Origin of the sequence: Rubellimicrobium mesophilum DSM 19309, assembly GCF_000600335.2 — a bacterium.
GTDB lineage: Bacteria > Pseudomonadota > Alphaproteobacteria > Rhodobacterales > Rhodobacteraceae > Rubellimicrobium > Rubellimicrobium mesophilum.
In genome coordinates this window covers 71,890-119,205 of the sequence record NZ_KK088637.1, presented here as the reverse complement: position 1 = coordinate 119,205, position 47,316 = coordinate 71,890, and the positions used below count along the sequence as shown (strand labels likewise).

Here is a 47,316-nt window from a genome sequence, read left to right as displayed (position 1 = left end):
GGCCAGTTCGTCGTGCGATAGCGGGCGGGAGACGGCTTGCTCATGAGTGCCCAGATAGGCGCCACGGGTCCCTACGCGAGCACCCGCCACAGGGTTGTGCAACAACGCCCAGGCGATCCAATCAGGCCGCCTGTTATATGGATAGAAGACCCTGAGGTATGCGCTAAATTCTACTCAGCGGGTATTGTGCTGGGTGTGGCGTATGATTTCGACGCAATGCGTGAAATGGTGGCGCTAAAGGGATACAATGTTCAGCTTACAGAGTCTGAAAGCGCAATGGGGGCGCTTGAGCTTAACGGTGGTATGCACAATGTAAAGGTGTTTATTGGCGAACATATGTACAACAGGTTTATTATGGAGTTCTTTCAATTTCGTTGGTTCTGCGAGCACCTCACAGATGAGAATTTGCTCTCACATTTCTTCCAGCCTCCGCTCGGGCCATAAATTTCTCTATCTCCCCCGACCCTTCCTCTTCACATTCCCCCCACGCTGCCCCGGCCGTCCGGCCGTGCTCCGCCCGCTGGCCTTCTCCACGTCCTCCACCGCCTTGTCCACGGCCTGCTGCCGTGCCAGCGGGTCGTCGTGGAGCACCAAGTCCACGGTCTCCAGCCGCTTGACCTCGTCCCGAAGCCGCGCGGCTTCCTCGAACTCCAGGTTCTCGGCGGCCTTGCGCATGTCGGCGCGGAGGCCCTCCAGCACCGCCTGGAGGTTACTCCCAGCCACCACGCGGTCGATCTTGGCGGTGACGCGGCTCTGGTCGGTGTCGCCCTTGAAGACGCCGGCCAGCACGTCCTCGACATTCTTGCGGATCGTCGTCGGCGTGATGCCGTGCTCGAGGTTGTAGGCCATCTGCTTCTCGCGCCGACGCTCGGTCTCGCGCATGGCGCGCTCCATGGAGCCGGTGATGCGGTCGGCGTACATGATGACCTTTCCTTCCGCGTTCCGCGCGGCGCGGCCGATGGTCTGGATCAGCGAGGTCTCGGAGCGCAGGAAGCCCTCCTTGTCGGCGTCGAGGATCGCCACCAGCCCGCATTCGGGGATGTCGAGGCCCTCGCGCAGGAGGTTGATGCCCACCAGCACGTCGAAGGCGCCGAGGCGGAGGTCGCGCAGGATCTCGATCCGCTCGATGGTGTCGATGTCCGAGTGCATGTAGCGGACCTTGATGCCCTGCTCGTGCAGGTATTCGGTCAGGTCCTCGGCCATGCGCTTGGTGAGGGTCGTCACCAGCGTGCGGTAGCCGTCGCGCGAGACGCGGCGGATCTCGTCGAGGAGGTCGTCGACCTGGGTCGTGACCGGGCGCACCTCGATCCGGGGGTCGAGGAGGCCGGTGGGGCGGATGACCTGCTCGGTGAAGACGCCGCCGGCCTGCTCCAGCTCCCATGCGGCGGGGGTGGCGGAGACGAAGACGGACTGAGGCCGCATGGCGTCCCATTCCTCGAACTTGAGCGGGCGGTTGTCCATGCAGGAGGGGAGGCGGAAGCCGTGCTCCGCGAGCGTGAACTTGCGCCGGTAGTCGCCCCGGTACATCCCGCCGATCTGGGGGACGGAGACGTGACTCTCGTCCGCGAAGACGATGGCGTTGTCGGGGATGAACTCGAAGAGGGTGGGCGGCGGCTCGCCGGGGGCGCGGCCGGTGAGGTAGCGCGAGTAGTTCTCGATGCCGTTGCAGACGCCGGTGGCTTCGAGCATCTCGAGGTCGAAGCTGGTGCGCTGCTCAAGGCGCTGGGCCTCCAGCAGCTTGCCTTCGGAGACGAGCTGGGCGAGGCGGACGCGGAGCTCCTCCTTGATGCCCTTGATCGCCTGGGCCATCGTCGGGCGGGGCGTCACGTAGTGGCTGTTGGCGTAGACGCGGATGCGGTCGAACGAGCCTTCCTTGTGGCCGGTCAGCGGGTCGAACTCGGTGATCGACTCCAGCTCGTCGCCGAAGAAGCTCATGCGCCAGGCACGATCCTCGAGGTGCGCGGGCCAGATCTCCAGCGCGTCGCCGCGCACCCGGAAGGAGCCGCGCGCGAAGGCGGCGTCATTGCGCCGGTACTGCTGCGCGATGAGGTCGGCGAGGACCTGCCGTTGCTCGTAGTTCTGGCCGACGAAGAAATCCTGCGTCATGGCCGAGTAGGTCTCCACGGACCCGATGCCGTAGATGCAGGAGACCGAGGCCACGATGATGACGTCGTCGCGCTCCAGCAGCGCCCGGGTGGCCGAGTGGCGCATCCGGTCGATCTGCTCGTTGATCTGCGATTCCTTCTCGATGTAGGTGTCCGAGCGCGGAACGTAGGCCTCGGGCTGGTAGTAGTCGTAGTAGCTGACGAAGTACTCGACGGCGTTGTCGGGGAAGAAGCCCTTGAACTCCCCGTAGAGCTGCGCGGCGAGCGTCTTGTTGGGCGCGAGGATGATCGCGGGGCGCTGCGTCGCCTCGATCACCTTGGCCATGGTGAAGGTCTTGCCGGTGCCGGTCGCGCCGAGGAGGACCTGGTTGTGCTCCCCGCCCTCGACGCCCTGCGACAGCTCCACGATGGCGGTGGGCTGGTCGCCGGCAGGCTCGAAGTCGGTCTTCATCACGAACCGCTTGCCGCCCTCCAGCTTCTCGCGCCTGTCGGCGAGCGGCTTCTTGGGGCCGAAGAGCATGGGCATCTGCTCGGGCGAGTTGTTGTGCATGGGGGCTGTCCGGGATGGGGGAGACGTTACTATCTGGTCCCTTTTCGTTCTTGAAACAAGCCTCGCGCTTGCGCGCGGGGAGGGGTTCCGGCACAAGGCGCGGGACCCGGATCAGGAGGCCCTTACATGCGCGGACGCATCTCCAAGATGCCCCGGAACAACACCCAGATCGGCAGCGCCACGACGAGCGACTGGGTGCTCGACTTCGAGCCCGGCTCGGAAAGGCACATCGACCCGCTGATGGGCTGGACCGGAAGCTTGGACACCCAGACGCAGGTGCGGATGACCTTCGACACCAAGGAGGCCGCGATGGCCTATGCGCTCAAGCAGGGGATCGAGGTGGTCGTGGTGCCGGACCACGAGCGCAAGATGAACATCCGCCCCGGCGGCTACGGCGAGAACTTCGCCTCCGGGCGCCGGGAGCCCTGGACCCACTGAGCGGATCGGCGGCGGGGGTCCGCCGCCGGTCCGGGCGACGTCAGCCGCCGTTCGAGTCGGTCTCGCCCTCGGCAGGTTGCGTCGTTTCGCCGTTCGCGGGGGCGTCGGCCGGGGCCTGCTGCTGGGCCTCGTCGCTGTCCACCGTCGCGTCGTCCTCGGTGCCCGGCGCAGCCTGGATGGCCGCGCAGGCGATGCGGTCGCCGGAGTTGCCGCCGGGCTGCGTCGTGTAGTCGTCGGCGTCGGCGTGGATGATGACGGCGCTGCCGTCCTCGTCGAAGACCATGTCCATGGTGAGCGCGGGGGCGAAGGCGTCGATCGCCACCACGCCGTCCTTTGCCACCGTGATGTTGGGAAGGTCGCCCGGATGCGGGCCGGTGTCGGTCATCACGCCGTGCTCGTCGTTGCCGGAGATGTGCTCGCCCGCCGATTCGAAGCCCGCGCCCGAGCAGTCGCCCACCTGGTGGACGTGGACGCCGTGGACGCCTTCGGGGATCCCTTCGGCGTTGATCGTCACGAGCGCGTAGCCCGAGGCGGTCGCCGCGATCGAGACGTTGCCGAGTTGGGTGCCGTCCGCCGCGATCAGGGCGCCGGTGCCGCCCTGGCTCCATTCGCCCTCGCCCATGGCGTTCTCGGGCTGAGACTGGGTCTCGGCGGCCTGCTCGACCTCCTGGCGGTTCTGTTCCTGCAGTCCCTCGCTGGTGAACTGGGTGGTCTGGTTGGTGGGGCGCGTCTCCTGGCTCTCGGTGGCGGGCTGGTTCTCCTGGGCCATGGCGGGTGCGGCCAGCGCGGCGAGCGCGAGGGCGAGGATCGGGGTTCGGGTCATGGGCTCCTCCTGGGGCTTGCCGCACCGAAACCCATGGGAGCGCCCCGGCGTTCCCGCGCGCTTTTCCTCCCTGAGGTTCCGGGGTAGGAGGATGGGCAGCGGTCCCGTAGCTCAACTGGACAGAGCAGCCGCCTTCTAAGCGGCTGGTTGGGGGTTCGAGTCCTCCCGGGATCGCCAGACACTCTAGCTAACTCCTTATGGGCATTAGGGTTTGTCGCGGTTTGTGGCGAACCTTTCGGCGAGGTTCGCCACGTTATTGCCGCCCATCGGACGTGCCAGGAGGGCCATTGCGTCCCCCGCCATCTTCGGGCGCGAGGCTTCCGCGATGTAGCGTTGGACCTCGGAAAGCGTCTTGTGGCCGGTCACGGCCATGATCTGCGGAGCCGTCGCGCCCTGCTCCGCGAGCCGTCGCGCCATGGCCTTCCTGAGGCCGTGGGACGTGCAGACGGGCAGGCCCGCCGCGTCACACCACTCGCGCATATCGTTGCCCAGGCCGGCCGCGCTACGGGGCTTGCCGAAGGCGGTCTCAAGGAAGGTGCCGCACTCCTTGGGCCAGACCGCCAGCACCGCAGCCAGGTCGTCGTGGATCGGGATGGACACCAAGGGCGCGTCGCCCCGGCGGGTCTTCTGGCGCCGGTATTCAATGCGCCGGCCTTCGAAGGTCTCCTTGATGCTGAACCATCCCAGCTTGACCGCATCGACCTTGGCCGCCGCCGTGTAGAGCATCAGCGTCACAGCCATGTGGGGCAGGGTGCCCGGCTTATGCACCTCGAAGAAGCGGGCAATCTCGGCCTCGCTCCATGTGTGCAGACCGGTGCCCGGCATCGGCAGAGACTTCGTTTCCCGGACAGGGTTCGCGGGAAGCCATTTCAGGGACACCGCGAGGTCGAGGAGCTGAGACAGCCGCTTGCGGAAGTTGTTGGCCGCTGCCGGCGTCTCGGTCTTCTTGGCGATCAGCCGCTCAACCGCGTGGGCGTCGAGACCTGCCACGCGACGCCAGCCATGCTCTTCGCGGAACCGTTCATAGATCCCGCAATAGTTGGCCTTGGTCGAGGAGGCGAGGTCCTTGCGCGCGGTGAGATTGTCGAGGAGGCGGGCGACCAAGTCTGCGATGGTCCCGGGGGTCGTGCGATCCGCGCCGATCCGGCCGGCAGGCTTGGCGCCCTTCACGGCCTCCCCATAGCGGCGGACGAACTCCTCCGAGCCGTAGGACGTGCCCAGTTCGAAGCTCTTGCCGTGCTTGCGGTAGCGCCAGCGGCGGGTGCCATGCCGGTCGGTGTAGGGCGTGGCACCGGGAAACTGCCGCTTGCGCTTCATAGATCATCCCAGTCGCTCTTGCGGGCCGCCGGTGCTGCGCCCGACTGGCCCGCGATGATGGCCATCTTGCCCGAAGGCTCCATCTCCAGCCGCCACTCCGCCACGCCCGCCGACTGCATCGCCTTTGCGATCCGCGTTAGATCGGCTTGCTTGATGAGGGCAGGGCGGTTGGCCATTCGTTAGGTCCCTATTGATGGACGATGCCGTGCTGCCGGTGGAGGTTGAAGCAGTAGGTGAGGTTCACCACGGTGACACCCAGATGAGGCCGGTCTTTCACGCATTCGACGACAGCACGCTGGAGCCGGGACTCTCCGACTGCACCGAAGGTCCAAGGCCAGAAGTCGTCTTCGTCTTCGTCTTCGTTTGAGCCCGGGTTCGACAACAACTCGGGCGTAATGCCGAAGTAGGCTTCGTTACCGTTCCGTGCGGCGCGAAATGCGTCGGCGACATTGGCCGGCACGCTTTCGTCCTCTTCGAGGCACAGGCGCAGAATGCGAGCGATTTCCTTGACGGCTTGGATCGCTGGTCTCAGTTGAGTGAGCCCAGCTAACAGTCGCACTAGGATCAGCCCCTCATCATCGTAGACGAGAGGGTCACGATTGACGGGCTCAATGACTCCTTGGTCATGCCAGTATTGGACAGTCCGCCTCGGGAGGCTCGCCTTGTCCGCCAGACTTGTGATGCTGTGCATCGTGTTCTCCTATCCTGGTACGGGATATTTACACTATTTGTAATCATCCCGCAATAGGGCAGGCGACTGTCTTCAGCCCTCCTTGAGTAACGCCCGGCACTCGCTGGCGAAGGGGTGCGGGCCACGCTCGTCCAGGAGCATCTCGCCGTCGCCGGTGAGGCAGAGCACCTTGGCCGCGAGGTCTGTCATGTTTTGTACGGGCAGGCCCTCCATCTCCCGCTCCATGGGGTCCAGCGCATCCACGAGGCGGTTGAACTCGTCTTCGGACACCTCGCGGGTCTCCGGGCCGTTGAGCCAGTCCCGGTAGGCCCGCCAGCGGCGGTAAAGCTGCATCACGGGCGTGTCGGCCTCGTCGCCCGCGTCGAAGAAGGGAATGGCCGAGGCGGAGACGGCGACAGGAATAGCGGTCAGCATGGCGGCACCTTTCAGCATGTTGCGGCGGGAGGTGTGGGTCGCGGTCATTGGGCCGCTCCCTTCACGAGGGCTTCGCACTCCGCCAGGACGCCGGGGTCGTAGATGCTGCCCACCTCGTCACGGAGGGTCGTCAAGGCCAACACCTTTGCGGCGAGGTCCGCGAGGCAGGTGACGGGTTCCTCCGCCATCCTGTCCTCCAAATTGCGGAGGATGGGATAGAGGCGGTCGGCTTCCTCGCTGCTAGTCGCGTGGTCGTTGATCCGCCCTTCCATATCCTCGAACTCTCGGAAGAGCTGCATGATCGGCGTATCGGTGGAGGCCAGAGCGGGAGCGCCCACCAGGGCGGCGGGGGCAGCGAGCGCACCTTTCATCAGGGCGCGACGGGTCGTGGGCTGGAAACCAGCCCCTTGAGATGTTACGTTCATGGGGAAGCCTTCTTAGCGGATGGGTTTCAACGAAGGCCGTTGGGGGGCCAGCCCCGGCGGCCTTCACTCGTTTTAGGCCGCAGCGTCGTGTTGCGGTGCCTCACGGAAGATGCGCTCAAGGTGAAAGACGATCTCCGCGTTCATCGTGCGCCGGTTGCACGCGGCTGCTTCTTTGATCGCTTGTCGTAGGCCGTCAGGGAGGCGGATCACGAACTTGTCCACCGCTGCGCTGCTCATAGGACGCTCCCGGAAGTTTATGGCTCTGAGCCACATCTTACATATGGCTCAGAGCCTGCATTGCGTCAAGAGGTCATTTATGGCTCATCGCCATCATGACCGAACGCAAGCCACAGGAACAGGATAAGTATGTCCTCCGTCTCCCGGATGGGATGCGGGAGCGCATTCGCCAGGCGGCTGAGGAGAACAGCCGATCTATGAACGCTGAGATGGTGGCTCGGCTGCAGGAGTCCTTCGAGAAAGAATCCGATGTGAGGCTAGAGCGCACGCAGGAGGTTCTGCGCGACGTGACGCATCGGTTGCATGTCTTGGAGGGCGTCATAACCAAGCATTACCTCGGTGGGGAGCCACTCGATCTCTCCGATCTGAAGAGGCGTAATGCCGGAGAGGACGGCGAAGAGTAGGGCTGAGGATGAGGAGGTGGTGTCTCCACACACCTGGAGATGTTCCTGAACCATCTCTTTAGGGTCGTGGCGGCCCGACAAGTTGTCATGGCGACATGACATTGTCGGAGCGCTCCGACAAAGTTCATTAGGTTCGAGCCGTGTAAGCGCGCACACAGGCTAAAAGCAGGAGAGACTGATGTTCCAAGTGCGACTGTATGAGCGTGGCGGGAACTTCAACGACCAAGACCACGTCATGGAAGACCTTGAGATGGAAGTCGTTCCTGTCGTCGACGACCGCATCGGAATACGCCACAGCGCTGACGGCAAACTGGTGGTTTACAAGGTGATCTCGCGCACCTTCATACAAGAGTTCGATCAGGGAGAGCAGGTCGGCAAGACTAGATTTGCTGTCGAGGTCGTACCTGTCCGAACCGGGCCGGGCACTGCTTCGGTCCAGGAACTACCTTTCTGAGTCAAGAGGAGCCGGAGCATCCGCCCCGACCCCCCCTGAAACCCCAATCTCAGTGTGGGTCGGTGCATCCGCTCCGATCCCATGACGCACCGCCCCGCCATCTGAAGGGGGCCTGCGACGTGCCGGGGTTTACCCACTCGCCGGCTGACGGGGATGCTTCGGGCTAGGAGTCAACCCAGGGCGCATCCTGCCCTATCTCATGCGACCGCCTCCTTGGGCATCCCGGTCCGGTCCCACTTATCGAGGATGCGGGACTCCTTCTGCTGGAGGCTGACGCCCTGCAGCCCGATCTGGCGCTGCTCGTTGCGCATCGCGGCGACCTCCTCACGCAGCCGCTTGACCTCGGTGGCGAGGTCGGCGGCGGGGGTGGTGGAGGCCGGGGCGGACGGGACGGGCACCGTGGCGAGCGGGACACCCGTGGTCGTGGTGCCTGCCGTGCCGCCGTAGAGGTTCGCCGACGCGCGGCCCTTGGCCTGCAGGAAGTCGAAGCGCGAGGCGAAGTCCTCGGGGACGAGGGCGTCTATCGCGGCCCGGGCTTCCTCCATGGCGTCCTTGGCCCGCTCCAAGCCCCTGACGTATTTGGCCATCTCCTGATTGGCGGCGAGGTAGCCCTTGAGTTCCAGCGCATCGAGCGCGGCCTGGTTGTCGGTCGCCTCATAGAGCCGCCGCAGCAACCCTTCGCGCTCGTCCTCGATGGCGGCCTGCTGCTTGGCGATCTGCAGGGCGTCGAACTTCGCGCGGTTGAGCGGGTGGAGGGCAGCGCGTTCCAGCCTGAGGAGCGCCACCGTGTCGCCGCGCGCTTCCAGGATTTGGCGGTCGAGGTCCGCGCGTTCGTCGGCGATGGCCTTGGCCTTCTCCGCCGCCTCCTCAGCCGCAGCCTTGGCCTTCTCGGTGGCGGCGGCCTGGTCGAGGAGCGCGTAGTAATGCTGCTTCAGCGCCCGGTTGGACGGGTCGAGGGCGGCCAGGTCGAGTTCGCGGAGTTTCTTGGTGTCGTCAAGCTGCTGGTAGATGTCGCGCTGGATGCCGGCCCGCTCGTCCGCGATGGCCTGCGCCTTCCGCGCGGCCTCCTCGGCGACAGCCTGAGCCTTGGCCTGCGCCGCCGCCTCGTCCTCCAGGGCAAAGAGGCGCTCCTTCATCCAGCGGAGCGACTCGGGCATGGCCGCGAGTTCCAGCTTGCGGGCCTCGCCGATCTTGCCCTCGGCCTCGTAAATCTGACCCAGGAGCGCGGTGTATTGGTCGTGGAGCGCGCTCTGGGGGTTGGACGGCGGGGCGCTCTTGGCCAGATTGTCCGCCGCCTCCTGCGCCGCGCGGTCCCGCAGGTCGAGGAGCGTCTTGAACTCGTCGGCCAGCGCCATAAGGCCGGTCGCCTTCACCCTCATGCCGCGCTCGCGCAGGTCCGCCACGACGGCACGGAAGTCCGCCTCGCTCTCGATGCGGGCCGTGACGCCGAGTTCCTGGAGACCCCGCGCGAAGACGCGCTGCGCGGTGTTGGCCTGCTCCTCCAGGCTGAAGAACCCCGTGCGGAACACTTCCACCGCCGCCCGGAAGGCGTCGAGACCGCCCGCCGCTTCGACCATGCGGGTGGCGAGCTTGGTTGCCGCCTCGCCGGCCTTGAGGTTCTCGTTCCAGAGGTCGCGGGTCGCATCTCTGACCACTCCGAACGACGCGACCATGCGCTCCAGGGTCTGCGTTGCCGACTCGCCCTCCTGCGCGAACCGTGCCGACGCTCCGGCCATGACCGCGAGCTTGTCGGAGACCTCGCCGAACTTCTCGGTGACGGCCTGGACCTGCTCCTCGGCCGTCATGTCCTTGAGGCTCAGCTGGAACTCGTAGGAGAAGCCCCGGAAGTCCTTGGCGCCCTTCCCGAGCACCCGGGCGAGGTCGAGGATATTGCCGGTGATCTGGTCGTAGGCGTCCTTGATCGGGCCGGCGACGTCCTTGCCGGCGGTGTCGTAGGAGGTCGAGGTCGAGGAGGAGAGGCCAAAGAACCTCGTGGTCTTCGTCTTCTCAAAGGTCTCCACCAAGGCGTTGAAGCCGTCGAGGGTGACCTTGAGCCCGCTGTCGAGGAGTTCGGTCTTGCCCTTGATGGCCGAGAACAAGCCGATGGCGATGGCTGCCGGGCCGGCGATGGCGCCGATGGCCGTGCCCAGGCCCGCGAGCCCCGACGTGGCCCCGGCCATGGCTTCGCTGATGGCGGTCCCCGCCCCGCCCAGGCCGCCGGAGAAGAGGCCGGAGACGACGTTGCCGAAGCCGGTCCCGATGTTGCCCAGGAAGCCACCCAGGCCGCCCATGACCCCGGTCGCCGCCCCGCCCGGGACGGGGATGCCTGCCCCTTGCGCCATGCCCACGGCCGGGCCTGCCACGCCCGCGCCGGTGATGCCCATGGAGAGCATGATCCGGTTGCGCGCCGCCATGCTAATCATCTGCGACAACATCGACTTGAACGAGTCGAGGATGGAGGAGGCAAAGTCGCCGAAGTCGCGAAGGCCGCCCGCCACGAAGTCGCCGAAGGCATCCGCGACGCCCTCGATCCCGCCGATAAGGATCTCGGCTTTCTTCTCGCCAAGCTCCTCCGCAGTCATCGCAGCATCGTTCAGCGCCTTGTTGAAGGACACCGCCTGCACCGTGGCCGGGTCCATGGCGTCGGTGATCCTCTTGACCACGGCCTCAAGGTGTTCGGTCGCGCGGGCCGCGCTTCCTGCCGCCCCGCCGCCTCCACCCGAGCCGCCACCCGAGCCGCCGCCCCCGAGTTCGCCGAGCGCCCCGCTAAGGCCGGAGGTCGCGCCAGCGCCGGCCTCCATCTCAGTGGCCATGCTGTCCACAGCGGAGGTGAGCGCCCCAACGCTTTGGAGGGGGGCCGAGACGATAGACGCCAGGTTGGCAGCCTGAGACGCCCAGGCGGAGGTGTGGAAGGACGCCTCCTCCGCAGCCAGGTTATACTCGTGGACGGCGCTGCCGGCCGAGATTGCGGCGTTGGAGAGCGCGAGGGAGATTTCCCCAAAGCCGGGAATGTTGGCAAAGCCCGAGGCCAGCGAGTTGAGGAACGAGTTCCACGAGTTGGCCATGTTCGACAAGCCGGTCAGGAAGGTCGCCTCAACCTCCGACATGACCGCGTGGAAGGTGAGGGGAATGATCCTGGTGCTGGTGGCGATCCGACCCCAGACCTCCACGGCCACGTCAGACAGAAGGCCGAGCGCGCTGCCGAAGCCACCCGTCGCACGCACCAGGCCGGCGAACTGGTAGATCAGCTCGCCCGCGCCGACGACGAGCGCGCCGATGCCGGTGCGAACCAGGGCACCGCGTAGAACCCCCAGCGCGCCCGAGAGAGACAGGGTTGCCACTCGTGCCGCCACGACCCCGGCCACGAAGCGACCCCCGAAGAGGGTCCCGGCAGCCAGGGCATAGGCCCCTGAGCGTTCCACCACGGACAACAGGCCGTCTATCGTGCCGCGCAGGAGACCCCCCTCCCTCAGGCTGTCGGTCATGGCCTCGGCCATGCTCCCCAGCGCCGGGACCATCCTGAGGGCGAGCTGCTGGCTCACATACTCGGTGACCAGGCCGAGGCGTCCGATCGCATCGCCCGCCGCCTCCACCCGCTCCGCGTCCACCTGGTTGAGGGCGAGCCCATAGTCATCGAGGTCGGACGCCGCAGAGCGGATCGCATCCCCACCATCGAGGAGGAGCAGAGCCATTTCGCGGGACCGAATGCCGAGGTCCTGCAGCAGCAGCGAGGCTTCCCCGGTGGACAGGCCCAGGTCGTTCACGGCATCGGCGACGGTCGCCATGCGTTCGCTCACGCCCATGCTCAGGAGGTCGTTCACGCTGAGCCCGAGGCGCTTCATGGCCTCGGTGGCCGCATCTCCGCCTTCGGTCAGCTCGCGGGTCATGGTCTGCATGTTGTCGGCCAGGGACTCGATGCCGACGCCGGCCTCCCCTGCGGCCAGCTCCAGAGCCTGATAGTCCGAGACGGACGCACCCAGACGCTTGGACGCGTTGACCAGGTCCTCGATCCGAGCCGCACCCGCCATGGCTGCAGTCCCCATGGCGGTCCCTGCCGCAGCCGCAGCCGCGCCGAAGACCGCGATCCGGGCGCCGAGCGCGTCCACCTTGCCGCCGAGGGAGGACATGCTTCCTTCGGCCTTGGTGACACCGCGGTCAAATTGGCCGCTGTCGAGGCTCAGAACCGCACGGAGCTGGCCGATGTCCATTCAAGTCTTCCTTCGGGCTGCGCGCGCGGCGGCGCGAGATATGGCTTTCGCGACTTCGGCCCGGACCTCGTCCGAGAGCCGCTGCATCAAAGCGTCTTTGTCCTGCTCGAAGGCCGGACGCATGTAGGGGTGGGGCTCCACGCGGAAGGAGCCGAACTCCTGCACGATGCCCTTGATGACCTCGTCCCGGGAGCGACCGGCGCGCGGACCCATGTAAAGGTCGACGTAGTATGCGCCGCGCCGGCCCTTCTCCTCACGTCGGGCCTGACGCATGGCCGTGACAGCCTGCTCCCTGGTGCCGCCGCCGCCCATCACGAAGCGGTAGGCGAGGCGCCCCACCTCGTCGTTCTTTGCCTGCGCGCCGACGGCGATGCTCTGGGCGAGTTCCCCGGTCTTCTCCGGCGCCAAGCTCCGAGCGAGATCCGCCATGGGCTGCAACGCCTTCAGGCCGGCGCGTTGGAGCGCGGCCTTGGCTGTGGAAGCCCTGAGCTTGTCGAGCTGCTCTTTCAGCTCTGTGGCTCCGTCGAGGCGGAAGGTCATCTTCACGGCTGGGCTGAGGCCCCGTTCATGAAGTGACGTTCCTTCGTGACCTGGGATAGGATCGCGGCCCGGATGGCCGGGATGGTAAAGACCTTGTCGACGGCGCCACGGGAGAACGGCACCGCTTTGCCGTCCAGCTTCCAGTTGGCCGACCAGCCCAGGACCGCCACCTGAGCGAACCTGAGGTCAGCGGCGAGCACCTCTTCCGGCGTCTTGCTGGGGCTGCGGGCCTGCTGCAGGTAGAGCCGGTGGACGTCCGGATCGGCGAGGCCCTTGACCTTGAAGGTGATGGGCTTGTCGTCGTCGCCGTATTGGGTCGCGCCCTCGATCACGAGAGGGATGTCGACGCCTGCACTACTCTTGGGGCGGGTGTCAAAAGCCGAGATATCCAAAGTTCGTGCCTCCTCAGGCTGTCCACATGTCGTCGTCGAACCAGGGCGCGTCCGTGGTGTATTGGCCCTCGCCCGAGGCGCAGCGCGCCACGGCCATCGCCGCTGCGACGGCGCCGTCGATCTTGTTGCCGCTCTTGCCCTTGTGGAACGACCGGTTGCCGGCCTGATCCACATGGAGCTGGATGTTCTCGAAGTTCCACCGCAGCACCGGGTTGCCCCCGTGGCGGAAGCGCCCGGCGAGGATGGCCCGCTCCAGCTCCTTCACGGCGGGCGCCATGCTGACCCAGCCCTGCCGGAACTCCACCACGGGCAGGCCGTCGTCGTTGAGGCTGGCCATCATGTGCCGGCCGTAGGTCGGGTCGAAGGCAATCTCGCGGACCGGGAAGTCGGCGCAGAGCTTGCGGACGTGCTCCTCCACCGCGCGGAGGTCGACGGTGTTGCCCGGGGTCGGGACGATGAAGCCCTGCTCGGCCCAGGTGACGTAGTCGACCCCGTGCCGCTCGCCCCGGGCGCGCAGGTTGTCCTCGGGACAGAAGAACCACGGCCGCACCTGGTAGCCGTCGTCGCCGTCGCGCCAGCACGCGACCACGCAGGTGAGGTCCTCGTTCTTCGAGAGGTCCACCCCGATCCAAGCCGGCTCCTGCACCATCTCCAGCTCGTCGAGGTCCACCTCGCCCGCGCCCCGGTCGTAGACGTGCATCTCGACAAAGGGCGAGGTCGACTGGTCCAGCCAGCGGTTGAGGTTGAACTGGAGGAAGCTGTCGCGCTCGAAGGGCGAGTGCTCGGCCTTGCGGGCCTTGTCGCGGAAGCCCGCGAGGTCGGGATAGCCGTGCTGAAGGCCGGGGTTCACCGCGAACCAGAGCGCCTCGTCGCGGTAGTCGTCCTCGGCCTCAGCCATGAAGATGACGGGCAGCGTGGCGGGGTCGTCGATCTCGCCCTTCTGGACCTTGATGGCGTAGGAGACGGTCTCCCAGGCGAGGTTCTCCTGGCCCCGGCCCGACGTGCTGGCGACGATGAGGAGCGTGCCCGGCACCTTGACCAGCGCGGAGTCCAGCGCCTCCCACTGACGCAGGCCGGCGCGGCCCTCCCAGGCGTGCAGCTCGTCGGCGATGACCACGTTCGGCGTCTTGCCGTGCTGGACCTTACCGTCGGAGGCCACCGCCACGTAGCGCGAGCGGTCGCGCGGGAAGGCGATGCGGGAGACGTATTCCCGGACGGAGAGGTGCTTCGAGAGCCGCCCGTCGTTCTGGACGACCATGGCCACCTCGTTGAACAGCTCCAGCGCCTGCTCATGCGCGGAGGCGGCCGAGACGATCAGGTTGCCCGGCGACTTCTCCGGCCCGACGAGGTGCAGGAGCGTGAGCCCGGCGGCGAGGCTGGTCTTGCGGTTGCCCCGGGGCAGCAGGAGCACGACGCGGCGGACCACGCGGGAGCCGTCCGGGTTGCGGGGCCCGTAGATGCGCCGGACGGTCCGCTCCTGCCAGGGGTCGAGCTGGAAGGGGTGGCCAAGCGCGGGGTTCTTCGGATGCTTGAGACGCTTGAGCCACGCGACGGCGCGCTCCCCGTAGCCCAGCGGGTCGGGGATGTCGGAGCCGTCGTTGATCCAGGCCGGGACCAGCATCAGGTCACCAGGTCGTCGTCTTCGTCGGCGTCCTCGCGGATCGCCGGGCGGGAGCGGGAGACGGGGGTGAGGCCGAGCTCGGCCGCGAGGAGGCGGGCGCGGGTCATGGCGTCGGACTGGACGCCCACGGCCGGGTTGCGCTTCCAGACGCCCTCCACGTCGAGGATGTGGCCATAGTCCTGCAGGTGGCGCTCCATCTGCCGCACCTGCCCGATGGCCGTGCAGTAGTTCTCCAGGGAGCCCAGGTCCGCCTCGGTCAGGATGCGCCGCTCGGTCAGGATCGGCATGACGCGCGTCCACTCGGCCGCCGCGTCCTCGCTGAGCCAGTCGGGCGCCGGCAGCTCGCCCAGAGCCGCAGGGTCGGTGCGCAGGGTGGGCTTGGTCCCCTTCATCAGAAGGTGAACTCCCGGTGCTCGTTGACGATCTCGCGGACGCCGAAGGGCACCTCGCGGCGCGCCTCGTCGGCCGCCGTCCGGTTGTCGAACCACCAGGCCGCGAGCAGGTTGACCGCCAGCTTCAGGTCCTCGGGAACGGGGTCCTGATCCTCGCCGCCGTAGGTCTCCTCGATCCTGAAGCCGAGAAGCCGCTCGATATGGGCCTGCGCCGCGTCGACGAGCCCCACGATGAGGTCGTACTCCTCGTCGTGGTCGACGTGGGCATAGAGCATGGCCTCGGGTGGGGTGATGATGGCCATCACTCCCACCCGACGACGGTGGCGGTGGCCGCCGTGACCTTCGTCCCCCGGAAGGGGAGCACCTGGCCGGGCTGGCAGTTGTAGACGATGGAGGTGCCGAGCCCATCTTCGACGGTGATGGTCCCGGCGGAGGTGCCGTTGAAGAAGAGGGCGCGCGGCTTGGGGTCGAGGACGCCAGTCCCGGGCGTGATGACGCGGTGCGTGTCCGCCACGCTGTCGAGCCCCTTCACGAAGCTTTGGAAGTTGTCGGTGGCCATGGGTTACCTCAGGGGGTTGCGGCGCTCTTCGCGCTGCTTGGCCCCGCTGTGATGCGTGGTGCAGAGCGGCTGCCAGTTGGTCTTGTCCCAGAAGAGCTGGGGGTCGCCCCGGTGGGGTCGAACGTGGTCGACGAGGGTCGCCCGCGCGCGGCAGCCATCGTGCCGGCAGAAGGGGTGCTCCTCAAGGAAGCGGGCGCTGGCCTTGCGCCAGACCGAGGTGTAGCCCCGGGCGTTGGCGTTCGGCCGGCGCTGCTCGGCGCGGGCCTTCCGCTCGGCGGTGCAGGGGCCGCAGGTCTCCCCGCCGGGGATGACCCGGCCACAGCCGCAGAGACGAGAAGGTTTCATCGGCATGGCTGCCCCTGAGACCGGACTCAGGCGACCGGCAGGTCGCCCACGTTGAGGACCGCCGAAGCGCCGGCCGCGAGGCTGGTGCCCGAGGTGTAGGTCAGCACCACGCGGGCGTAGCGCTTGAAGCCGCGATACCCGAGCTTGTAGGTGCTCGACGCCGCCAGCGTGGCAGGCGCGTTGCTGTCCACCAGGGTCGTGTCGACGACGTCGGCGAAGGTCGAGCCGTCGTCGCTCTCCTGCACTTTGGCGGCGAAGATGGCCGAGCCCGCCAGGGCGCCGGTGTTGACCACGAAGGCCACCCCGTTCGCGCCCTTGAGGTCGATGGCCACGCCGTTCGCGGTGGCGGTGAGGACGGCCGGGGCGAGCGCCAGGGCCGTCTTGATGTTGCGGGAAAGGTCACGCATCGGGGCTGCCTCCTCAGGCCATCTTGAGCTTGCGGAACTTCGCGGCCTGCAGGACGCGTCCGCCCACGCGACGGGTGGCGTGCATGCGGGTGATGCCGTCGGTCGCGCGGATGTAGGGGTTCACGAGGACCGAGAGGCCCACGCGGTCAACGATCCGGTAGCCGGACCAGTCGCCGAAGATGATCGGCACGGCGCCGGTCGCCACGTCGGGCATGTCCACCATCTCGACGATGGGGCGGCCCAGCAGCGTCTCGGGCAGCCCGGCCTGGTAGGAAGGCTGCCAGAGGTAGTTGCCCTGGCCGTCCTTGAGCTTGCGCAGCGTCGCGAGGGTGGTGCCGTTCATCACCCAGGTGCCGGCATTCCGATACATGGCCGGCAGCGCATACATGACGGTGATGAGTTCGTCGGAGGTGAACACCGTGGCAGAGGCCGCCGTGGTCGAGCTGATCCCGGTGTTGGTCAGGATGCCCTCGGGCGCCAGCACGCCGTCGCCGGAGATGAAGGCCAGCGCCTCCTTCTGGCCGAAGTCCTCCTCAAGGGCGAGGCGAACCTCGGACTCGGCCTGGCCGGCGCTGTCAGCGAGGAGTTGGTTGCTGATGTCGACGTAGGTGTTGATCTCGCGGACCACCACCTCGGCCTGCCCGAAGGCCGGCTCGGACGCGGTCTGCGCCTGCGTCTCGCCCTTCCAGGCGGCGTTGGTGATGCCGGTCCGGGTCGGGTAGATGACCGAGGGCGCGGCGGTCGAGCGCACGCTCGCGATGCCCCGCACGGGCGAGAACTGGACGAGGTTGCGGATGAACTCCGAGGCCATCTCGGTCGGGGCGAGGTAGCCGCCCTGCGGGTCGCTGGAGACCGTGAGGGTCTTGAGGTCTTCGGCCGGGGTGGCGTTGCCGAGACGCAGGTAGGTCGCGAAGCTCTTGCGCACCTCGTCGAGGTCAGGCTTGGCCTGCTCACCCGCGCCGGGGCGGTTGGCCTTGGCCTCCAGCTTGGCGAGCCGCTCCACGAGCTTGGTGGTGTCCGCCTTCTGCTCGACGGCCGAGAGCCGCTCGTCGACGGTCTTGGTCAGGTCCGCGATGGCCTTGGTGACGACGTCGTCCGGCGTCTCCTCCTCGCCCTTGCGTTCGATGGCGCCGAAGGCGCCGGGTCCTTGATGCAGCATGGTGGCTACCTTCTGAGTTGCGCCGCAGCGCGGTTGAGTGAGGCGGCGAGGGCGAGCGCCCGGATCGCCGACTTGGCGGACGTCACCTGCGCGCCAGGGTGCATGGGGATCGTCACGAGGCTGACCTCGAGGAGTTCGAGGTCGGTGATGGTCCGGCCGCCGCCCTTGCGGTTGGCCGCCTTGCGGGTGCGGAAGCCCACCGAGAGGCCGCGCACGGCGCCGGAGCGCACCAGCGCCCGCACCTCGCGCGCCCGGGCCACTTCGCCCACCAGGAGCCGGCCCTTGAGCCTGAGGCCATCCGGGGCCTCTTCGGCCGCGTCCCAGGTGCCCACGGGGTCGTTCAGGTCATGGCCGAACAGCATGGGCAGGGGCAGCGAGGCGCCCGCGAAGGCGCCCTTCTCGATTACGTCGCCGACGCGGTCCGGGGTGCCGAAGGGCCAGGCGAGGCCCTCGATGGCGCCGTCGTCGTCGCTGATGAGCTTGGTCTCGAAGTAGAGGCGGTCCATCAGGCGGCTCCCACGCGGTAGTCAATCTCGAAGTCCAAGCTGACGCCGGCCGGGTCGTCCTTGGCTTCGGGGTCCTGGGTGTCACGGGCACCGAGCAGCCAGATGCGCGAGAAGGTCGCGTCCCGGTGGCCGCTCAGGCAGAGGAGGACTGCGCGGCTGATGGCCTTGACCTGCTTGTAGCTGAGCGACCAGCAGTCGACCTGCACGCGGGCCGTCGAGCGGTCGGTGGTGTCCGAGAGAGTGTAAACGGGCCGGTCGTTGATGACCCGCAGCACGATGGCCGGAAGGCCGATGCCCTGCGGACGCCTGCGCCAGTTGATGGACCCGGGCGGCACGAGGGTCGGGACCGTGCTGTCCGCCAGGAGGAGCGCCTTGAGGTCCTCTTCCATGCGTCAGCCCCTTGCCGCCCGACGGGCCTTCGCCGCCTCGGAGCGCGCGATGGCAGAGGAGACCTCGAACCAGATTTCCTTCTTGAGCCGCTCCAGCATCGCGCCCTTGTCCTGTTCGAAGGCGGGGCGGAGGTAGGGCTGCGGCTCCCGGGTGAGGGTGCCGAACTCCTGCACGAAGCCCTTGATGACGTCCTGCTTCTCGCGGCCGGCGACCGGGCCCATGAAGACGTCGGCGTAGTAGTTGCCGCGCTCGCCCTTCACCGCCCGCAGGGCATTGCGCTTCTCGGTCACGGCCTCGGCGTTGGACAGGCCCGCGGCCTTGGCGAGATGGTAGGCATACTTGCCCACGTCCGCCTTGTCGTTCGCCGCGACCGTGCCCACGTCGATGCTCTCGGCCAACTCCTCGGTGTCCTTGGGCGCGAGCTGGCGGGCGAGGCGGGCCATGGGCTCCATGGCGGAGGTCCCGGCCCGCTGCAGAGCGTTGCGCGCGACGGCGGTGCTGAGCCGCTTGAGCTGGGCGCCCAGCTCCTTGAAGCCGGAGAGTTGGACGCGGGTGCCGGTCGCCATCAGTCCGCCCCTGCCACGGCGGTCAGCTCGACGCTCACGCGCCGACCGATTTCCTTGGCCCCGAGGATGGTCCACTCGCGACCGTCGAAGGTCAGCCGGTCCTTGGCGTCGATGTCGGCCGAGAAGGGGCTCCAGCGCAGCGTGAAGCGCGCCATCCGGGTCGCCTGCATCTGCCCTGCGGCCCACCTCTCGGCGTCGCCCACGGGCGCGTAGGAGGCCCAGAGAGGGGCGCCGTGGTCCGCCCAGGTCTCCGCCTGCTCCAGGCCGTTGTCGGCCAGCGTGGCGCGTCGGATCTGGACGCGGCGGTCCAGTTGTCCGGCCCTGAGAACCTGCTCCATCACGCGCCGCCCTCAGACTTGGGGAGCGCGGCGGAGATGTTCGGGTTCGCGAACTGCTCGCCGCCTGGGTAGGGACCCAAGCCGAGCCAGGAGCGGCCCTCGTTCGGGTTGATGACGCGGGCCGAGACGAGGCTGTTGATGGTCGTGGCGCGGGTCTGCAGGTCCGCCCGGGTGAGGTCGTCGCGGTCGAAGCGGATGACGTGGGTGGCCCGCTCCTCAGGGCTGAGAAGCGAACGCCGGAGCGCGCCTTCCACCACCTTGAGCCACGGCTCCAGGCAGTAGATGAGGAACTCCCGCCCCATCTGCTCGGTGTTGGACCAGGTCGCCCGGTCGAGGTCGAAGATCATGGAAGGCGGCACCCGGAAGGCGCGGGCCACTTCGAGGATCTGGAACTTGCGGTTCTCCAGGAACTGCGCGTCGGTGCTGGCGAGCGTGAACGGCTCGAACTCGGCGCCGTCATAGAGGATGGCAGTCTGCCCGCCGGTGTCCTCGCCCTCGTGCGTGGCACGCCAGGCCGCGCGGGCCTTCTTCACCGAGTCTTCGCCCATGCCCTTCGGGAACTTGAGTGCGCCGGAGGGCCGGGCGCCGCGACCGAAGAGCCGGCCGGCGTGCCGCTCCAAGGCGAGGGCCACGCCGATGGCCTCGCGGGCCAGCGTGAGAGGCGCCCGGCCGAAGGGGCTGCGGACATGGAGCATGGCCGAGCGCGGGAGAGGCTGGCCACCCATCTGGTAGGAGGGCTCGCCCGTCACCGGGTCGAAGGTGACCGAGATGCTGGCCCGGGCGTAACGGATGATCTCGGCCACGCTGCCGCCTTCGAGGCGGTTCACAAAGGCGAGGCCGCCCACGTCGTCCGAGAGCGCGTCAATGACAAGGTCGCGGACCAGCTCGAAGCCTGAGGTCCAGTCGTTCGCCTCGTCCCGCAGGAGCGGCAGGACCGGGTGGTCGGGCACGTCCGTCTCGGTGCCGTCCGCCTCGATGCGCTTCACGCAGACGTCCAGGCAGGCCACGGCCTCGGAGATGACACGGATGGCGGAGCCCACGGCCGGGACCCTGAGTGCCGCCTCGGCCGTCACGGGGACGGCGGACACCGTCGAGGGCACGATGCCGAATAGGGCATAGAGGTCGTCGCTCGGTTGAGCGAGACCTTTGACTTCGGGAACAGACTGGCGGCGGAAGGGCCACATGGTCCGCTCATCATCGCGCGCGCGAGGCGGACGGGTAGCTAGCAGGACCTAGCAGAACGTTGATTTGCGTCGCATTTGGAGGCCCGGCGTTTTCCCATTTCGGGCAAATATCACGCGCTGTGCCCCCGCCGGTCTCCGTCCCCTAGGCGAAAGTTCTAGACCACCCCCCGGCTGCTGCGCTAAGCTGACCTTGCGGCAACTCGGGCCGCATGGCTGCTCCAAGGGGAGGTGTGCCGATGCCGAGATTACTTGAGTGCAGACATTGGCAGCATGACTGCCAGACGGTGATCGTAGGCTTTCGCCTGCACACCAGGACCGTTGAGCGTATCTGGGTGCTGAAGGACGGTGGCATGCTCTGGCGCGGTGTCGTCCACTATCCGCTGCCAGGGCGTACAGCAGCGGGTGAGGCGATTACCACCTTCGGTCTATGCAAGTTCCACAGGTTCCCGATCTCCAAGGCAAGGCAGGCTTCGGCCTATGCTGCCATGCTCGCACTCGAGCCGGACGGCGACATGCCTTGATTAGCCCGCCTTCGACCTGAGCCACGCGTTCAGCTCAGACCGGACTGCGAAGTATCGCCCGGCCGGTTGGTAGATCGGCACACCCGGCTTGCTGGCCAGGCGCCTTGTGGTGTCCACCGAGAGGCCGAGCGCTTGGGCGATGGCTCGAAGGCCCCAGATTTTGTCTGTGCCGGTGGAGAGGGCGTCGATGAAGGTGGGTGGGGTCATGTCCATGCTCGTCTCGGTTCACTGCCTCGTGCGGCGGGTGCTCTAGCGGCGCCCTGTCGCGGTCGTCGGTTAGGCGTGCCCCCCGCCTCTAAGGGCGGGTGCAACGCCTCTGGGGGTATGGGGGTGTGTGTGGCTAGGGGGTTGAATGGGGATTGAAGCGGGAGTGAAGGGGGTTGAAGCCCCCGGGTTGAACGGGGGTTGAAGCAGGGGTTGAAGGGTCATCACTGGCCCGCCCTCTTGAGGAACTTGGTGCGCCGGGAGGGCGGCCCTTCCTCGCCCACGGTGATCGTCCCGGCGCTCAGCAGGTTGTTCATGGCCGTGGCAAAGCCGCTCTTGCTGATGCCTTCCCGCTTGGGGTGCTTAGCGAACTGCGAGGGTGCGTAGGTCGAGGCGCCCGCGTGGTTGACGCGCCGGCCCTGGGCCGTGAACTCGTCCAGCAGGGACAAGAACACCCGCTCGGCCTTGGCACTGGCAGCCCGCTTGTCGAGGTCCTTGGGCGTGGCGTCGGACGTGAACACGCCCGCCTTCCACGTCAGGGCGATCTCGCCCCCGACCTGGCTATAGTTGGCCTTCTTGGTCGAGAGCACCCGCTTGTCGGGGTCAGGCTCGTATCCATCGTCGGCAACGCGGGATAGGTAGAGCCGCGACCGGACGGAGTTGTTCCAGGCGGTCGAACCCGAGGTCCCCGAGCCCGAGGTCAGTCCGGTCAGCGACGGGTGAGCCAGCAGCATCACAGCGCATTGTCGCCGCTTGGCAAGGCCGCGCAGGATGCCGATGAACTGGCGCACCTTGGTGCGGTCGTTCTCGTTGGACGGATACACGTCCGCCAGCGTGTCGATCACGATCAGCGCCGGGGTGTCCTTGGTCGCACGCCGCTCCAACTCCTTGAACAACTCAGTGTGTATGAGGGCGAGGCCCGACTCGACTGCAAGCAGCGCGTCCTCCCCGGCGAGGCTGCGGAGCGTCAGACCGGCCAGGTCGTCATAGCTGCGACCCGTCGCCCGCAGGATGCGATCCGTCCGCCGGTGCAGCTCGTCCTCGTCATCCTCGGCCGATATGAAGATCACGCGCCCCGCCTTAACGGGCATCCCGAGCCAGCCGCTATTCGTCGCGACGCCGATGCCGAGTTGCTGGGCCAGAAGCGACTTGCCGGTGCCGCCGTCGCCGGAGAACAGCGTCACCTCGCGGTCGGGCACCAGATCCCGCACAAGCCAGGGCTGCTCGGGGACAGCCTTCCCCTCAAGTTCAGCAGCCGAGTAGAAACGCGACTGGCGCGCGGCGTGGGCTGCCTTGTCGGGGTTCTGTTTGAGCCATTCGGCCCTAGCCTCTGCCGCAGCCTGCTCCGTGTAGCGTCTCAGGCTCTCGGCCGCGTCGAAGGTCGGGCGTTCGGCGGAGTTGGCAACCCTCATGCTGCCCGCGCCCCCATCACCAGCGACAGGAACTTGGCTCGCTCCGTTGCCGGAAGGGCGTTGAAGCACGCCAAGAGGTAAGTCTTGAGCTCCTCGCGCGACGCCCAGGCAGCCCATTGCATCGCCTCCTCGGCCACGTCCATGAACGGCACCGGCGGGTGGCCTGCGCCCTCCGGCGGCCCCAGGACGCGCTCCGCGATGCCCTCAGCCTCTTCGTCGTCGCAGGCCATCAGAGCGGCCCAGGCGAGGCTCTGGCGTTCCCAGGGGCTCAGCTTGGCCCTTAGGACGACAGAGAGGCCCCAGAAGGGTTCTAGGCCGTCACCAGCGAGCGCCAGCGTGTCCCGAACCATACGGGCCACAGCCGCGTGGGCGAGGTTCGCCACACCGGGATTTCTGCCAAGAATATCAACGGGCACCTTGCCACGGTTCGCCAACGTAACCGGTTGGCTAGCAATAGGTTTGAACGTTCTCCCGGGATCGCCAGCCTCGACAGGACCCCTGCATGTATCGGGGTTTGCAGCCTGCGTCCGAGGCGGGTCCGAACCTGCTTGGATCGCGCCTGGCGAAGTGATCGCGGACGACGCGAGGCGCAAGGCCGTCCGCGTGCCTTCAACGCCGGTCGGAGACGGTCCCCGGGATCATGTTCCCCGCGAGAAGAGATCCCGGCTCTGGCCGTGTGAGGTCAGGTCCGGCCCCTCGCCCTGCGCATCCGAGGGAAGGTCGTCCTCCGGTCGCCGCATCTCCAGCGCCGCATAGAGGACGCTGTCCGAGCTGGCCGCGACTCGAAGGCGCCACGCCTCGGCTCCCTGCGGCAGGGCCCGGACATGGGGGGCATCCCTGCGGGCCACGAAGCCCACGCGGATCGGCGTATCCCGGTCGTGCCAGACCTCGACGGCATTCGGGTCGTGCGGATTGTCGTCCACGGGACGCAGCCGGAGCCGGGTGCCAGGAGCGATCTGGCCTACGATCTCCGGGCGGTCGCCATAGGGCAGGCCCACGACCGCGATCTGCGGGTCGAGGGGACCGGCTGATGTCTCGCCCCGGCGCGTGGCGCGCAGCAGGTCGGCATTGTCGAGGGGCTGAATGTCGCCCCAGGTCCGGGGCCCCAAGGGGCGGGGTGCCGCGAGGCGGGCCAGAGCCTTCCGGAGCTCGGCGGGCATGTCGGTCAGGCGGGCGCCCCGGGTGAGGTCGAGGTCGCGGGGCCTCACGATGTCGCCGGCGAGGTCGTTGGCCCAGAGGAGGAGCACCTGGTCGACATAGGTGCGGAACGCGGTCTCGAAGACGAGGTCGAAGCCCCTCGGGTCCGGCCGGTCCCGACCTGCCTGCGGGTCCCCGAGCGACCAGAGTCCGTTGCGGCCGACCATGAGGCCCAGCGGCGCGGCGTGGCCCAGGACGAGGAACGGCGGGCGCTCGTCCTCGCCGTCGTCCCGGTGGAGCCCGAGTTCGTCCTCGAGGGCCTCCAAGCCCACGACCGGACAGCCGAAGCCCTCGTCGGGGAGCGCCGCTCTGAGGAAGGGGGCCGCCAGCACGGGGAGCCGGGAGACCGGGTTCCCGATGCCGAGCGTCCGGCGGTAGATGGCGCGGAGGGTGTCGGGCAGGGGGACCCCGCAGTGGTGGAACACGGCCTCGATCAGGTCGGCCTCGTCCTCCCGCGCGGGGCGCAGGAGACCATGGGGCCCCTCGGGGGTCCGCTGCTCGCGGAGCGCCTGATGGGCGCGCAGGAGGCGCTCCAGGGCGTCGAGGGCGGCCCGGCGCGGACTTGTGCGCGGCTCGGCCGGGGCGCCTCCGATATCGAGTTCCGTGACATCCATGTGTTTCTGCGGTGGCTACCCACCCTCGATCGGGCGTTCGACGGCAGCGATCCTATCATCCTGCCCCAAGGAGGCCAGTCGTCGCCGGCCGACCTCGCGGAGAGTTGGGGCGAGCCCTGCTGGAGGCGCCCGAATGCCCGGCTCGTCCGCGTCGCTGCTGGACGGCGCCCTCAGGTCGGCTTGTCCGAGAAGCGCGCCTCTTGCGGCGACATCTCGTGGCCGAGGGGCACGGCCAGGGAGCCGTAGAGCTCCGGGCGCCGCCCGCGGATCCAGCGCCGTCCGGTGCAGAGGGGCAGAAGGCTCAGGTCGAGGTCGGCGACCACGAGGTCGTCCTCGATGGCGTCGCTCTCGGCCAGGATGCGGCCGTAGGGGTCGAGGATCATGGCGTTGCCGGTCCGCACCTCGTCGTCGTCCAGCCCCACGCCGTTCGCGAAGAGGATGAAAAGGCCGTTGTCGTGCGCGCGGGACGGCAGCCAGCGCATGAGCCAGCCGCGTCCCTTGTCGCCTTGGAACTCCCGCCGGAGCGCCTCAGGGTCCTCGTGGCGGGCGTGCCAGAGCGCCGGGTCGATGGGCTTCATCCCGTGCGGGCTGCGCGAGGCGGTCGCCCCCGTCTGGTGCGGGGCGAGGAGGATGTCGCAGCCCAGGAGCGCCGTGGCCCGCACGTTCTCGACGATGTTGTTGTCGTAGCAGATCAGCACCCCGAGGCGGACGCCGAGGGGCGTGTCGAACACCGTGAAGCTGTCGCCGCTGGAGATGTGCGGACTCTCGAAGGCGTGGAGCTTGCGGTGGCGGTGCCACGAGCCGTCGGGCAGGGCCACGACGTAGGTGTTGTAGAGGCGGCCCTGGGCCGCTTCGACCAGCCCGACGCCCAGCACCATGTCGAGCTCGCGCGAGAGCGCCAGAAGCCGCTGCGTGGACGGGCCTTCCGGCACGGGTTCGGACAGCGCCTCCCACCCGGCACGGTCGAGGTGGCGGGTGTGCCAGTAGCCGGTGAGGCACATCTCCGGGAAGGCGAGGACCTTGACGCCCTGCTCCTGCGCCCGCCGGGCGAACCGCTCTACGGTCGCGAAGTTCTCCTCCTTCGCCCCAGCCGCGTGCCGGAACTGGACCGCGCCGCATCTCAGGGTCATGGCCGGGCTCCCGCTGGTTCGCATGGCTCGGAGACTGGCGCCTGGATGCGAGGAGGGCAATGACCTAGCGACGCCGGATCTGCCCTGGGCCTGCGCGTGTCGATGTGGAAAAAGAAACGGCGGCTGCCCAGGGAGGAGAGAGGGCGCCGCCGTCCGGTAGGGGCCAACCCAGGGAGGAGGAGAGGGTGGCCGTTCCGATGAAGGTTCGACGGGGCCGGGAGGAGGATGGCCGCGCCGTTAGCGCTAAGATCGCTCTTTTGCTGCGACTGCACAATGGATCGTTGCGCAATGCTGCTATGCAGCAAATGCAGAAGCGAAGCTGACCTATGATGCCGCCCTGGGCCGAGTGCCTTCTCCTTGGGCAGCCGCGGGTTGAACGGGGCCTGTCGTCCCGCCCCCCACGCGGGTCCCTGTCGTGATGGTTGGCAAGGCGGCGGTCCGGGGTCGGGCGGCGGTGCTGCCGTGCCGAAAGCCGGGCGACACGCCCGCCGTGGCGATGCGGTCGCCGGAGCCCTTCCGTTCCGGTGTTTTGGAATTGCATTCGCGGCGCCGGACGGGCGAGGAAGAGGAGACCCTGTCCTGCGAATGGAGACTCTGCGATGAACCAGTACGACCTGTCCGACCAAGTGGCCGTGGTCACCGGGGGGGCGCAGGGGATCGGTCTCGCGGTGGCTCGGAGGCTTGCGGCTTCGGGCGCCCGGCTTGCCCTGTGGGACCGTGACGAGGGGCTCGCGCGCGAGAGCGCGGCCTCACTGGGCGAGGGTCACCGGGCCTATGGGGTGGACGTGGCGGATACGGAGGCCGTCGCGGCCCTGGCGGCGCGCACCGCGTCGGAGATGGGTCCCGTCGCGGCCCTCGTGACCTCGGCGGGCATCGCGGGGAGCAACGGCAAGGTCGTGGATTACGACCCGGCCGAATGGCGGCGGGTCATCGAGATAAACCTCACCGGAACCTACAACTGCTGCCGGGCCGTGCTCCCGCAGATGATGGATGCGGGCTATGGGCGGATCGTCACCATCGCCTCGATCGCGGGCAAGGAAGGCAACCCCAACGCGGGCGCCTACTCGGCCTCGAAGGGGGGCGTCATCGCGTTGACGAAGTCGCTGGGCAAGGAGCACGCGGGCCAGAACATCGCGGTCAACTGCGTGACGCCGGCCACCGCCAGGACGCGCATCCTGGAGCAACTCAAGCCCGAGTTCATCGACTACATGCTGAGCCGCATCCCGAGAGGACGCTTCCTGGAGGTCGAGGAGGCCGCGAGCATGATCGCCTGGCTCTGCTCGCCCGAGAACAGCTTCACGACCGGCGCGGTCTTCGACCTCTCGGGGGGCCGGGCCACCTATTGAGGCCCTCCGACCGCCCAACCGAAGTGCGTGAGATGATAGAAGAGCGGCGCGGCGAAGAAGACGCCGCCCAACTGGTCGAGGATGCCGCCCTGGCCGGGGATCAGGTGGCTCCAGTCCCGGACCCCGCGCTCGCGCTTGATGGCGGCCAGGACGAGGGTCCCCGCGAGGCCCGCCGCCGCCGCGACGGCCGCCATCAGGGCGGAGCCCAGGACACCGAAGGGCGTCAGCCAGGAGAGGAGCGCGCCGATCACGGCGGCGGCGGAGACACCCCCGGCCGCGCCGTGCCAGTTGCGCGGGGAGAGGGCAGGGGCGATGGGGCGGCTCCGCCAGCGACGGCCCGCCAGGCCATCGGCCACCTCTCCGCCCTGAACGGCGAGGATCAGGAAGGCGATGAGCAGCGCGCCCTCGTTCGATCCGGGAAGGCTCAGGGTCATCAGCGCGGGGACGTGGCTCGCGCCGTAGACGCAGGTCACGAGCGCCCATTGCGTCTCGGCCACGCGGGCGAGGAAGCGGGCCGGGCTGCCACGCAGGGCCGAGAGGACCGAGAGGCCCAGAAAGACGTAGACGGGGATGAAGATGGTGAAGAGCCCCGGCCAGCCCATGCCCACGAAGAGGAACTGGAGAGGCAGGACCGCGAAGAAGGCGAGGGCCAGCGTCGCGTGGTCCTCGCGGGCCTTGGCGGTGTAGGTGGCGACCTCGCGCAGCGCGGCGAAGCTCGCGAAGGCGAAGAGGAGGACGACGCCCGCGCGCCCCAGCAGAAGCGCGAGCGCGAGGAGCACGGCCATTGCCCACCAGCCGCGCACCCGGGCGGCGAAGGCCTCGACCCCGGGGACGCGCCTGCCAGGAGGAACGCGGGCCCGCAAGGCCTGGGCGATGAGCGTCAGCACGAGGAGCAGGCCCGCCACGGCGAGGGCGAGGGCCGCGAAGTCGGAGCTCATGCCGCCTCCCGCAGGTCGAGGAGGGCCTGCGCGGCGCGGTCGAGGAAGGCGTCCTTGTCCTCCCCTTCGGCCACGCGGAGGGGCGCGCCGAAGGTGACGGTGGCGATGAGGGGCAGGGGAACGACCTCGCCCTTGGGCATGATAGCGTTCAGGTTGGCGATCCAGGTCGGGACCAGCTCCACCGCGGGGCGCGCCACGCCGATGTTGTAGAGGCCCGACTTGAAGGGGAGGAGAGGGTCGGGTCCGGCGTTGCGCCTGCCCTCCGGGAAGATGATGAGGGAGGAGCCCTCGTCGAGGGCCCTGAGGATCGCCTCCATGGGGTTGTCGATGCGCGCCTCCGGGCGGCGGTCGATCAGGACGCCGCGAAAGACCTCGGCGCCGAAGAAGGCGCGGGCCCGGCTCTCGAGCCAGTAGTCGGCGGCGGCGACGGGGCGGGTCCGGTCGCGCAGCTCGGGCGGCAGGACCGACCAGATCATCGGCATGTCGGCGTTGGACGTGTGATTGGCGAAGTAGACGCGCTGCCGGGGCTCGGGCGGGACGCCGCGCCAGTCGGCGCGAACGGCGGTCACGGCCTTGCAGGCCAGCACGATCCCATGCCCCGCGACGCGGGCGGCGAGTCGGCGGAGGGGATTCCCGGGCATGGTCCGAACATGGCGCGGCGCGCCTCGCTCGGGCAAGCGGGATCGCCGGTCATATGGGCAGGAACGGTGTCTCGGCCTGCTCGCCGGGATCCAGGGAGCGCCAGGTGTCCGCGCCGTCGAGACGCTCGATGGGTCGGCCCAGGACGAGGCGCGGGTCGGCGAGCCGCATGTTGGCGGCACGGCGGCCGTGGCCCTCGGACCCCTGCGGGACGACGGAGTGCCAGTGCGTGACCGCCCCGCAGGTCGGGCAGTGGTGGAACTCGATGTCACGGTCGGCGCGCAGGTAGGCGACGGTCTCCCCCTCGACCGTGATGTTCAGGACGCTGCCATAGGCCCAGAGCGCGCCCACCCGGCGGCAATAGCCGCAGTTGCAGGCGGTCAGCGTCCCCGGGTCGCCCCGGAAGGTCCAGCGGACCCCGCCACAATCGCAGCGGCCCTCGATCACCTCGTCCGTCATGGTTCCCTCGGCGCTCCGCCCTCGAAGATCGCCTCGCCCCGGTAGTCCACCTCGGCCTCCTGCATCTGGAGGTGCAGTCCGTCGCCGGTGAAGGGGTGGGCGCGGGCGAGGTCCTCGTCCACCTCGATGCCGAGGCCGGGGCCCTCGGGCGGGCGGACGAAGCCCTCCTCGACTCGGATGGCGCCCTTGATGAGGGCGTCGTGGAACGGGGTCTCGATGGTCTCGGCCATGAGGCAGTTCGGGATCGCCGCGCAGAGATGGAGGTTGGCGGCCCACTCGACAGGGCCAGCGTAGAGATGCGGGGCGACCTGGGCGTTGGCGGCCTCGGCGAGGGTGGCGATCTTGCGCCCCTCCCAGATGCCTCCAGCGCGGCCAAGGGCGGGCTGCAGGATCGTGGCCCCTGCGGCGAGGGCCATGGCGAACTCGCGCTTGGTCGTCAGGCGCTCGCCGGTGGCGAGGGGGATCCTGAGCGCGCGGGCGACCTGGGCGAGGCTGCCCATGTCGTCGGGCGGCACGGGCTCCTCGTACCAGAGCGGCGAGAAGGGCTCGATGGCGGCGCCCATGCGGAGCGCGCCCCCGGTCGAGAACTGGCCGTGGGTGCCGAAGAGGAGGTCGGCGCGGTCGCCCACGGCCTCCCGGATCGCACGGCAGAAGGCGACGGACTTCCCGATGTCGCACATCGAGGGCATATGGCCCGAACGGATGGTGTAGGGGCCGGCGGGGTCGAACTTCACCGCCGTGTAGCCGCGCGCCACGGTGTCGAGGGCGGCCTCGGCGGCCTGGTCCGGGTCGGCCCAGAACTGCGGCAGGCCGTGATGCGGGCGAGTGGGGTAGAGATAGGTGTAGGCGCGGATGCGGCGGTTCACGAGCCCGCCGATCAGCGCATGGACCGGGCGGTCGCGGTCCTTGCCGACCATGTCCCAGCAGGCGATCTCCAGGCCCGAGAAGGCGCCCATCACCGTCGGGTCGGGGCGCTGGGTAAAGCCCGAGCTGTAGGCGCGGCGGAACATCAGCTCCACGTCCTCGGGGTTCTCGCCCTCCATGTGGCGGGCGAAGACGTCGCGGATCACGGCGGCCATCGCGTCGGGGCCCACGGCGGCGGCGTAGACCTCGCCCCAGCCCACGATCCCGGTGTCCGAGGTAAGCTTGACGAGGATCCAGTAGCGCCCGCCCCAGCGGGGGCCGGAGGCGCGGTGACGATGACGTCGAGGTCGCGGAGCTTCATGGGTCGCACTCTGCCCGCTGCGTGGCCCGTCCGATGGTCCAGGGGCGACAGGTCAGGTCGCGGATGCCGGAGCCGGAGCGGGGTCCGGCGTCCTGTCGCCCAGGAAGGCGACGACCGCCCCCAGCATCAGCGCCGCACCGACGAGATAGGCCACCCCGAAGAAGGGCGGCGCCTGTTCGGCCCCCCAGGCGAATGCCGTCGTCATCGCGAGGGGACCCAGCACGGCGGCCAGCGAGCGCGCGGCCGCCGCGACTCCCAGGGCCTCGCCTTGGGCATCCGCGGGCGCGAGGCGCGAGAGCCGCCCCTGGATCGCCGGCAGCGTCGCCTCGGGCAGGGCCGAGAAGGGGCAGAGGAGGATCGCGATGAGCCCGCCCAGCGGGGTGGGCGGGAGAAGGGCGAAGGCCAGCAGGAACGCCGCGTCGGCGACGAGGCCCCAGAGGATCGTGCCCCGCTCGCCGAACCAGCGCAGATAGAACGGCATGAGCCAACCCTGCACGACGGCTCCGCCGAGCCCGTAGGCCGCCAGCGAGACGCCGATCAGCAGCGGCGACCAGCCGAAGGCCGCCTTGCCCCAGTAGGCCCAGACCGCGACATAGGCGACGATGCCCAGGTCGTGGAGCAGGATCACGAGAAGGAGCCGGGCGGCCCCGCCGAGCCGCGCCACGGCCCGCGCCGCCCCGAACGGGTTGGCCCGCGCGAGCGAGAGCGGGCGGCGACGGCCGGGCGGCACCGTCTCGGGCAGGGTCAGCGCGCCAAAGGCCATGTTGAGCGCGGCGAGGGCCGCGGCGGCCCAGAACGGCGCGCGAGGGCCGATCTCGCCCAGCACGCCGCTGACCACCGGGCCGAGGACGAAACCCAGGAGGAAGGCGGCCGAGAGGAGGCCGAAGGCACGCGCCCGTCCCTCGGGCGGGGTCACGTCGGCCAAGGCCGCGTTGCAGGTCGCGATCGTCGCCGCCGAAGCCCCCGCGAGGAGCCGGAGCCCGAGCAGGGTCCAGATGGAGCCCGCGAGCGCGCTGCCCGCGTAGTCCGCTGCCATCACCGCGAGCGAGCCCAGAAGCACGGGCCGCCGTCCGACGCGGTCCGACAGGGCGCCCAGGGCCGGGGCGCCGAGGAACTGCATCAGGGCATAGGCCGTGGTCAGCAGGCCGCCCCAAAGGGCCACGTCGCCGATGTCGCCGCCTTCGACCCCGGCGATGAGGTCCGGCATCACGGGCGCCACGAGGCCGATCCCGACGGCGTCGAGGAACAAGGTGGCGAGCAGGAAGGGGAGGGGCGAGCGCATCCCCCGGAGCTAGCCTGTGCCCCTGTCCGGGGCCAGCCCGGGGGCGGCATCGCCGGGTCGGGAATCGGCTGTCCCGTGCGCCCCGCCCCCACGGAGGGCCAGTCGCTCCGGCGGATGCCTGGCGGGCGTCCTCGCCAGAACAATGGATGCCGCGAGCGCCTGCCATTGGTGTGCGGCCTCCGTAGGACCGATCCGAGGCGGATCCAGGGTCCCCACGGCTCGCTGCGCCGCGATGACGGTGCGATGTGGCCCAAGTTCGGCCCGTTCGCGGGTCGAGGCTGTTCCTGCGGGGACAACAATACCAACCCCGCGGTGTTGACAGAGCAGCCAGGAAGGATCTTCCCATGCGTACTGACATCTCGGATGCCGCTGGCATCAACGGCGCCTGCCTCGTGGACAGCGAGTCCGGCCTGATGCTCGCCTCGGAAGGCGGAGGCTGGCGGCTCGACCTCGAGGCCGCGTCGGCCCTCAACACCCAGGTGGTCAAGGCCAAGCTCCAGGCGATCGAGACGCTCGGGCTCGACGACGCGATCCAGGACGTCCTCATCACCCTGGGAAAGCAACTGCACCTGATCCGGCCGCTCGAGGCGAACCCGGCCATGTTCCTCTATGTGGCCCTCGACAAGAAGGCCGCGAACCTGGGCATGGCGCGCCTGTAGGTGAAGCGGATCGAGGGCAACCTGGCGATATGACCCCGGCCCCGCGCAACTGGGCGTACATCGCGCGACCAAGGGGCCGCTGGCACGGCGGCCCCTGCCGTTCAGTCCACCGGAGCAGGCGACGCGCCTCGAGCCTCACGGCATAGGTCGAGCCAGGCGTGGAGCGCCGCAAGGGATTGGGGCTCGTCCAGGAAGGGGACGTGGCCACGGCCCGGAACTTCGGCGACGATCATGTCGGGGCGGCGGCGGCGCATCTCGGCCAGGGTCTCGGGCGAGAGGATGTCGGAGGTCTCGCCCCGGATCACCGCAACGGGAAGCCTGTCGAGCGCCTCGAAGAAGGGCCAGAGGGCCGGGAACTCACCGCCTTCGGGTGGCAGGAAGGCCTCGCGCAGGCGGGGGTCGTAGCGGAGCTGGAGACCCTCGGGCGTCTCCTCGTAGTGGTTGCGCACCTCGTGGAGCCAGCGCTCGTGCGGGACGTCCCGGAAGTGGGACCAGAGGGCGGCGCGGGCCCTCGCGGCTTCGTCCCAGGTCCTCTGGGCGGGGCGGCGGCCCAGGTAGCCGGCGATGACTACGAGGCCCCTGGCCTCGATGACCGGGCCCACGTCGTTGAGGGCGACGCCGAGCAGCCGGTCCTTGGCCGTCGCGGCGAGCACCATCCCCACGAGCCCCCCGCGCGAGGTCCCGAGAAGCGCGGCTCGCCCGATTCCCAGGTGGTCGAGCAGGGCCGTGGCGTCCTTGGCCTCCTGCCAGACGTTGTAGGTCTCGGGCCCGGTGAAGTCGGAGCGGCCGCGCCCCCGGGCGTCGAGGCGGATCAGCCGCACGCCCGGGAGGAGCGGAGCGACATGGTCGAAGTCGCCGCCGTTACGGGTGAGGCCTGCGAGCGCCAGGACCGGAAGGCCCTCGCCCTCGTCGGTGAAGTGGAGTTGCGCGCCGTCGCCGGTGGTGAAATGGGGCATCAGGCGGCCTCCGCGAGGTCGGCGACCTCGACCAGGGAATGGAGGCGCTGCACGGCGGTCCAGCTCCGCGCCGTGGTGGGCACGCCGATGCCGCGGTCGAAGCGGGTGGCGATGCGCGACCGGGCGAAGCCCTTGGGCGCGTGGAGATAGGCCATGCGACCCAGCACCACGAGGGCGTCGCTGCCGTCGCCGAGACGGTTCAGGGCGGCGACGCGGGCTGGGTCCGGATCGGCGCCCAGGAAGGCGGCGTGGAGCGTCGTGGGGTTCTCGACAGCCTCCGGGAATGGGTTCCGGGTCACGAGCTCGGCCCAGTCGGCGCCGGGGATGACGTGGATGTCCTTTCGGAAGCCCATCTCGCGGGCGCAGGATTCGATGGCGAGCCAGGCGACCTCCTCGCGCGGGAGGGGGCTCGTGACGACGGCGTTGCCGCTCTGCCCGAAGACGGCGACGCGGCCGAAACCCTCGGCGCCCAGGACGGCGCGGAGGAGGCGGGGGTTGATCTGCGTGCGACCGCCGACGCCCCGAAGGAGAAGGACCCAGGACCCCATGCTCAGGCATCCACCGCGGAGTTGATCTCGTCGCCGAGCGACCGCTCGTAGGCGGAGACGTCCATCCACATCACCTCCAGGACGTTGCCGTCGGGGTCGGAGATGGAGCGGCCATACATGAAGCCATGGTCCTGGACCCTGGCGTTGTCGATGCCCCCGGCGCCGAGGCCCGCCGACATGAAGGCGTCCACCGCCTCGCGCGAGTCGCGGGACAACGCCACGAGGGTCGAGCAGTCGCGGGAGGGATCGCCCACGGGTCGGGGCGAGAAGGTCGCGAACTTGTCCCGCGTCAGGAGCATGAGGAAGATGGATTCGGAAACCACCACGCAGGCGGCGGCATCGTCCGAGAAGCGTTCGTCGAAGGCGAGGCCCAGAGCGGCGTAGAAGGCGCGGGCGCGTGACAGGTCGGCGACGGGTAGGTTGACGAAGACGTGCTGCATCTGGGCTCCTCTGGGCGGCCCCGCGACCCTGTCGGGTAGTGCGGGGGCGGCAATCGGCGGAGGCGATCCGGGCCCCCGCCGCTGGGGGCCCCTCCGGGATGTCGGGGCGGATGATCGGCCCCTGCGCGGCCATGGGCGTCCTCGCCCGTTCCGCCTCCTCGTTCTAGCGCAGATTGGTTAAGGAATCGTTTCGCAAACCTCCATGACGCGAAATTCTGCCGAGCGGGCCGGCCGGATGGGCCTCTAGGCCCGCAGGCCGGCCGCCACGTCGAGGAGCTCCAGCAGTCGCCGCACCGTGTTCCAGTTCCTTGCGGTGTTGGGGACGCCGATCCCCTTGTCGAAGCGCGTGGCGAGGAGCGAGGCGCCGAAGCCGCTCGGCGTGTGAAGATAGGCCACGCGACCGACGACGGCGATGCGATCCCAGCCCTGGTCCAGGGCCTGGAGCCTCGCGACCCGCTCGGGCGCAGGATCGCCGGCGAGGACCGCGGCGTGGAGGGTGGTCGGCGCGGCCGTGGCCTCGGGGAAGGGGTTGCGGGCGACGAGGTCGACCCAGTCCTCCCGCGTGCGGACGTGGATGTCCTTGCGGAAGCCGAACCGAGCCTCGCAGATCGCGGCGACCCGGGCCGAAACCTCCTCGATGGGCCGATCGCTCGTCAGGATGGCGTTGCCGCTGTTGATATAGGTCGCGACCCGGGCGAAGCCCGCCTCGGAGAGGGCGGCGCGCAGCGGGCCGGTGGGCAGTTGCGTCGCCCCACCCACGCCCCGGAACAGGAGGACGTAGGCGGTCATGCCCCTCTCAGAGGTTCTCGGCCTGCGGCATCCCGAGGACGTGGAAGCCGCCGTCCACGCGGACGCATTCGCCGGTCGTGCAGCGTCCCGCGTCCGAGCAGAGCCAGACGGCGGTCCCGCCGATGGCGTCGAGCGTCGCGTTGGCGCGGAGCGGCGCGTTGGCCTCGGTGTGGCGGAAGGTGGCGCGGGCGCCACCGATGGCCGCCCCGGCCAGCGTCTTCATCGGGCCGGGGGAGATCGCGTTGACGCGGATGCCCTCGGGCCCGAGATCGTTGGCGAGGTAGCGCACGGCCGATTCCAGCGCCGCCTTGGCCACGCCCATGACGTTGTAGTGCGGCGTCACCCGGGTGGAGCCCTGGTAGGTCAGGGTGATGATGCTGCCCCCCTCGGCCATCAGCGGGCGCGCGCGACGCGCCACGTCGATGAGCGAGTAGCAGGACACCACCATCGAGGTCTTGAAGTTCTCCCGCGTCGTGTTGATGAACCGGCCCGAAAGCTCGTTCTTGTCCGAGTAGGCGATGGCGTGGATCAGGATGTCGAGCCGCCCCCAGCGGTCGGCGACCTGCCCGAAGGCGCGGTCCAGCGAGGCGTCGTCGGTCACGTCCGCGTCCACCAGGAAATCCGAGCCCAGCGAGGAGGCCAGGGGCGCCACCCGCTTGCCGAAGGCGTCGCCCTGGTAGGTGAAGGCGAGCTCCGCCCCGGCGCCGTGCAGCGCCTTGGCGATGCCCCAGGCGATCGAGTGGTCGTTCGCGACGCCCATCACCAGCGCGCGCTTGCCCTGAAGGTTCATGAAGGAAATCCGATCAATCCGAATGTCTGCTGAGCAGCATCGAGCCGTTCGTGCCGCCGAATCCGAAGGAGTTGGTCATCACCGTGTCGAGGCCCGCGCTTTCCACGAGCCGCGTGGCGATCTCGCCCTCGCGGATGGCGGGGTCGAGGTTCTCCACGTTGATCGAGGGGGCGATGAAATCGTGCTGCAGCATCAGGAGGCAGTAGACCGCCTCGTGCGCGCCGGTCGCGCCCTGGCTGTGGCCGGTCATCGACTTGGTGGAGGAGATGGGCGGGACGGAGCCCTCGCCGAAGACGCGGCGGCAGGCCTCCACCTCGGTCACGTCGCCCACCGGAGTCGAGGTGCCGTGGGCGTTGATGTAGCTGACCCTGCGCCTTGGGGGCAGGGTGGCGAGGGCGAGCTTCATCGCCCGCTCGCCGCCCTCGCCCGAGGGGGCGACCATGTCGGCGCCGTCGGAGGTCGCGGCGAAGCCCGTGACCTCGGCGTAGATCCTCGCACCGCGGGCCAGGGCTCTCTCGCGCTCCTCCAGCACCACGATGGCGCCGCCGCCGGCGATCACGAAGCCGTCGCGGTCGCGGTCGAAGGGACGGGAGGCCTTGGTCGGCTGGTCGTTGAAGTGCGAGGACATGGCGCCCATGGCATCGAAGAGCGCGGAGAGCGTCCAGTCCAGCTCCTCCCCGCCGCCGGCGAACATGATGTCCTGCTTGTTCATCATGATCTGCTCGGCCGCCGAGCCGATGCAGTGGAGAGAGGTCGAGCAGGCCGAGGTGATGGAGTAGTTGATGCCCTTGACCTTGAAGGCGGTCGCGAGGTTGGCGCTGACCGTCGAGGACATCCCGCGCGGCACCATGAGCGGCCCGATCTTCTTGGGGCTGCCGGTGTCCACCACCGTTTGCGCCGCCTTGAAGAGGTTGGACGTGGAGGGCCCCCCCGAGCCGGCGATGAGGCCCGTGCGCTCGTGGCTGACCTCCGCCTCCGAGAGGCCGGCGTCGGCGATGGCCTGCTCCATGGCGATGTAGGCATAGGCGGCGCCGGGCCCCATGAAGCGGAGCTTGCGCTTCTCGACGTGCTCGGCGGGGTCGAGCTTGATGGTTCCCGCGACCTGTGAGCGGAAGCCCCGCTCGGCCATCTCCTCGGACCGCTCGATGCCGGAGCGGCCGGCCTTGAGCGAGTCCAGCACCTCGGTCACGTTGTTGCCGATGGGCGAGACGATCCCGATGCCGGTGACGACGACGCGTCTCATGGTCATCCTCCCTGCGCGACGGCGAGGCCCACGCGCATGTCCTTGACCTCGGCCACGACCTCGCCGTCCGCCTCCACGCGCCCGTCGGCCACGCCCATCTTGAGGCGGCGGTCGATGACCTTGGTGAAGTCCACGACGTAGCGGACGAGCTTGCGGTCGGGGCGGATCATCCCCGTCAGCTTCACCTCGCCCACGCCGAGGGCGAAGCCCTGGCCCTGCCAGCCGCGCCAGCCCAGGTTGAAGCCGGTGAGCTGCCAGAGCCCGTCGAGCATCAGGCAGCCCGGCATCACCGGGTTGCCCGGGAAGTGGCAGGGGAAGAACCAGAGGTCGGGGGTGATGTTGAGCTCGCCCACGATGTGGCCCTTGCCCGAGGCGCCGCCATCGGCGGAGACCTCGGTGATGCGATCCATCATCAGCATCGGAGGAGCAGGGAGCTGGGCGTTTCCAGGCCCGAAGAGCTCGCCCCGAGCGCAGGCGAGAAGGGCCTCCCTGTCGAACTGCCGCGGGAAGTCGGCCATGCCTGGTGGTCCATCCGGTTGTTGCGCCCCGGGCTTTGCCTTATCACCCGGCGAGCGGGCGGCACAAGGGCGGGCTCCCGGTTGAATCGGCCCCTGCGAACGACATATGCTTGAGGGGCTTGGCATAAAGGGTGTGCGGCGTTCATGCACGACGGCACGACGATCGAAGGGACGACCGAGGGGCGGGGCCTCGCCTGGCTTGCGCGAGGGGGCCTGCGGCCGACACGGCAGCGGGCGGCTCTGGCGCATCTCCTCGTGGGCGACGGCCGTGACCGGCACGTGACCGCCGAGAGCCTTCACCACGCCGCCGTCCGCGCCGGGGAGCCCGTGTCGCTCGCCACCGTCTACAACACGTTGCGCGCCTTCTGCGATGCGGGCCTGATGCGCGAGATCACGGTGGACGGCTCCAAGAGCTACTTCGACACCTGCATCGACGACCATCCCCACTTCTACTGGGAAGAGGATTGCCGCCTCACCGACGCTCCGGCGGCCGAGCTGGAGATCAGCCGGCTCCCCGAGGCCCCGGAGGGCGCCGAGATCGCGTCCGTGGACGTGGTGATCCGGCTGCGGCGGGTCTGACGCCGTCGGCCGGGAGGTCGCGCGCCCGCGTCTGAGCGGACGTCCGGCGTGGCGGGCCCTTGCGCGCCGAGGCCGCGTCCTTGCAACCCCGGCCCCCTGCGTCTATCCCCGCGCATCCCCAACGGGAGGCCCGCCCCATGCCCAAGCTCTTCGTCAAGACCTACGGCTGCCAGATGAACGTCCACGACGGCGAGCGCATGGCGGAGCTCCTGGCCGGGCAGGGCTACGAGGCGACGGACAAGGCGGAGGAGGCCGACATGGTGCTCCTCAACACCTGCCACATCCGGGAGAAGGCGGCCGAGAAGGTCTATTCCGACATCGGGCGGCTGAAGCCCCTTCGCGCCGCGAGGCCGGACCTCAAGATCGCCGTCGCGGGCTGCGTGGCGCAGGCGGAGGGTGAGGAGATCCTCGCCCGGGCGCCGATGGTGGACCTCGTGGTGGGGCCGCAGAGCTACCACACGCTGCCGAAGCTGATGGAGCGCGTCGCCCGTGGCGAGAAGGTGGTGGAGACCGAGTTCCCGCCCGAGGACAAGTTCGCCCATCTTCCCGCCCGCCGGACCAAGGCGCCCACGGCCTTCCTCACCGTGCAGGAAGGCTGCGACAAGTTCTGCGCCTTCTGCGTCGTCCTACACGCGCGGCGCCGAGGTCAGCCGGCCTGCCGGGCGGATCGTGGCCGAGGCGCGGGCGCTGGTGGAGCAGGGGGTGAGGGAGATCACGCTGCTCGGCCAGAACGTCAACGCCTGGCACGGGGCCGAAGGGGGCCTCGCGGCGCTGGTGGGGGAGCTGGCGGGGATCGAGGGGCTGGAGCGCATCCGCTACACGACCTCGCACCCGAGCGACATGGACGAGGTCCTGATCGCGGCACATTGCCAGGAGCCGAAGCTCATGCCCTTCCTGCACCTGCCGGTGCAGTCTGGGTCGGATCGGGTGCTCAAGGCGATGAACCGCAAGCACAAGGCCGAGGACTACCTGCGTCTCGTCGGGCGGCTGCGCGCGGCGCGACCGGACCTCGCCCTGTCGTCGGACTTCATCGTGGGGTTCCCGGGCGAGACGGACGACGATTTCGCGGCGACGCTGGCTCTCGTGGAGGAGGTCCGCTTCGCCGCCGCTTATTCCTTCGCCTACTCCTCCCGGCCCGGGACCCCTGCGGCCGAGCGGCCCGGCGTGGACCCGGAGGTCGCCCACGAGCGGCTCCTGCGCCTCCAGGCGGTGATCGCCCGGCAGCAGCGGGAGGCGCAGGAGGCGATGGTGGGCCGCGTGGTCCCGGTGCTCTTCGAGAAGCCGGGGCGGATGCCGGGGCAGATGAGCGGCAAGTCCGAGCACCTGATGGCGGTCAGCGTCACGGGACCCGATTCGCTTCGTGGGCGGATCGTTCCCGTGCGCGTCACGGCGGCGCTGACGAACTCCCTGGCGGGCGAGCTGGCCTGACGGCCGGAGCGGGCCCGGCTGACGAAGCCGCGATCCGGGCTTCCATAAGCGGGGTGCGGTCCCCATCTGCAAGTCCGACCGGCGCGCGACCTTGTTGGCCGTCGTGTAGGCCCGATGGCTGAAAATGGCGCAAATACCGGATTCCGGCCGGGACCTTGCCGCCACGTTGCGCGTTCCTGCCCCAGCGGCGCCCGGGACGGCTTGCGCCAGGGGCCCCGCCGCGCCACCATGGCGCCACGAGGCGCCTGCAAAGGAGTGACCACCCTGCCCGTGACCGCGCTGAACGCGTCCGCCGCCGCCCCCGCCCAGGGCGAGACCACCCTGGAGTTTCCCGACAACTACCTCCTGATCGACCTCTGCGGGGAGCATGACCGCAACCTCGCCGCGCTCGAGGACCGTCTGTCGGTCCAGATCCTGCGCCGCGGCAACCGGCTCGCCGTGATGGGCGAGGCCGATTCGCGCGCCCGCGCCGCCGAGGTGCTCCGCTCGCTCTACCAGCGGCTCGAATCGGGCAAGGGGCTGGAGAGCGGTGACATCGACCGGGAGTTGCGCATGGGCCCCGCCCTGCGCGAGGCCGGCCCTCAGGACGGCGACCAGAAGGAGCTGTTCGGCGAGGGCCCGAACGGCCGGATCGAGGTCCGCACCCGCCGCAAGGTCGTGGAGCCCCGGACCGAGGCGCAGAAGGCCTATGTCCGCGCTCTCTTCGAGCACGAGCTCGCGTTCGGGATCGGCCCGGCGGGGACGGGGAAGACCTATCTCGCCGTCGCCGTGGGCGTGTCGATGTTCCTCGGCGGCCACGTGGACAAGATCATCCTCTCGCGTCCCGCCGTCGAGGCGGGCGAGCGGCTGGGCTTCCTTCCGGGCGACGCGAAGGAGAAGGTCGATCCCTACATGCAGCCGCTCTACGACGCGCTGAACGACTTCCTCCCTGCCAAGCAGGTGCAGAAGATGATCGAGGAGAAGGTCATCGAGATCGCGCCGCTGGCCTTCATGCGGGGACGGACGCTCTCCCATGCCTTCATCGTCCTGGACGAGGCGCAGAACGCCACCTCCATGCAGATGAAGATGTTCCTGACGCGCCTCGGCGAGGGGTCGCGCATGGTCATCACCGGAGACCGCACGCAGATCGACCTGCCGCGCGGCGTGACCTCGGGCCTGATCGAGGCGGAGCGGCTGCTGGGCGGAGTGCCGAAGATCAGCTTCACCCGCTTCACCTCGCGCGACGTGGTGCGCCACCCGCTGGTGGCCGCGATCATCGAGGCTTACGACGCCGATGCGCGCGACCGCGCGACCATGGAGAACCCGGCCTGACGCCATGCCCCTGGTGGAGACCCTGACAGAGGACACGCGCTGGGACGCGCTCGATCTCGAGGCCCTGGCGGAGCGGGGCGCGCGCGCGGCCCTCGAACGGCTGGGCCTCGACCACGAGGCCTACGAGATCAGCCTGCTCGCCTGCAACGACAAGCGGATCGCCGAGCTCAACGAGGACTTCCGGGGCAAGCCGCAGCCCACGAACGTCCTGTCCTGGCCCTCGGACGAGCGGGCCGCCGCGCGGGCGGGCGAGATGCCGCACCTGCCCAGGCCCACTCCACCGATGCCGGTGGAGCTGGGCGACGTGGCCATCGCCTACGACACCTGCGCACGGGAGGCGGAGGAGGCGGGGCGGCCGCTGCGGGACCATGCGCTGCACCTTCTGGTGCACGGGACCCTCCACCTCCTGGGCTTCGACCACGAGCGGGACGCGGACGCCGAGCTGATGGAGGGGCTCGAGACCGAGATCCTGGCGGCGCTCGGGGTTGCGGACCCCTATGCCCATCTGGCAGAAGCCCCCGCCATGACGAGGACCACCGATGGCTGATGCGAGCAACCCCTCCCCCCGCCGGGACGAGGGCGGCGACGACCCCGCCGAGGGCCAGAGTCGCGGCTTCTTCTCCCGCATCATCGAGGCGCTGAGCCCCCCCGAGGAGCACGAGTCTCTCCCGCGTCCGGCGCAGCAGCACGGCCTGGGGAACCTCCGGCGGATGCGTGTCGAGGAGGCGGCGATCCCCAAGTCCGAGATCGTGGCCGTCCCGGTGACGATCACCCTCCCGGACCTCGTGGAGGAGTTCCGCGAATCGGGCCGCACCCGCATTCCGGTCTATGAGGGGACGCTCGACCAGCCGCTCGGCATGGTGAACCTCAAGGACGTGGCGCTGAAGCACGGCTTCGGGCAGGGCGGGACCTTCGACCTGCGGGCGATGCTGCGGCCGCTGCTCTACGTGCCGCCGTCCATGCCGCTCGCCGCGCTGCTCCAGCGGATGCAGTCCGAGCGCATCCACATGGCGCTTGTCATCGATGAATACGGCGGCACGGATGGGCTCTGCACGATCGAGGACCTGCTCGAGACCGTGGTGGGCGAGATCGACGACGAGCACGACACGGCGCTTCCGCAGATGGTCACTCGCGAGGGCGAGGGGGTCTGGATCGTCGACGGCGCCACCCCCATCGAGGAGTTCGAGGAGGAGATCGACCTCGACCTCACGGCCCACGAGGAGATCGACGCCGAGGAAGTGGACACCATGGGCGGCCTCGTGTTCCTGCTGGCCGGTCACGTGCCCAAGCCCGGCGAGGTGGTGGCGCATCCGGACGGGCCGCTCTTCGAGGTGCTGGACGCCGACGCCCGCCGCGTGCGGCGGCTGCGCGTGCGGATGCCGGCCGGGGCGCGGTAGGGGCCTCGGACGTCTGGAACGGGTAGCAGGTCCGGCATGACGACGATCCTGGGAGACGCCCTGTTCCACGGGCCGCGCCGGCTGGCCGCGGCGGCCTGGCCGCTGCGTCTGGGCGCCTTCGCGGTCCTGGGGGCGCTGATGGGCCTCGGGCAGGTGCCCTTCGCCTGGCCGGTGGTGGCTTTCATCGTCCTGATCGTGGTCATGGGCCTCGCCCGCCACGGGGCAGGCTTCCGCGAGGGCTGGGCCCTGGGGCTCGGCTACTTCGCGCTGACGCTGCGCTGGATCGTGGAGCCGTTCCTCGTGGAGCCCGAGCGGACCGGCTGGATGGCACCCTTCGCGCTGTTCTTCATGGCGGCGGGGTTCGCGCTGTTTTGGGGCGCGGCCTTCGGGCTGGCGCGACGGCTTCGGCTGGGCCTCGCCGGACTGGTGGCGCTCTGGGCCGGGGTGGAGGTCGTCCGCTCCCTCGCCTTCACCGGCTTTCCTTGGGCGCTGGTCGGCCATGTCTGGTCCGAGACGCCGCTCGCGCAGCTCGTGGCCGTTGTCGGCGTCCATGGCCTCACGCTCCTGACCCTCGGCGCGGCGGCGGTCGTGGCGAGCCCCGGCGCGGGCCTCCTCCTGCGCGGCGCGGTGCCGGTGGCGCTGGCGGCGGGATGGGTGCTCCTGGATCCCGGTCCCGTGCCGGCGCCGGACCCTGGCGCTCCCGTCGTCCGCATCGTCCAGCCGAACGTGCCGCAGGCCGAGAAATGGGATCCCGAGCTCCAGCCCGAGCACTTCGAGCGCCTCCTGACCCTGTCGCGCGCGCCCTCCCGGGCCGACCTCGTCGTCTGGCCCGAGACGGCGCTGACCGAGCTCCTCGACTGGGCCGGTCCGACCTTCGCGGCGGGGAGCCGCATGGCCGGCGGCGTCCCCATCGCCAGCGGCGTGGTGCGCGAGGACGAGGAGGGGCGCTACTACAACAGCCTGGCCGTCACGGACGGGCAGGGCCGGGTTCTCGATACCTACGACAAGGTGCACCTCGTCCCGTTCGGCGAATACATCCCCTTCCACGACCTCCTGTCGCGCTGGGGACTGAAGGGGCTCGCGGACTTCCAGGGGGAAGGCTTCACGAGCGGCGCCGGCGGGAAGCTCGTGGACATTCCCGGCATCGGGACGGCCCGGCCGCTCATCTGCTATGAAGGCATCTTCGCCGAGGAGATCGGCGCGGAGAGGCCTCGGTTCCTCCTCCTCGTGACCAATGACGCCTGGTTCGGCGCGAACGCCGGGCCGCAGCAGCATTTCACGCTGGGACGGCTGCGGGCCATCGAGCAGGGGCTGCCGCTGGTCAGGGCCGCGAACACCGGCATCTCGGCCATGATCGACGGCAAGGGGCGCATCCTGGGCTCCCTGCCGCTGAACCAGGCGGGGGCCATCGAGGCGCCGCTGCCACCGGCGCTGGCGCCCACGCCCTATAGCCGCTGGGGCGACGGACCCGTTCTGGTGTTGCTGGGGCTGCTGCTCGCCATCGCCTTCCTGCGACGGGGACTTGACCCCGCGACCCCCCGCCCTTAGGCAAGTCGCATCCCCGTCACAACGGCTTCCTGGCGTGACGGGCAGAAATCCAATGGAGCACTCCCCATGTCCCGCCTCGACTATGTGTTCACCTCGGAGTCCGTGTCCGAGGGGCACCCCGACAAGCTGTGCGACCGCATCTCGGATTCGGTCCTCGACGCCTTCCTCGCCGAGGACCCCCTCGCGCGGGTGGCCTGCGAGACCTTCGCCACCACGAACCGCGTGGTCATCGGCGGCGAGGTGGGGCTGACCGACCAGTCCAAGATGGCGCCGTTCCTCGCCTCGGTGGAGGACATCGCCCGCGACGCGATCCGCGACATCGGCTACGAGCAGGAGAAGTTCCACTGGAACACCTGCCGGATCGAGAACCTCCTCCACCAGCAGTCCGCGCACATCGCCCAGGGCGTCGTCGGCCAGAACGAGGGGGCGGGCGACCAGGGCATCATGTTCGGCTACGCCACGCGCGAGACGCCCGAGCTGATGCCCGCGCCGATCCAGTATTCCCACGCGATCCTCCGCCGCCTCGCCGAGGCGCGGAAATCCGGCCGGGAGCCGCTGCTGCGGCCCGACGCGAAGACCCAGATCTCCCTGCGCTACGCGGGCGGGAGGCCGGTGGAGGTGACCTCCATCGTGCTCTCCACCCAGCACGAGAGCGAGGCGCAGAGCAGCGCCGACATCCGCGCCATCGTGGAGCCCTACATCCGCGAGACCCTGCCCGAGGGCTGGATCACCAAGGATACCCTGTGGTGGGTGAACCCGACGGGGGCCTTCGTGATCGGGGGGCCCGACGGGGACGCGGGCCTCACGGGGCGCAAGATCATCGTGGACACCTATGGCGGCGCGGCGCCGCACGGCGGAGGCGCGTTCAGCGGCAAGGACCCGACCAAGGTGGACCGCTCGGCCGCCTATGCGGCGCGCTACCTCGCCAAGAACGTCGTTGCCGCCGGCCTGGCGGACCGCTGCACGATCCAGCTCTCCTATGCCATCGGCGTGGCGCGGCCGCTGTCGATCTACGCCGACCTGCACGGGACCGGCGCGGTGGATGCGGCGGCCATCGAGCGGGCGATCCCGGAGGTCATGGACCTGACGCCGCGCGGCATCCGCGAGCACCTGTCGCTCAATCGGCCGATCTATGCCCGGACCTCGGCCTACGGACACTTCGGCCGGACGCCGGATCAGGACGGCGGCTTCTCCTGGGAGAGGACGGACCTCGCCGACGCGCTGCACCGGACGGTGGCGCAGGCGGCCTGAGCCCGGCTTGACGGCGGAAGGGGCCGGGCCTATCCGCCCGGTCCCATGACCGGCACCCCCGACCGTCCCTGGCGCAACTTCTACGGCCGCACGCGCGGCAAGACCCTGCGGCCGCTCCAGAGGGAGCGGCTGGAAGGGTTGCTCCCGACCCTGACCCTGCAGGGCGTCACGCGGGAGGAGAACCCGGGGCGCGAGGTGCTGGCGGGGCTGCCCGCGCCGCTGTGGCTGGAGGTCGGCTTCGGCGGCGGGGAGCATCTCGTCCACATGGCGGGGCTGCATCCGGAGGTGACGATCCTGGGCGCGGAGCCCTTCGTGAACGGGATCGCGCAGTTCCTGGGGAAGCTGGAGGCGGCGGGGGTGGAGAACATCCGGCTGCATCCTGGCGATGCGCGGGACCTCTTGGAGGTGCTGCCGGAGGCGAGCGTCGAGAAGGCGTTCCTCAATTATCCCGACCCCTGGCCCAAGGCGCGGCACCATCGGCGGCGCTTCGTGACGCCGGAGTCGCTGGGGCTGCTCGCCCGTGTCATGGCGAAAGGGGCGGAGTTCCGGGTCGCGACGGACATCGAGGATTACGTGCGGCAGACCCTGGAGGAGGTGCCGCCGGCCGGGTTCGCGCTGGAGCGCGGACCCACGGACGAGGCCTGGCCGGACTGGCTCTCCACCCGCTACGAGCAGAAGGCCCTGCGGGAGGGGCGGCGTCCGCATTACATGACCTTCCGTCGCCGGTGACAGCGGGCTAGAAGGCCCCGCGTCACGCAAGGAGCTTCCATGTCCGGCCACGGCACCCCCATCCCCATGACCGCCCGGTCGGGCCATCCGCTGAGCGGCACGGCCAACGTCCCCGGCGACAAGTCGATCTCGCACCGCTCGCTGATCCTCGGCGCACTGAGCGTGGGCGAGACTCGGGTGACGGGGCTGCTCGAGGGCGAAGACGTGCTCGACACCGCCGAGGCGATGCGGGCCTTCGGGGCGCAGGTCGAGCGGGACGGGGCGGCCTGGGTGATCCATGGCGTCGGCGTCGGCGGGTTCCGCGAGCCGGAGGACGTGATCGACTGCGGCAACTCCGGGACCGGCGTGCGGCTCATCATGGGGTGCATGGCCACGAGTCCCATCACCGCGACCTTCACCGGGGACGCGAGCCTGCGCAGCCGCCCGATGGGGCGGGTGACCGATCCGCTGGGCCTTTTCGGGACGCAGGCCTTTGGGCGCAAGGGCGGGCGGCTGCCCATGACCATCGTCGGGGCCAAGGACCCGGTGCCGGTGCGCTACGAGCTGCCCGTGCCCTCCGCTCAGGTGAAGTCGGCGATCCTGCTCGCCGGGCTCAACGCGCCGGGGCAGACCGTCGTGGTGGAGCGGGAGGCCACGCGGGACCATACGGAGCGGATGCTCAGGGGCTTCGGCGCCCATGTGCAGGTCGAGGACGCGCCCGAGGGGCGCGTCATCATCCTGGACGGGGAGCCGGAGCTGAGGGCCCAGACCATCGTCGTGCCACGCGATCCTAGCAGCGCCGCCTTCCCGGTCTGCGCGGGGATCATCGTCCCCGGGTCGGAGGTGCTGGTGCCGAACATCGGGCTCAACCCGACGCGGGCGGGGCTCTTCGCGACCCTGCGGGAGATGGGGGCGGACCTCGTGTTCGAGAACATGAGGGAGGAGGGCGGGGAGCCGGTCGCGGACCTGCGGGCTCGGTTCAACGGCGCCCTCAAGGGCGTCGAGGTGCCGCCGGAGCGGGCGGCCAGCATGATCGACGAGTACCCGATCCTGTCCGTGGTCGCGGCCTTCGCGGAGGGGCCGACCGTGATGCGCGGGGTCAAGGAGCTGCGCGTCAAGGAGAGCGACCGGATCGACGCCATGGCCAAGGCTCTCCGCGCCGCGGGCGTGGAGGTCGAGGAGGGGCCGGACTGGTGGATCGTCCATGGACGTGGCGCGGACGGCGTGGAGGGGGGCGTCGTGGCCGAGACGCGGCTCGACCACCGGATCGCGATGTCCTGCCTGATCCTCGGGATGGCGGCGCGGAAGGGGATGGGCGTGGACGACGGCTCGCCCATCGCGACCTCCTTTCCGGTGTTCGAGACGCTGATGGGCGGCCTCGGGGCCAGCCTGTCCCGGGAGTGAGGACGCGATGAGCGAGGAGCCGAAGCCGGAGGGGCGCTCGATGGAGGAGCTGCTCGACAACACGCCCGAGGCGGTGGCGATGCGGCGGACGCGGGCGCTCCGGGCCGAGGCGAGGGCCAAGGTCGAGGCGGCGCGGGCGCGCGAGGAGGCGAAGCCGCCGAAGCCCGGGTCGCTGAAGCGCCGGGCGATCGTCGGGGGCGTGCTCGCGATCGCGGCGGCGGCGCGGCTGATGGCCAAGTTCGGGCGGTCCTCGCGGACGCCCTGAGGGGCGGTCAGGGCAGGGGACGCTCGCCCAGCCGCTGCGCGACCATCACG

General features: G+C 69.5%; 56 protein-coding genes, 1 tRNA gene, 2 pseudogenes and 1 riboswitch (1 of these 60 only partly in view). Of the genes and pseudogenes, 18 read left to right on the top strand and 41 right to left on the bottom strand.

Annotation, left to right across the window (positions count from 1 at the left end; genetic code table 11):
- The first annotated feature begins 42 nt into the window (after positions 1–42).
- Positions 43–444 carry a hypothetical protein gene (locus tag RUMESO_RS25495; protein WP_156363077.1) on the top strand — a complete coding sequence of 134 codons (402 nt, stop codon included), beginning with the start codon at positions 43–45 and terminating at the stop codon, positions 442–444.
- 6 nt (positions 445–450) lie between these two features.
- Here RUMESO_RS25495 and uvrB read toward each other — a convergent pair whose 3' ends face one another.
- Positions 451–2,655: an excinuclease ABC subunit UvrB gene (gene uvrB / locus RUMESO_RS23305; RefSeq protein WP_037284433.1), complete on the bottom strand. Its 2,205-nt coding sequence runs from the start codon at positions 2,653–2,655 to the stop codon at positions 451–453.
- 126 nt (positions 2,656–2,781) lie between these two features.
- On the opposite strand from uvrB, the gene RUMESO_RS23300 reads away from it, so the two are divergent.
- Complete coding sequence (locus tag RUMESO_RS23300) at positions 2,782–3,093, top strand: ETC complex I subunit (protein WP_037284430.1); 312 nt, start codon at positions 2,782–2,784, stop codon at positions 3,091–3,093.
- A gap of 40 nt (positions 3,094–3,133) precedes the next feature.
- Here the strand turns inward: RUMESO_RS23300 and RUMESO_RS23295 are convergent, their stop codons facing one another.
- Positions 3,134–3,916, bottom strand: a complete 783-nt coding sequence (locus tag RUMESO_RS23295; protein WP_051521637.1) for a superoxide dismutase family protein — start codon at positions 3,914–3,916, stop codon at positions 3,134–3,136.
- Between the two features lie 100 nt (positions 3,917–4,016).
- Between RUMESO_RS23295 and RUMESO_RS23290 the strand changes: the two genes are divergently transcribed.
- Positions 4,017–4,093 (top strand) — tRNA-Arg (locus RUMESO_RS23290).
- Positions 4,094–4,120: 27 nt separating this feature from the next.
- Here the strand turns inward: RUMESO_RS23290 and RUMESO_RS23285 are convergent.
- The 6 genes from RUMESO_RS23285 to RUMESO_RS24740 form a co-directional block, all read right to left on the bottom strand.
- Positions 4,121–5,233, bottom strand: coding sequence for a tyrosine-type recombinase/integrase (locus RUMESO_RS23285; RefSeq protein WP_051521636.1), 1,113 nt, complete (start codon positions 5,231–5,233; stop codon positions 4,121–4,123).
- Positions 5,230–5,409, bottom strand: a complete 180-nt coding sequence (locus RUMESO_RS23280) for a hypothetical protein (RefSeq protein WP_037284427.1) — start codon at positions 5,407–5,409, stop codon at positions 5,230–5,232. Before RUMESO_RS23280 ends, RUMESO_RS23285 begins: the two co-directional genes overlap by 4 nt.
- 11 nt (positions 5,410–5,420) lie before the next feature.
- Positions 5,421–5,924, bottom strand: a complete 504-nt coding sequence (locus RUMESO_RS23275; protein ID WP_037284424.1) for a MerR family transcriptional regulator — start codon at positions 5,922–5,924, stop codon at positions 5,421–5,423.
- Positions 5,925–5,996: 72 nt separating this feature from the next.
- Entirely contained in the window at positions 5,997–6,386 is a 390-nt protein-coding gene (locus tag RUMESO_RS23270) for a hypothetical protein (protein WP_037284421.1), read from the bottom strand.
- The gene (locus tag RUMESO_RS23265) at positions 6,383–6,763 is read right to left on the bottom strand and encodes a hypothetical protein (RefSeq protein WP_156363076.1); all 381 of its coding nucleotides are present in this window, start codon (positions 6,761–6,763) and stop codon (positions 6,383–6,385) included. Before RUMESO_RS23265 ends, RUMESO_RS23270 begins: the two co-directional genes overlap by 4 nt.
- Before the next feature lie 72 nt (positions 6,764–6,835).
- Positions 6,836–7,000 carry an Arc family DNA-binding protein gene (locus RUMESO_RS24740; RefSeq protein WP_156363075.1) on the bottom strand — a complete coding sequence of 55 codons (165 nt, stop codon included), beginning with the start codon at positions 6,998–7,000 and terminating at the stop codon, positions 6,836–6,838.
- A gap of 95 nt (positions 7,001–7,095) precedes the next feature.
- Here RUMESO_RS24740 and RUMESO_RS23260 point away from each other — a divergent pair, with 95 nt between their 5' ends.
- Entirely contained in the window at positions 7,096–7,404 is a 309-nt protein-coding gene (locus RUMESO_RS23260; RefSeq protein WP_082484627.1) for an Arc family DNA-binding protein, read from the top strand.
- A 178-nt stretch (positions 7,405–7,582) separates the two neighbouring features.
- Positions 7,583–7,858: a hypothetical protein gene (locus RUMESO_RS23255; RefSeq protein ID WP_037284413.1), complete on the top strand. Its 276-nt coding sequence runs from the start codon at positions 7,583–7,585 to the stop codon at positions 7,856–7,858.
- A gap of 197 nt (positions 7,859–8,055) precedes the next feature.
- Here RUMESO_RS23255 and RUMESO_RS23250 read toward each other — a convergent pair whose 3' ends face one another.
- From RUMESO_RS23250 to RUMESO_RS23180, 15 genes are read right to left on the bottom strand one after another with little or no spacing between them, the layout of a single operon-like run.
- Positions 8,056–12,066: a hypothetical protein gene (locus RUMESO_RS23250; protein ID WP_037284410.1), complete on the bottom strand. Its 4,011-nt coding sequence runs from the start codon at positions 12,064–12,066 to the stop codon at positions 8,056–8,058.
- Positions 12,067–12,606 (bottom strand): HK97-gp10 family putative phage morphogenesis protein, encoded by a 540-nt coding sequence (locus RUMESO_RS23245; RefSeq protein ID WP_037284516.1) that lies wholly within the window; start codon positions 12,604–12,606, stop codon positions 12,067–12,069.
- Positions 12,607–12,608: 2 nt separating this feature from the next.
- Positions 12,609–12,998 (bottom strand): hypothetical protein, encoded by a 390-nt coding sequence (locus RUMESO_RS23240; protein ID WP_156363074.1) that lies wholly within the window; start codon positions 12,996–12,998, stop codon positions 12,609–12,611.
- 13 nt (positions 12,999–13,011) lie between these two features.
- Entirely contained in the window at positions 13,012–14,619 is a 1,608-nt protein-coding gene (locus tag RUMESO_RS23235; RefSeq protein ID WP_037284404.1) for a terminase large subunit, read from the bottom strand.
- The gene (locus RUMESO_RS23230; protein WP_037284401.1) at positions 14,619–15,011 is read right to left on the bottom strand and encodes a phage terminase small subunit P27 family; all 393 of its coding nucleotides are present in this window, start codon (positions 15,009–15,011) and stop codon (positions 14,619–14,621) included. The genes RUMESO_RS23235 and RUMESO_RS23230 overlap by 1 nt, the downstream gene beginning before the upstream one ends.
- Positions 15,011–15,313: a head-tail connector protein gene (locus RUMESO_RS23225; RefSeq protein ID WP_037284399.1), complete on the bottom strand. Its 303-nt coding sequence runs from the start codon at positions 15,311–15,313 to the stop codon at positions 15,011–15,013. The genes RUMESO_RS23230 and RUMESO_RS23225 overlap by 1 nt, the downstream gene beginning before the upstream one ends.
- Entirely contained in the window at positions 15,313–15,570 is a 258-nt protein-coding gene (locus tag RUMESO_RS23220) for a spike base protein, RCAP_Rcc01079 family (protein WP_037284397.1), read from the bottom strand. The genes RUMESO_RS23225 and RUMESO_RS23220 overlap by 1 nt, the downstream gene beginning before the upstream one ends.
- A 3-nt stretch (positions 15,571–15,573) precedes the next feature.
- Positions 15,574–15,921, bottom strand: coding sequence for an HNH endonuclease (locus RUMESO_RS23215; RefSeq protein WP_037284394.1), 348 nt, complete (start codon positions 15,919–15,921; stop codon positions 15,574–15,576).
- Between the two features lie 20 nt (positions 15,922–15,941).
- A complete protein-coding gene (locus tag RUMESO_RS23210; RefSeq protein ID WP_037284392.1) occupies positions 15,942–16,322 on the bottom strand; it encodes a hypothetical protein in 381 nt (126 codons plus the stop codon).
- 13 nt (positions 16,323–16,335) lie between these two features.
- Entirely contained in the window at positions 16,336–17,481 is a 1,146-nt protein-coding gene (locus RUMESO_RS23205; RefSeq protein ID WP_037284389.1) for a phage major capsid protein, read from the bottom strand.
- A 5-nt stretch (positions 17,482–17,486) separates the two neighbouring features.
- Entirely contained in the window at positions 17,487–17,987 is a 501-nt protein-coding gene (locus tag RUMESO_RS23200; RefSeq protein ID WP_037284387.1) for an HK97 family phage prohead protease, read from the bottom strand.
- Positions 17,987–18,376 (bottom strand): DUF3168 domain-containing protein, encoded by a 390-nt coding sequence (locus tag RUMESO_RS23195; protein WP_037284384.1) that lies wholly within the window; start codon positions 18,374–18,376, stop codon positions 17,987–17,989. Before RUMESO_RS23195 ends, RUMESO_RS23200 begins: the two co-directional genes overlap by 1 nt.
- 3 nt (positions 18,377–18,379) lie before the next feature.
- Positions 18,380–18,943 (bottom strand): HK97-gp10 family putative phage morphogenesis protein, encoded by a 564-nt coding sequence (locus tag RUMESO_RS23190; protein WP_037284380.1) that lies wholly within the window; start codon positions 18,941–18,943, stop codon positions 18,380–18,382.
- The gene (locus RUMESO_RS23185) at positions 18,943–19,281 is read right to left on the bottom strand and encodes a phage head closure protein (protein ID WP_037284378.1); all 339 of its coding nucleotides are present in this window, start codon (positions 19,279–19,281) and stop codon (positions 18,943–18,945) included. The genes RUMESO_RS23190 and RUMESO_RS23185 overlap by 1 nt, the downstream gene beginning before the upstream one ends.
- Complete coding sequence (locus RUMESO_RS23180) at positions 19,281–20,465, bottom strand: phage portal protein (RefSeq protein WP_037284375.1); 1,185 nt, start codon at positions 20,463–20,465, stop codon at positions 19,281–19,283. Before RUMESO_RS23180 ends, RUMESO_RS23185 begins: the two co-directional genes overlap by 1 nt.
- A 236-nt stretch (positions 20,466–20,701) precedes the next feature.
- Between RUMESO_RS23180 and RUMESO_RS23175 the strand changes: the two genes are divergently transcribed.
- A complete protein-coding gene (locus RUMESO_RS23175; protein ID WP_037284372.1) occupies positions 20,702–20,986 on the top strand; it encodes a hypothetical protein in 285 nt (94 codons plus the stop codon).
- Here RUMESO_RS23175 and RUMESO_RS23170 read toward each other — a convergent pair whose 3' ends face one another.
- The 5 genes from RUMESO_RS23170 to RUMESO_RS23150 all read right to left on the bottom strand — a co-directional run bounded on the left by RUMESO_RS23170 (position 20,987) and on the right by RUMESO_RS23150 (position 25,543).
- The gene (locus RUMESO_RS23170) at positions 20,987–21,193 is read right to left on the bottom strand and encodes a MerR family transcriptional regulator (protein ID WP_245639396.1); all 207 of its coding nucleotides are present in this window, start codon (positions 21,191–21,193) and stop codon (positions 20,987–20,989) included.
- A gap of 221 nt (positions 21,194–21,414) precedes the next feature.
- Complete coding sequence (locus tag RUMESO_RS23165) at positions 21,415–22,602, bottom strand: AAA family ATPase (protein ID WP_082484624.1); 1,188 nt, start codon at positions 22,600–22,602, stop codon at positions 21,415–21,417.
- A complete protein-coding gene (locus RUMESO_RS23160) occupies positions 22,599–22,985 on the bottom strand; it encodes a hypothetical protein (RefSeq protein ID WP_037284367.1) in 387 nt (128 codons plus the stop codon). Before RUMESO_RS23160 ends, RUMESO_RS23165 begins: the two co-directional genes overlap by 4 nt.
- Before the next feature lie 255 nt (positions 22,986–23,240).
- Complete coding sequence (locus RUMESO_RS23155) at positions 23,241–24,413, bottom strand: hypothetical protein (RefSeq protein ID WP_037284365.1); 1,173 nt, start codon at positions 24,411–24,413, stop codon at positions 23,241–23,243.
- A gap of 170 nt (positions 24,414–24,583) precedes the next feature.
- Positions 24,584–25,543, bottom strand: a complete 960-nt coding sequence (locus RUMESO_RS23150) for a nitrilase family protein (protein WP_037284362.1) — start codon at positions 25,541–25,543, stop codon at positions 24,584–24,586.
- A 599-nt stretch (positions 25,544–26,142) separates the two neighbouring features.
- Between RUMESO_RS23150 and RUMESO_RS23145 the strand changes: the two genes are divergently transcribed.
- Positions 26,143–26,889 carry an SDR family NAD(P)-dependent oxidoreductase gene (locus RUMESO_RS23145; protein ID WP_037284360.1) on the top strand — a complete coding sequence of 249 codons (747 nt, stop codon included), beginning with the start codon at positions 26,143–26,145 and terminating at the stop codon, positions 26,887–26,889.
- Here RUMESO_RS23145 and RUMESO_RS23140 read toward each other — a convergent pair.
- From RUMESO_RS23140 to RUMESO_RS23120, 5 genes and pseudogenes are all read right to left on the bottom strand, one after another.
- Complete coding sequence (locus RUMESO_RS23140; protein ID WP_037284357.1) at positions 26,883–27,827, bottom strand: phosphatidate cytidylyltransferase; 945 nt, start codon at positions 27,825–27,827, stop codon at positions 26,883–26,885. The two genes, RUMESO_RS23145 and RUMESO_RS23140, sit on opposite strands and share 7 nt — an antisense overlap.
- Entirely contained in the window at positions 27,824–28,468 is a 645-nt protein-coding gene (locus RUMESO_RS23135) for a lysophospholipid acyltransferase family protein (protein ID WP_037284354.1), read from the bottom strand. Before RUMESO_RS23135 ends, RUMESO_RS23140 begins: the two co-directional genes overlap by 4 nt.
- A 49-nt stretch (positions 28,469–28,517) precedes the next feature.
- On the bottom strand, positions 28,518–28,925 hold the full coding sequence (locus tag RUMESO_RS23130) for a GFA family protein (RefSeq protein WP_051521634.1): 408 nt from the start codon (positions 28,923–28,925) through the stop codon (positions 28,518–28,520).
- Positions 28,922–30,150: pseudogene (locus RUMESO_RS23125) on the bottom strand (mandelate racemase/muconate lactonizing enzyme family protein). The gene RUMESO_RS23130 and the pseudogene RUMESO_RS23125 overlap by 4 nt, the downstream one beginning before the upstream one ends.
- Positions 30,151–30,202: 52 nt before the next feature.
- Positions 30,203–31,432, bottom strand: a complete 1,230-nt coding sequence (locus RUMESO_RS23120) for a tetracycline resistance MFS efflux pump (RefSeq protein WP_037284351.1) — start codon at positions 31,430–31,432, stop codon at positions 30,203–30,205.
- Between the two features lie 344 nt (positions 31,433–31,776).
- Between RUMESO_RS23120 and RUMESO_RS23115 the strand changes: the two genes are divergently transcribed.
- Entirely contained in the window at positions 31,777–32,091 is a 315-nt protein-coding gene (locus RUMESO_RS23115; RefSeq protein ID WP_037284506.1) for a hypothetical protein, read from the top strand.
- A 101-nt stretch (positions 32,092–32,192) separates the two neighbouring features.
- Here RUMESO_RS23115 and RUMESO_RS23110 read toward each other — a convergent pair whose 3' ends face one another.
- The 7 genes from RUMESO_RS23110 to fabA all read right to left on the bottom strand — a co-directional run bounded on the left by RUMESO_RS23110 (position 32,193) and on the right by fabA (position 37,375).
- Entirely contained in the window at positions 32,193–33,047 is an 855-nt protein-coding gene (locus tag RUMESO_RS23110) for an alpha/beta fold hydrolase (protein WP_037284348.1), read from the bottom strand.
- Positions 33,047–33,595 (bottom strand): DUF1697 domain-containing protein, encoded by a 549-nt coding sequence (locus RUMESO_RS23105; protein WP_037284345.1) that lies wholly within the window; start codon positions 33,593–33,595, stop codon positions 33,047–33,049. The genes RUMESO_RS23110 and RUMESO_RS23105 overlap by 1 nt, the downstream gene beginning before the upstream one ends.
- Before the next feature lie 2 nt (positions 33,596–33,597).
- Positions 33,598–34,035, bottom strand: coding sequence for a VOC family protein (locus tag RUMESO_RS23100; RefSeq protein WP_037284341.1), 438 nt, complete (start codon positions 34,033–34,035; stop codon positions 33,598–33,600).
- A 243-nt stretch (positions 34,036–34,278) separates the two neighbouring features.
- The gene (locus RUMESO_RS23095; protein ID WP_037284339.1) at positions 34,279–34,824 is read right to left on the bottom strand and encodes a DUF1697 domain-containing protein; all 546 of its coding nucleotides are present in this window, start codon (positions 34,822–34,824) and stop codon (positions 34,279–34,281) included.
- A gap of 7 nt (positions 34,825–34,831) precedes the next feature.
- The gene (locus RUMESO_RS23090) at positions 34,832–35,614 is read right to left on the bottom strand and encodes an enoyl-ACP reductase FabI (protein WP_037284336.1); all 783 of its coding nucleotides are present in this window, start codon (positions 35,612–35,614) and stop codon (positions 34,832–34,834) included.
- A gap of 13 nt (positions 35,615–35,627) precedes the next feature.
- Positions 35,628–36,857: a beta-ketoacyl-ACP synthase I gene (gene fabB / locus RUMESO_RS23085; RefSeq protein WP_037284333.1), complete on the bottom strand. Its 1,230-nt coding sequence runs from the start codon at positions 36,855–36,857 to the stop codon at positions 35,628–35,630.
- A 2-nt stretch (positions 36,858–36,859) separates the two neighbouring features.
- The gene (fabA, locus tag RUMESO_RS23080) at positions 36,860–37,375 is read right to left on the bottom strand and encodes a bifunctional 3-hydroxydecanoyl-ACP dehydratase/trans-2-decenoyl-ACP isomerase (RefSeq protein ID WP_037284330.1); all 516 of its coding nucleotides are present in this window, start codon (positions 37,373–37,375) and stop codon (positions 36,860–36,862) included.
- A 144-nt stretch (positions 37,376–37,519) separates the two neighbouring features.
- On the opposite strand from fabA, the gene irr reads away from it, so the two are divergent.
- The 10 genes and pseudogenes from irr to RUMESO_RS23030 all read left to right on the top strand — a co-directional run bounded on the left by irr (position 37,520) and on the right by RUMESO_RS23030 (position 47,266).
- Entirely contained in the window at positions 37,520–37,954 is a 435-nt protein-coding gene (gene irr, locus RUMESO_RS23075; protein ID WP_051521633.1) for a Fur family transcriptional regulator Irr, read from the top strand.
- Positions 37,955–38,091: 137 nt separating this feature from the next.
- Positions 38,092–39,382 (top strand): annotated as a pseudogene (gene miaB, locus RUMESO_RS23070) (tRNA (N6-isopentenyl adenosine(37)-C2)-methylthiotransferase MiaB).
- A gap of 228 nt (positions 39,383–39,610) precedes the next feature.
- Positions 39,611–40,693 (top strand): PhoH family protein, encoded by a 1,083-nt coding sequence (locus RUMESO_RS23065; RefSeq protein ID WP_082484622.1) that lies wholly within the window; start codon positions 39,611–39,613, stop codon positions 40,691–40,693.
- 4 nt (positions 40,694–40,697) lie between these two features.
- Positions 40,698–41,240, top strand: a complete 543-nt coding sequence (gene ybeY, locus RUMESO_RS23060; protein ID WP_037284327.1) for an rRNA maturation RNase YbeY — start codon at positions 40,698–40,700, stop codon at positions 41,238–41,240.
- Positions 41,233–42,090 (top strand): hemolysin family protein, encoded by an 858-nt coding sequence (locus tag RUMESO_RS23055; RefSeq protein WP_037284325.1) that lies wholly within the window; start codon positions 41,233–41,235, stop codon positions 42,088–42,090. The genes ybeY and RUMESO_RS23055 overlap by 8 nt, the downstream gene beginning before the upstream one ends.
- Before the next feature lie 36 nt (positions 42,091–42,126).
- On the top strand, positions 42,127–43,638 hold the full coding sequence (lnt, locus tag RUMESO_RS23050; RefSeq protein WP_082484620.1) for an apolipoprotein N-acyltransferase: 1,512 nt from the start codon (positions 42,127–42,129) through the stop codon (positions 43,636–43,638).
- Between the two features lie 10 nt (positions 43,639–43,648).
- A riboswitch (SAM-SAH riboswitch) is annotated at positions 43,649–43,698 on the top strand.
- Between the two features lie 6 nt (positions 43,699–43,704).
- On the top strand, positions 43,705–44,889 hold the full coding sequence (metK, locus tag RUMESO_RS23045) for a methionine adenosyltransferase (RefSeq protein ID WP_037284321.1): 1,185 nt from the start codon (positions 43,705–43,707) through the stop codon (positions 44,887–44,889).
- Between the two features lie 45 nt (positions 44,890–44,934).
- Complete coding sequence (gene trmB / locus RUMESO_RS23040) at positions 44,935–45,618, top strand: tRNA (guanine(46)-N(7))-methyltransferase TrmB (RefSeq protein WP_037284318.1); 684 nt, start codon at positions 44,935–44,937, stop codon at positions 45,616–45,618.
- Positions 45,619–45,657: 39 nt separating this feature from the next.
- A complete protein-coding gene (gene aroA, locus RUMESO_RS23035; protein WP_037284315.1) occupies positions 45,658–47,001 on the top strand; it encodes a 3-phosphoshikimate 1-carboxyvinyltransferase in 1,344 nt (447 codons plus the stop codon).
- 7 nt (positions 47,002–47,008) lie between these two features.
- Positions 47,009–47,266: a hypothetical protein gene (locus RUMESO_RS23030; protein ID WP_037284313.1), complete on the top strand. Its 258-nt coding sequence runs from the start codon at positions 47,009–47,011 to the stop codon at positions 47,264–47,266.
- 7 nt (positions 47,267–47,273) lie between these two features.
- On the opposite strand, the gene RUMESO_RS23025 is transcribed toward RUMESO_RS23030, so the two are convergent.
- On the bottom strand, positions 47,274–47,316 hold the 3' end of the coding sequence (locus tag RUMESO_RS23025; protein ID WP_211262984.1) for a bleomycin resistance protein. 395 nt of this gene lie beyond the right edge of the window; 43 of the gene's 438 nt are visible here — the last part of the coding sequence; its start codon lies off the right edge, out of view; it ends in the stop codon at positions 47,274–47,276.

What these genes read in the sequence shown, in the direction of transcription:
- fabB (WP_037284333.1), bottom strand. Translation starts at nt 36,857, where the DNA reads ATGAGACGCGTCGTCGTCACCGGCATCGGGATCGTCTCGCCCATCGGC.
- RUMESO_RS23105 (WP_037284345.1), bottom strand. Translation starts at nt 33,595, where the DNA reads ATGGGGTCCTGGGTCCTTCTCCTTCGGGGCGTCGGCGGTCGCACGCAG.
- RUMESO_RS23245 (WP_037284516.1), bottom strand. Translation starts at nt 12,606, where the DNA reads ATGACCTTCCGCCTCGACGGAGCCACAGAGCTGAAAGAGCAGCTCGAC.
- RUMESO_RS25495 (WP_156363077.1), top strand. Translation starts at nt 43, where the DNA reads ATGAGTGCCCAGATAGGCGCCACGGGTCCCTACGCGAGCACCCGCCAC.
- RUMESO_RS23270 (WP_037284421.1), bottom strand. Translation starts at nt 6,386, where the DNA reads ATGACCGCGACCCACACCTCCCGCCGCAACATGCTGAAAGGTGCCGCC.
- RUMESO_RS23220 (WP_037284397.1), bottom strand. Translation starts at nt 15,570, where the DNA reads ATGGCCACCGACAACTTCCAAAGCTTCGTGAAGGGGCTCGACAGCGTG.
- RUMESO_RS23065 (WP_082484622.1), top strand. Translation starts at nt 39,611, where the DNA reads ATGGCGCCACGAGGCGCCTGCAAAGGAGTGACCACCCTGCCCGTGACC.
- RUMESO_RS23210 (WP_037284392.1), bottom strand. Translation starts at nt 16,322, where the DNA reads ATGCGTGACCTTTCCCGCAACATCAAGACGGCCCTGGCGCTCGCCCCG.
- RUMESO_RS23295 (WP_051521637.1), bottom strand. Translation starts at nt 3,916, where the DNA reads ATGACCCGAACCCCGATCCTCGCCCTCGCGCTCGCCGCGCTGGCCGCA.
- RUMESO_RS23300 (WP_037284430.1), top strand. Translation starts at nt 2,782, where the DNA reads ATGCGCGGACGCATCTCCAAGATGCCCCGGAACAACACCCAGATCGGC.
- RUMESO_RS23030 (WP_037284313.1), top strand. Translation starts at nt 47,009, where the DNA reads ATGAGCGAGGAGCCGAAGCCGGAGGGGCGCTCGATGGAGGAGCTGCTC.
- metK (WP_037284321.1), top strand. Translation starts at nt 43,705, where the DNA reads ATGTCCCGCCTCGACTATGTGTTCACCTCGGAGTCCGTGTCCGAGGGG.
- fabA (WP_037284330.1), bottom strand. Translation starts at nt 37,375, where the DNA reads ATGGCCGACTTCCCGCGGCAGTTCGACAGGGAGGCCCTTCTCGCCTGC.
- aroA (WP_037284315.1), top strand. Translation starts at nt 45,658, where the DNA reads ATGTCCGGCCACGGCACCCCCATCCCCATGACCGCCCGGTCGGGCCAT.
- RUMESO_RS23175 (WP_037284372.1), top strand. Translation starts at nt 20,702, where the DNA reads ATGCCGAGATTACTTGAGTGCAGACATTGGCAGCATGACTGCCAGACG.
- RUMESO_RS23095 (WP_037284339.1), bottom strand. Translation starts at nt 34,824, where the DNA reads ATGACCGCCTACGTCCTCCTGTTCCGGGGCGTGGGTGGGGCGACGCAA.
- RUMESO_RS23250 (WP_037284410.1), bottom strand. Translation starts at nt 12,066, where the DNA reads ATGGACATCGGCCAGCTCCGTGCGGTTCTGAGCCTCGACAGCGGCCAA.
- RUMESO_RS23140 (WP_037284357.1), bottom strand. Translation starts at nt 27,827, where the DNA reads ATGAGCTCCGACTTCGCGGCCCTCGCCCTCGCCGTGGCGGGCCTGCTC.
- RUMESO_RS23200 (WP_037284387.1), bottom strand. Translation starts at nt 17,987, where the DNA reads ATGGACCGCCTCTACTTCGAGACCAAGCTCATCAGCGACGACGACGGC.
- RUMESO_RS24740 (WP_156363075.1), bottom strand. Translation starts at nt 7,000, where the DNA reads ATGAGCAGCGCAGCGGTGGACAAGTTCGTGATCCGCCTCCCTGACGGC.
- RUMESO_RS23185 (WP_037284378.1), bottom strand. Translation starts at nt 19,281, where the DNA reads ATGGAGCAGGTTCTCAGGGCCGGACAACTGGACCGCCGCGTCCAGATC.
- RUMESO_RS23055 (WP_037284325.1), top strand. Translation starts at nt 41,233, where the DNA reads ATGGCTGATGCGAGCAACCCCTCCCCCCGCCGGGACGAGGGCGGCGAC.
- RUMESO_RS23130 (WP_051521634.1), bottom strand. Translation starts at nt 28,925, where the DNA reads ATGACGGACGAGGTGATCGAGGGCCGCTGCGATTGTGGCGGGGTCCGC.
- trmB (WP_037284318.1), top strand. Translation starts at nt 44,935, where the DNA reads ATGACCGGCACCCCCGACCGTCCCTGGCGCAACTTCTACGGCCGCACG.
- RUMESO_RS23285 (WP_051521636.1), bottom strand. Translation starts at nt 5,233, where the DNA reads ATGAAGCGCAAGCGGCAGTTTCCCGGTGCCACGCCCTACACCGACCGG.
- RUMESO_RS23195 (WP_037284384.1), bottom strand. Translation starts at nt 18,376, where the DNA reads ATGGAAGAGGACCTCAAGGCGCTCCTCCTGGCGGACAGCACGGTCCCG.
- RUMESO_RS23265 (WP_156363076.1), bottom strand. Translation starts at nt 6,763, where the DNA reads ATGAACGTAACATCTCAAGGGGCTGGTTTCCAGCCCACGACCCGTCGC.
- RUMESO_RS23100 (WP_037284341.1), bottom strand. Translation starts at nt 34,035, where the DNA reads ATGCAGCACGTCTTCGTCAACCTACCCGTCGCCGACCTGTCACGCGCC.
- RUMESO_RS23170 (WP_245639396.1), bottom strand. Translation starts at nt 21,193, where the DNA reads ATGACCCCACCCACCTTCATCGACGCCCTCTCCACCGGCACAGACAAA.
- RUMESO_RS23275 (WP_037284424.1), bottom strand. Translation starts at nt 5,924, where the DNA reads ATGCACAGCATCACAAGTCTGGCGGACAAGGCGAGCCTCCCGAGGCGG.
- RUMESO_RS23225 (WP_037284399.1), bottom strand. Translation starts at nt 15,313, where the DNA reads ATGGCCATCATCACCCCACCCGAGGCCATGCTCTATGCCCACGTCGAC.
- RUMESO_RS23260 (WP_082484627.1), top strand. Translation starts at nt 7,096, where the DNA reads ATGACCGAACGCAAGCCACAGGAACAGGATAAGTATGTCCTCCGTCTC.
- RUMESO_RS23230 (WP_037284401.1), bottom strand. Translation starts at nt 15,011, where the DNA reads ATGAAGGGGACCAAGCCCACCCTGCGCACCGACCCTGCGGCTCTGGGC.
- RUMESO_RS23110 (WP_037284348.1), bottom strand. Translation starts at nt 33,047, where the DNA reads ATGCCCCATTTCACCACCGGCGACGGCGCGCAACTCCACTTCACCGAC.
- RUMESO_RS23090 (WP_037284336.1), bottom strand. Translation starts at nt 35,614, where the DNA reads ATGAACCTTCAGGGCAAGCGCGCGCTGGTGATGGGCGTCGCGAACGAC.
- RUMESO_RS23115 (WP_037284506.1), top strand. Translation starts at nt 31,777, where the DNA reads ATGCGTACTGACATCTCGGATGCCGCTGGCATCAACGGCGCCTGCCTC.
- RUMESO_RS23215 (WP_037284394.1), bottom strand. Translation starts at nt 15,921, where the DNA reads ATGCCGATGAAACCTTCTCGTCTCTGCGGCTGTGGCCGGGTCATCCCC.
- ybeY (WP_037284327.1), top strand. Translation starts at nt 40,698, where the DNA reads ATGCCCCTGGTGGAGACCCTGACAGAGGACACGCGCTGGGACGCGCTC.
- RUMESO_RS23150 (WP_037284362.1), bottom strand. Translation starts at nt 25,543, where the DNA reads ATGACCCTGAGATGCGGCGCGGTCCAGTTCCGGCACGCGGCTGGGGCG.
- RUMESO_RS23165 (WP_082484624.1), bottom strand. Translation starts at nt 22,602, where the DNA reads ATGAGGGTTGCCAACTCCGCCGAACGCCCGACCTTCGACGCGGCCGAG.
- RUMESO_RS23120 (WP_037284351.1), bottom strand. Translation starts at nt 31,432, where the DNA reads ATGCGCTCGCCCCTCCCCTTCCTGCTCGCCACCTTGTTCCTCGACGCC.
- RUMESO_RS23190 (WP_037284380.1), bottom strand. Translation starts at nt 18,943, where the DNA reads ATGGCGACCGGCACCCGCGTCCAACTCTCCGGCTTCAAGGAGCTGGGC.
- uvrB (WP_037284433.1), bottom strand. Translation starts at nt 2,655, where the DNA reads ATGCACAACAACTCGCCCGAGCAGATGCCCATGCTCTTCGGCCCCAAG.
- RUMESO_RS23180 (WP_037284375.1), bottom strand. Translation starts at nt 20,465, where the DNA reads ATGTGGCCCTTCCGCCGCCAGTCTGTTCCCGAAGTCAAAGGTCTCGCT.
- RUMESO_RS23255 (WP_037284413.1), top strand. Translation starts at nt 7,583, where the DNA reads ATGTTCCAAGTGCGACTGTATGAGCGTGGCGGGAACTTCAACGACCAA.
- RUMESO_RS23235 (WP_037284404.1), bottom strand. Translation starts at nt 14,619, where the DNA reads ATGCTGGTCCCGGCCTGGATCAACGACGGCTCCGACATCCCCGACCCG.
- irr (WP_051521633.1), top strand. Translation starts at nt 37,520, where the DNA reads ATGCACGACGGCACGACGATCGAAGGGACGACCGAGGGGCGGGGCCTC.
- RUMESO_RS23135 (WP_037284354.1), bottom strand. Translation starts at nt 28,468, where the DNA reads ATGCCCGGGAATCCCCTCCGCCGACTCGCCGCCCGCGTCGCGGGGCAT.
- lnt (WP_082484620.1), top strand. Translation starts at nt 42,127, where the DNA reads ATGACGACGATCCTGGGAGACGCCCTGTTCCACGGGCCGCGCCGGCTG.
- RUMESO_RS23205 (WP_037284389.1), bottom strand. Translation starts at nt 17,481, where the DNA reads ATGCTGCATCAAGGACCCGGCGCCTTCGGCGCCATCGAACGCAAGGGC.
- RUMESO_RS23155 (WP_037284365.1), bottom strand. Translation starts at nt 24,413, where the DNA reads ATGGATGTCACGGAACTCGATATCGGAGGCGCCCCGGCCGAGCCGCGC.
- RUMESO_RS23280 (WP_037284427.1), bottom strand. Translation starts at nt 5,409, where the DNA reads ATGGCCAACCGCCCTGCCCTCATCAAGCAAGCCGATCTAACGCGGATC.
- RUMESO_RS23145 (WP_037284360.1), top strand. Translation starts at nt 26,143, where the DNA reads ATGAACCAGTACGACCTGTCCGACCAAGTGGCCGTGGTCACCGGGGGG.